Here is a 57,337-nt window from a genome sequence, read left to right on the forward strand (position 1 = left end):
CGCCTTCCAGCGGACCCTCCGGGCTTCGTTCTTTCGTGTTTCCAGCTTATCAGATGTTTTCCGCTCCGTTTCCGGGGCTTCGTTCATCCAACTCGCCGTTGTCTTCCGGGGCTTGACGCCCTGTCCGACGTTTCAAACTCTAGCCGATCCGTACTCCGAAAAGCGAATCGGCCGCAATCCAATAAAACGAGCACGCCGAATAAGGACCAAGCCGCGGCGCAGAAATGCGAACGCAACCCAGCCCGAACCTGGGAAGTGGTGTTTCAGAGGATTGGCCGCCCCGGGACCGTCCGCGCAGACGCGTGTCCGGTGCTCCCTGTCGAGCAGCTCGAAGAACTCTACGCGCTTCGGGGCCTGGATGCAAACGGCAGGCAAACGCGCGCCGGCCGGGCCCCGGGGAGAGGGGTCCGGCCGGCGCGCCCGCGCGGCGCGGGCTCAGCTGTTGGTGGGGAAGCCGAGGTTGATGCCGCCGTGCGACGGGTCCAGCCAGCGCTGGGTCACGGCCTTGCCGCGGGTGAAGAACTGCACGCCGTCCGGGCCGTACGCGTGGGCGTCGCCGAACAGGGAGGCCTTCCAGCCGCCGAAGGAGTAGTAGGCGACGGGCACCGGGATCGGCACGTTGATGCCGACCATGCCGACCTCCACCTCGAACTGGAAGCGCCGGGCCGCGCCGCCGTCGTTGGTGAAGAGGGCGGTGCCGTTGCCGTACGGGTTGGCGTTGATCAGCGCCAGGCCCTCCTCGTAGGAGGAGACGCGCACGACCGAGAGGACCGGGCCGAAGATCTCGTCGTTGTAGACGGACATGCCGGGCTTCACGTGGTCGAACAGCGTCGGGCCGAGCCAGAAGCCGTCGGCGGTCGGGGTGCCGTCCTTGTCCTCGGCGGTGACCGGGTGCTTTCGGCCGTCCACGGCGAGCTCGGCGCCGTCGGCGACACCGGACTCCACGTAGGAGGTGACCTTGTCGCGGTGCTGGCCGGTGACCAGCGGGCCCATCTCGGAGTCGCCGTTGCAGCCCGGGCCGACCTTGAGGGTGGCCACCCGCTGCTTGATCTTCTCGACCAGCTCGTCGCCGATCGGGTCGACCGCGACGAGCACGGACACCGCCATGCAGCGCTCGCCGGCCGAGCCGAAGCCGGCGTTGACGGCGGCGTCGGCGGCGAGGTCCAGGTCGGCGTCGGGCAGGACCAGCATGTGGTTCTTGGCGCCGCCCAGGGCCTGCACACGCTTGCCGTAGCGGGTGCCGGTCTCGTAGACGTAGCGGGCGATCGGGGTGGAGCCGACGAAGCTGACGGACTTGATGTCCGGGTGCTCCAGCAGGCGGTCGACGGCCACCTTGTCGCCGTGCACGACGTTGAAGACGCCGTCCGGCAGGCCGGCTTCCTTCCACAGCCCGGCGAGGAAGTTGGCGGCGGACGGGTCCTTCTCCGACGGCTTCACCACGACGGTGTTGCCGGCCGCGATGGCGATCGGGAAGAACCACATCGGCACCATCGCCGGGAAGTTGAACGGCGAGATGACGGCGACCGGGCCGAGCGGCTGGCGGATCGAGTACACGTCGATGCCGGTGGAGGCCTGCTCGGTGAAGCCGCCCTTGATGAGCTGCGGGATGCCGCAGGCGTACTCCACGACCTCCAGGCCGCGGGCGATCTCGCCCAGGGCGTCGGAGTGCACCTTGCCGTGCTCCGACACGATGATCGAGGCCAGCTCGTCGCGGCGGGCGTTCAGCAGCTCGCGGAAGGCGAAGAGCACCGTCGACCGCTTGGCGACCGAGGCGGTGCGCCACTCGGTGAAGGCCGAGGCGGCGGCGGCCACGGCCTGGTCGACCTCGGCGATCCCGGCGAAGTCGACGTGGCCGGCGACCTGGCCGGTGGCCGGGTCGAAGATGTCGCCGCGGCGGGGCGCCGCACCGGCGGTGGCGACCGGCTTGCCGCCGATCCAGTGAATGATGTGCTTGCTCAAGGTCCGTCTGCCTCCGAAGTCCGGGCGGCATGCTGCCGCCGGTCCGTCTGGCGCCGCCCGCGAGTGGGCCGGGCGACGGAAATTCACGGGGCTACCGCGCTCGTCTCCCAGTCTGGTCGCCGTCCCTGCCCAGCTCAACGAACAGGCTGACGGGGATCTCGGATTCAGCCTTACAGGTCGTCCGGTCGCTACTCCGAACGTGTGGCGCCCTCGTCCGGACGGGGCTCAGGCTTCCTCCTTCCCCCTCCCCCACGGCGCATCCTCCGGAGACGGATCCCCCGGGTCCGTGTCCTCCAGGTACGGATCGTGCAGCCCGTCCGCGGCCTCCTGGGTCTCCAGCAGGTCCAGCCGCAGGTCCTGCGCCCACGCCAGTGCCCAGCGCTTCAGTCCGGCCACGTCCCGGCCCGGCACGCCCCGGGCACGGAACCGCCCGTCCGCCGCCTCGGCGAGCGTCTCCAGCCGGTCGGCGAGCGTGGCGGGCTGGAAGTCCGGGTCCAATTCCCCTGCGAGCGCGAGCAGTTCACCCTCCCGGTAGCAGCGGGTCAGCGCGTGGACGTCGACCAGGTCGCGCGGCATGCCGCGGTCCACGAGCAGCGCCGTGGTCAGCGCTGCCGCGTCCTCCAGCGCGACGACCGGCAGCACCGCCGACGGCTCGTCCGGCCCGGGCGCACCGAGGTCGAGCCGGACCGACCGGTGGCCGAGCGGTTCCTTGCGCAGTTCCACGGTGTGCGTCCGGCCGCCCAGCGCCAGCCGGACGGTGAGCTGCTCCAGCCGCGGGGTGCCCGGCCGCTCCGCCACCCCGCCACCTGCCGCGCGGTACGCCTCGGCCAGCGCTTCGGCCACCTCCGGCAGGTCGGCACCGCCGGTCACCAGGGTGAGCCCGTCCTGTGTGCAGGCCGCGACGCCGTGGGCGCGCAGCGCGTGCCCACCCGCCAGGGCGAGGCCGTGACGCTCGCAGACCGGCGCGGCCAGAGCGGCCAGGCGCAGCTGGGCCGGGCCCGGTCGGAGGGACGCGTCGACGGCGTGCGGTGCGGTGGTCACGCCTCCAGTCTGACGCGACCGCCCGCCCCGTGCGCCACCGTCCACCGGTGTGCCACCGTTGCCCCGTGCGCCACCGTCGCCCGTGTGCCCCGGTCGTCCCGCGCGCCGCCACCGTCCCGCTCACCACCCGCCGAGACCCGCCGCGGCCTCGTGCAGGCCGAGCTCCAGCAGCACGGGGTCGGTGAGCCGCCCGGAGCCGTCCGGCGGGACGAGCCAGCGCAGGCCCCGGCTGCTGCGCTCGGGGTGCGGGACGGCGATCCAGGTGCCCTCCCCCGCGCTGCGCACGCCCGTGCCGACCCAGCGGGCGGCGGTGCCGACCGGCACCAGGAAACCGAGGTGCTCCTCGCCGAAGTCGGTGAGGACGGGGCCGCAGAGGCCGGTGTCCAGGATCTCCAGTGCCCGGCGCCCGAGCTGTCCGGGGACGGAGAGGACGTCCCAGCGGCGGCCGGCCGGCAGCAGCATCAGGCCCAGTCCGATGCGCTCCCACTGCTCCCGGAAGGACTCCGGGTCCGGTGCCGCCTGCGCGAGCCAGTGCAGTCCTGTGCTCTCCATGTCTGTCCCCGCTTCTCGCCGTTCGTACTGTTCGGGCGGCGGGAGATGACCGGGACCCGCCGTCACCAGGGAGAGGCGTACGGCGGGTCCCTCTTACACGGGTCCTGGGCACTCGGGCGGGCACTCACCCGGCCGGGTGCACTCGCTCAGCTGTCGAAGCCCAGCCCCAGGCGGTCGAGCGTGCGCAGCCAGAGGTTGCGGTGGCCGCCGTTGCGGTCGGCGCGCTCCAGCGACCGGGTGGTGATCTCGATCCCGGCCCAGCGCACCGGCTCGGGCGGGAACGGCAGCGGCTTGCTGCGGACCATCTCCAGCGAGGTGCGCTCGGTGCGCTCGCCCGCGAGCAGGTCGAGCATCACCTCGGCGCCGAAGCGGGTCGCGCCGACGCCGAGCCCGGTGTAGCCGACCGCGTACGCGACCTTGCCCCGGTACGCGGTGTCGAAGAACGCCGAGAACCGGCTGCAGGTGTCGATCGCGCCGCCCCAGGCGTTGGTGAAGCGCAGCCCCTCCAGCTGCGGGAAGCAGCGGAAGAAGTGGCCGGCCAGGGTGCGGAAGGTCTCCGGCCGCTGGTCGTACTCGTGCCGGACGTGCCCGCCGTAGTGGTAGACCGCGTCGTAGCCGCCCCAGAGGATGCGGTTGTCGGCGGAGAGCCGGAAGTAGTGGAACTTGTTGGCGCTGTCGCCGAGTCCCTGCCGCCCGCGCCAGCCGATCGAGGCGAGTTGCTCGTCGTTGAGCGGCTCGGTCATCAGCGCGTAGTCGTACACCGGCACGATGTACGGGCGGACCCGCTTGACCAGGGACGGGAACACGTTGGTGCCGAGGGCGACCCGGCGGGCGAAGACCCGGCCGTACGGGGTGCGGGCGGCCATGCCGCTGCCGTACTCCCGCAGGTCGGTGGCCCGGGTGTGCTCGAAGATCCGCACGCCCTGGCTCAGGCAGGCGTCCTTGAGGCCCCAGGCGAGCTTGGCGGGGTGGACCATGGCCACGCCCTCCTTGTCCCAGAGGCCACCGAGGAAGGTCGGCGAGTTCACCTCGGCGCGCAGCTGGTCGGCGTCCAGGACGGTGATGTCGAGGCCGTAGCGGGCGACCGCCTCGGCGACCTCGTGGAGTTCCTCGACCTGGTGCGGCTGGGTGGCGACGTCGATCTCGCCGGTGCGCTCCCACTCGGCGTCGATGCCGTAGCGCTTGAGGGTGGCCTCGATGCCGTCGAGGTTGGCGGCACCGAGGCGTTCCAGCTGGGCGAGTTCGGACGGCCAGCGGTCCAGGCCGTTGCCGAAGCCGTGGGTGAGGCTGGCCGCGCAGAATCCGCCGTTGCGCCCGGACGCGGCCCACCCGACCTCGCTGCCCTCGACCAGGACGACGTCCAGCGAGGGGTCGCGTTCCTTGGCGATCAGGGCGGTCCACAGGCCGGAGTAGCCGCCGCCGACGACCAGCAGGTCGCAGGTGGTGTCGCCGACCAGGGCGGGCAGCGCCGCCGGCCGGCCCGGGTCCTCCAGCCAGAAGGGGGTGGGCCTTGCGTCACTGAGTGCGCGGGCGGAGTCCATGCATTATCAGCCACTTTCTACGGATAGATGACGGTACGAGCCACCGCTGACCGACCGGACGTCAGGCGGTGGCCTTCCTCCGGTTGCCGAGCCACTGGCCGACGACGGTCAGGACGACGGCGGCGAGGAACATCGCGGTGCCGATGACGTTCACCTGCACCGGGATGCCGCGCTGCGAGGCGCCCCAGACGAACATCGGGAAGGTGACCGTGGTCGGGCCCGAGTTGAACTGGGTGATGATGAAGTCGTCGAAGGAGAGCGCGAAGCTGAGCAGCGCGCCCGCCGCGATGCCGGGCGCCGCCAGCGGCAGGGTGACCCTCAGGAAGGTCTGGACGGGGGTGGCGTAGAGGTCCTGCGCGGCCTGTTCGAGCCTCGGGTCCATGCTCATCACGCGTGCCTTGACCGCCGTCACCACGAAGCTGAGGCAGAACATGATGTGCGCGATGAGGATGGTGGTGAAGCCGAACGGGATGCGCATGTTGAGGAAGAGCGTCCCGAGCGAGGCGGCCATGACCACCTCGGGCATGGCCATCGGCAGGAAGATCATCGCGGTGGTGGCCGAGCGGCCGCGGAAGCGGTAGCGGGCCAGCGCGAAGGCGACCATGGTGCCGAGCACGGTGGCGCCGATGGTGGCGAGCACCGCGATCTGCAGGCTGAGCGAGAGCGACTGGCACATGTCGGCCACGCCGCAGGGGTTGGTCCAGGCGTCGGTGGAGAACTCGTTCCACTCGTAGTTGAACTTGCCCACCGGCTTGTTGAACGAGAAGGCGAGCACGACCAGGTTGGGCAGCACCAGGTAGGCGAGGGCCAGCAGGCCGGCCAGCACCACCAGGTGGGCGCGGACCCACTTCAGAATCCGGGACATCAGACCAGTTCCTCCGTCCCGGCCTTGCGCATGTAGACCGTCACCATGCCCAGGATCAGGGCCATCAGGATGAAGCTCAGCGCGGCCGCCGTGGGGTAGTCGAGCACGTTCAGGAACTGCTTCTGGATGCCGTTGCCGACCATCTGCTCGCTCGGCGAGCCCAGCAGCTGGGCGTTGATGTAGTCGCCGGACGCCGGGATGAAGGTCAGCAGGGTGCCCGCGACCACGCCCGGCAGCGAGATCGGGAAGGTGACCTTGCGGAAGGTGGTGAACGGCCGGGCGTAGAGGTCGCCCGCCGCCTCGTGCAGGCGCGGGTCGATCCGCTCCAGCGAGGTGTACAGCGGCAGGATCATGAACGGCAGGAAGTTGTAGGTCAGACCGCAGACCACCGCGAGCGGCGTGGCCAGCACCCGGTCCCCGGAGGTGAGGCCGACCAGGTTGGTGAGGTCCAGGACGTGCAGCGCGTTCAGCGCGCCGACCACCGGGCCGCCGTCGGACAGGATGGTCTTCCAGGCCAGCGTGCGGATCAGGAAGCTGGTGAAGAACGGCGCGATGACCAGGATGAGGATGACGTTGCGCCAGCGCTTGCTCGCCTTGAAGGCGATCGTGTACGCGAGCGGGTAGCCGACGGCCAGGCAGAGCACGGTGGCGACGCCCGCGTACGAGAACGAGCGGACGAAGTGCCACTTGTACTCGACCAGGGCGTCCCAGTAGGTCGAGAAGTGCCAGGTGACCTTGAAGCCCTCTTCGAGCGAGCCGGTCTGCAGGGAGGTCGATCCCTGGTAGAGCATCGGGACGGCGAAGAAGACGACCAGCCAGGCGATGCCGGGCAGCAGCAGCCAGTACGGGGTGAGCTTGCGCTTGGGCTTGCGCTCCGCCACCAACGGGATGACTTGGGGCGGCGCGGCCGGGGTGGTGGCGGTCATGCGGCCTCCTCCGCGGTGCCGGCGTCGATCGCCTGCGAGGCGTCCAGGGCGAAGGAGTGCGCCGGGTTCCAGTGCAGCCGGACGGCGGCGCCGGGGACGATCCGGGCGTCGCGCTCCATGTTCTGCTCGAAGACGGTGACTTCCTGGCCGCCGTCGGTGCGCACCACGTACTGGGTGGAGACGCCGATGAAGCTGGAGTCGAGCACCGTGCCGGCCAGCTTGTTGCGGCCGTCGGCGACCTCCTCGGAGGCGTGCGTGATGGTGATCTTCTCCGGGCGCACGCCGAGGTGGACGCGCTTGGCGTCGGTGGCGCAACGCGCCCTGGGCACGGTGAGGCGGGCGCCGGCCGCGCTCAGCAGCAGGTCGCCGCCCTCGCTGCCGGTGACCTCGGCGGGCAGCAGGTTGGACTGGCCGAGGAAGTTGGCCACGAAGGTGGTGGCGGGGTTCTCGTACAGCTCGGCGGGCGCGCCCAGCTGCTCGACCCGGCCGCCGTTCATCACCGCGATGGTGTCGGCCATGGTCATGGCCTCCTCCTGGTCGTGGGTGACGTGCACGAAGGTGATGCCTACCTCGGTCTGGATCCGCTTGAGCTCCAGCTGCATCTGCCGGCGGAGCTTGAGGTCGAGCGCGCCGAGCGGCTCGTCGAGGAGCAGCACCTGCGGGTGGTTGATCAGCGCGCGGGCGACGGCGACGCGCTGCTGCTGGCCGCCGGAGAGCTGGTGCGGCTTGCGCCGGGCGTACTGGCCGAGCTCGACCAGCTCCAGCATGTCGTCGACCTGCTTCTTGACGTCCTTCTTGCCGCGCCGGCGCAGGCCGAAGGCGACGTTCTCGAAGATGTCCAGGTGCGGGAAGAGCGCGTAGCTCTGGAAGACGGTGTTCACCGGCCGCTTGTACGGGGGCAGGGCGGTGACGTCCTGGCCGCCGATCAGCACGGTGCCGCTGGTGGGCTCCTCCAGGCCGGCGATCATGCGCAGGGTGGTGGTCTTGCCGCAGCCGGAGGCGCCAAGCAGGGCGAAGAAGGAGCCCTGGGGGACGGTCAGGTCGAGCGGGTGGACGGCGGTGAAGGCGCCGTAGGTCTTGCCGATGCCGGTGAGCCGGACGTCGCCGCCGGCGGCCGAGTCTCGCTGCTGGTCTGTCATGGGTGGTGTCTTCCTGGGTTTCTCTGCCGGGACGGGGGTCAGGCGCCGATGAGCTTGGAGAACTTCTGCTCGAAGTCGCTCTCCTCGCTCTCGGTGAGCGTGCGGAACACGTGCGCCTTGGCCGCCATCTCGGGGGTGGGTACGACCAGCGGGTTGGCCGCGGTGTCCGGGGCGAGGGTGGCGAGCTCGTCCTGCATCCCGGTGACGGCGGAGACGAAGCCGATGCCCGCGACCAGCTGCGCCGCGATCTTCGGCTGATAGTAGAAGTCGATCAGCTTTTCCGCGTTCGCCTTGTGCTGCGCCTTGGCCGGAACCAGCATGTTGTCGGTCGAGGAGAGGAAGCCCTTCTCCGGGATGACGAACTCGATGTCCGGGTTGTCGGCGCGCAGTTGGATCAGGTCGCCGCCCCAGGCGATGCAGGCCGCGATGTCGCCGGAGGAGAGTTCCTGGCCGTAGTCGTTGCCGGTGAAGCGGCGGATCTGCTTGCTGTCGACGGCCTTCTGCAGCCGGGCGACGGCGGCGTCGAAGTCGTCGGCGGTGAACTTCGCGGAGTCCTTGCCCTGGTCCAGCAGCACCATCCCGATGCTGTCGCGCATCTCGGAGAGGAAGGTGACCCGGCCCTTGAGGTCGGGGTCGTCCAGCAGCTGGGAGACGCTGGTGACCTCCTTCCCCTTGGTCGCCTTCTTGTTGTACGCGACGACGGTCTGGATGCCGGCCCACGGGTAGGAGTAGAGCCGGCCCGGGTCCCAGTCGGGGGCGCGGAAGCGCGACTCGACGGTGGTGATCGCGGTGGTCACGTTCGCCGGGTTGAGCTTCTGCACCCAGCCGAGCCGGATCAGCCGGGCGGCCATCCAGTCGGTGAGCACCATCAGGTCGCGGCCGGTGTCCTGCCCGGAGGCGAGCTGCGGCTTGATCTTGCCGAAGAACTCGACGTTGTCGTTGACGTCCTCGTTGTACTTGACCTTGATCCCGGTGGCCTGGGTGAAGGCCTCCAGGGTGCCGTGCTTCTCCTTGTCGTTCTCGTCGGTGTCGACGTAGAGCGGCCAGTTGGAGAAGGCGACCTCCTTCTCCGCGTCCGAGAGGTCCTTGGCGGCGTTCGCGGTGGAGTCACCGGTCGCCCGGGGGGCCGCCGGGATGCCGCAGGCGGCCAGGGTGCCCGCTCCGGCGGTGAGGGCGGCGGCGCGCAGCAGGGTACGGCGGCCGAGTGCGGCCCGGCCGCTGGTCAGGCTGCGTTCCCAGGCCTTGCGGACCGGTTCGGGCAGACCGTCGGTGAGCTCGTTGAACGCCATGGAACGGGCCTCCTGGGGGAGAGAGGGGCGTGGGGGGAAGCGCCCTTGTCCGGGGGTTATCTGTCTCCGAAGACGGTGCGGTGCCAGTCCTTGCGGGCCACCGCGGTGGTGTCGAACATGACGTGCTTGACCTGCGTGTACTCGTCCAGCGAGTACTGGGACATGTCCTTGCCGTAGCCGGACGCCTTGTAGCCGCCGTGCGGCATCTCGCTGATGATCGGGATGTGGTCGTTGACCCAGACGCACCCGGCCGCGATCTCCCGGGTGGCGCGCAGGGAGCGGTGCACGTTGCTCGTCCAGGCGGAGGCGGCCAGGCCGTAGGGGGTGTCGTTGGCCAGCCGCAGGCCCTCGTCGTCGCCGTCGAAGGGCAGCACGACCAGCACCGGGCCGAAGATCTCGCCCTGGACGACCTCGCTGTCCTGGGCCGCGCCGGTGATCAGGGTGGGCGGGTAGTAGGCGCCCCGAGTGAGGTCGTGGCCGTCGTGGCCCTTCTCGGGCACCCGGCCGCCGGTGACCACGGTGGCGTACCCGCGGGCCCGCTCCACGAAGCCGGCCACCCGGTCCCGGTGGGCGTACGAGACCAGCGGGCCGAGGTCGGTGTGCGGGTTCAGCGGGTCGCCGATCCGGATCGCCGCGAACAGCTCGGCCACCCCGGCCACGAAGGCGTCGTACAGCGGGCGCTGGACGTACGCGCGGGTGGCGGCGGTGCAGTCCTGGCCGCCGTTGATCAGCGAGGCGGCGACCGCGCCGTGCACGGCGGCGTCCAGGTCGGCGTCGTCGAAGACCACGAACGGGGCCTTGCCGCCGAGCTCCAGGTGGGTGCGCTTGACGCTCGCGGTGGCGAGTTCGGCGACCCGCTTGCCGACCGCGGTGGAGCCGGTGAAGGAGACCATCGCGACGTCCGGGTGCCCGACCAGGTGCTCGCCGGCGGTGCGCCCGGCGCCGGTGACCACGTTGACCACGCCGTCCGGGATGCCCGCCGCCGTGCAGGCCCTGGCGAACATCAGCGAGGTCAGCGGGGTCAGCTCGGCCGGCTTGAGCACGATGGTGTTGCCCGCCGCGATCGCCGGGAGGATCTTCCAGGCGGCCATCTGCAGCGGGTAGTTCCACGGCGAGATCGAGCCGACCACGCCGATCGCCTCGCGCCGCACGTACGAGGTGTGGTCGCCGGAGTACTCGCCGGCGGCCTTGCCCTCCAGGTTGCGGGCGGCACCGGCGAAGAACGCGGCGTTGTCGATGGTGCCGGGCACGTCGAACTCGGTGGCCAGCTTGACCGGCTTGCCGGTCTGCGCGGTCTCCACCCGGGCGAGGTCGCCGCAGGCGTCGGTCAGCACGGCGGCCAGCCGGGTGAGCGCCTCGGAGCGCGCGCCGGGGGTGGCGGAGGACCAGCCGGGCAGCGCGGCCCTCGCGGCGGCGACGGCCGCGTCGACGTCCCCGGTGCCGGCCAGGGCGACCTGCTCGACCACGCTGCCGTCGGCGGGGTTGACGACCTGGAAGGGCTCGCCGCTCCCCCGGGTCGGGCGGCCGGCGATGTACTGCGCGCCCGCGCCGAAGTCGGTCAGGTCCATCTGGTTCCTCCAAGTGCCGGTGGTACGACTGAGCGACGGAGCGCCGCCTCCGCGGTGGGGGTCTGCGGGGGGAGTCCGTCCTGTCGATCATCGGGGTTGCGCGATCCTGGCAGTCCGGCCACGTCCGGACAAGGGATTCCACGGTTGCGTTCTGGTCACCGCGACGGATTCCGGTGTGGGGTCGGTTTTCCGCCACAGCCGACCCGCTGACCATGCCCGGTGCCGCCGGGGCGTGACAAGGGTCACTGCGACAATCTCGACACGAAGGGCCTTACAGGGTGCAAGGGTCCCGGCAGGGCGACAGGTCGTCGTGGGGATGGATGATTCACCTGACACTCTGACCGCCCCGCCGACCCCCGGCCCACTCCAGCCCCCCGGCCATGCATGGAGGCCCGCGATGCTCCCCACCGTCGCCCGAGTACTCGACCTGGAGGTGATGCGGCGCGGCCTGCCCCAGGTCGTGGCCGGCGCCGACCACCTGGAGCGGCCGGTCCGCTGGGTCCACGTGAGCGAACTGCCCGACGTCGCCGGGATGCTCCGGGGCGGCGAGCTGGTGCTGACCACCGGCATCGCGCTGCCCGAGGACCGCGAGGGCCTGGCCCGCTACGTCCGCGAGCTGGACGAGGTCGGGGTGGCCGGCCTGGTCGTCGAGTACGGGCGGCGCTACTTCGACGCGCTCCCCCGCGCCCTGGTGAACGCCGCCGAGCAGCGCGGCCTGCCGCTGATCACGCTCCGCCGCGAGCTGCGCTTCGTCGCCGTCACCGAGGCCGTGCACGCCCTGGTGGTCAACGCCCAGCTGGAGCAGCTGCGCATCTCCGAGTCCGTCCACCAGGTGTTCAACGAGCTGGTGGTGGAGGGCGCCGAGCCGGCCGAGGTGATCCGGCAGGTCTCCCGGATGGCGGGCGGGCCGGTCGTCCTGGAGAACCTCGCCCACCAAGTGCTCGCCCACGACACCGCCGGGCGCCCGGAGGCCGAGGTGCTGGAGGACTGGGAGCGCCGCTCGCGCGGGGTCCGTCCGGCCGGCCGCACCGGCCACGACCCGCGCAGCGGCTGGCTGGTCACCACCGTCGGCGCCCGCGGCCAGGACTGGGGCCGGCTGGTGCTGGTGCAGGAGCCCGGCCCGCTGCCCGAGGGCGAGGCCCACCCGCACACCATGCTGCTGGAGCGCGGCGCCTCCGCGCTGGCCCTCAACCGGCTGGTGGTCCGCGACCGGGAGAGCCTGGAGCGGCAGACCCACCGCACCCTGCTCTCCGGCATCCTCACCCACGCGCTGACCGTCTCCGAGGCGGCGCTGCGCGCCCAGGCGCTCGGCGTCCCGCTGGAGGGCCGGCGGCTGGTCGGCGTGGTGCTGCGGCAGCGCCGCGGGCCGATCCCGGCCGCGCTGGAGGCGCAGGCCCGGCTGCGCGACTTCACCGAGCTGGCCGCGAGCGCCGTCCGGTCCTGCCGGCTCTCCGCGCTGGTCGGCGCGCTGGACGACGAGGCCGTCGGCCTGCTGATCTCGCTCGGTGCCCAGCAGGACGAGCACGCCGCGCTGGACTCCTTCTCGGCCGCGCTGCGCCGGATGTCGGCCGAGTCCGGCCGCGAGGGCACCGACCCGGCAGGCCCGGTGGTCGCGGTCGGCTCCTCGGTCGGCTCGGTCCGCGACGCCCGGCGCACCCTGCTGGAAGCCACCCAGGTCGCCGACGCCGCCCTGCACGACGTCCCCGGCGGCGGCCGCACCTCCTCCTACTACCGGCTCCCGGACGTCCGGCTGCGCGGCCTGCTCCACCTGCTGCGCGACGACGCCCGGCTGCAGACCTACGTGGAGCGGGAGTTGGGCCCGCTGCTGGCCCACGACGCCGAGCACAACGGTCAGTTGGTGCAGATGCTGCGGATCTACCTGGAGCAGGGCCGGAACAAGTCGGCCGCGGCGGACGCCGCGCACCTGTCCCGACCCTCCTTCTACGACCGGCTGCACAAGGTCGAGCGGATCCTCGGCGTCGACCTCGACCAGGTCGAGTCCTGCCTCTCCCTGCACGTCGCGCTGCTCGCCCTGGACGCCGTACGGCGCTAGCGCCCCGCCCCTCGCACCCGGTGGTGCAGCCTCACACCCCGGTGATGCGTCCCCAGACCTTGTGCAGCGCGGGCCGCTCGGCCGAGGTGACGTCGCGCATGGTGCGCAGCCGGGCGCGCATCTCCTCGGTCGGGAAGACCAGCGGGTTCTCGGCGAGTTCGGCCTTCTCCTTGTCGCCGCTGGCCGCCAGCACCTCGCGGGCGGCCGGCACCGGGCAGATGTACTGGACGAACGCGGCCAGCTCGGCGGCCACCTCGGGCTGGTAGTAGTAGTCGATCAGCGCCTCGGCGTTGCGCTTGTGGGTGGCCCGGTTGGGGATCATCAGGCTCTCCGCCCACAGCTCGCCGCCCTCCTCCGGCACCACGAACTCGATGTCCGGGTTCTCCGCGGTGAGTTGGACCGCGTCGCCGGAGTAGGCCTGGCAGGCGAGCGCCGCGCCGGAGGCGAGGTCGCTGGTGTAGTCGTTGCCGGTGAAGCGGCGGATGTGGCTGCCGTCGACCATCTTCTGCACCAGGTCCATCGCCTTGTTCGCGTCGTCGTCGTCGAACGTCGCGACGTCCGCGCCCTGGGAGAGCATCAGTAGCCCGAGCGCCTCGTCCAGCCCGGCGAACAGCGTGACCCGGCCCTTGAGGTCGGGCGCCCACAGGTCCGCGGTGGACTTGATCTCCCGGCCGAGCGCCTTGCGGTTGTACGCGATGCCGGTGATCCCGGACTGCCACGGCACACTGCGCCTGCGCCCGGGGTCGAAGGCCGGGTTCGCGAGCTGCGGGTCCAGGTTGGCGGTGACGCTGGGCAGGTTGGCCCGGTCCATGGCCTGCACCCAGCCCAGCGAGACGTACCGCCCGGCCATCCAGTCGCTGATCACCATCAGGTCCCGGCCGGGGTCGGCGCCCTGGGTGAGCACCGGGCTGATCTTGCCGAAGAACTCGTCGTTGTCGTTGATGTCCTCGGTGTAGGTGACCTCGATCCCGGTCTTCTCGGTGAAGCCGTCCAGGGTCGGTCGCCCGCCCTGGTCGTCGGTGTCGATGTACTGCGTCCAGTTGGAGAAGGCCAGCCGCTTGTCGCCCTCCGAGCGGTCCGGCACGGAGCGGCGGTCCTCGGCGACGTACGCGGACGGGATCCCGCAGCCGGTCAGCGTGCCGGCACCGAGCAGCGCGACCCCACCGAGCACGGAACGTCGGCGCACTGAACGGGAGTTGGACGAACGGCGGGTCAGGATGGTGCTGGGCATGAGCGGCCTTCCGGAGCGTGGGACGGCCCCGGCACGCACACGGGTGCCGGGGCCGTCCTGGTAGGTACGTCAGACAGTGTGCGCGTCGGTGAGCGACAGCACCTCGTCCAGCACCGCGAGGCCGGTCTTGGCCTCCTCCTCGGTGACGGTGCACGGCGGGACGACGTGGAAGCGGTTCATGTTGACGAACGGCCAGAGCCCGCGCTGCTTGCAGGCGGCGGCCAGCTCGGCCATCGGCGCGTTGGCGGCGCCTGCGGCGTTGTAGGGCACCAGCGGCTCGCGGGTCTCCCGGTCCTTCACCAGGTCGAGCGCCCAGAACACGCCCAGGCCGCGGACCTCGCCGATCGACGGGTGCCGCTCGGCCAGCTCGCGCAGGCCGGGGCCGAGCACGTTCTCGCCGATGTGCCTGGCGTTCTCGACGATGCCCTCCTCCGCCATCGTGTTGATGGTCGCCACCGCGGAGGCGCAGGCCAGCGGGTGGCCGGAGTAGGTGAGCCCGCCGGGGAACGGCCGCTCGGCGAAGGTGGCGGCGATCTCGGCGCTGATCGCCACGCCGCCGAGCGGCACGTAGCCGGAGTTCACGCCCTTGGCGAAGGTGAGCAGGTCCGGGGTGACGCCCCAGTGGTCGGCGGCGAACCACTCACCGGTGCGGCCGAAGCCCGCCATCACCTCGTCGAGGATGAACACGATGCCGTGGCGGTCGCAGATCTCCCGCACCCCGGCCAGGTACCCCGGCGGCGGGACGAGGATGCCCGCGGTGCCGACCACGGTCTCCAGGATGACCGCCGCGACCGTGCCCGGTCCCTCGAACGCGATCACCTCCTCCAGGTGCCGCAGCGCGCGCTCGCACTCCTGCGCCTCGTTCTCGGCGTGGAAGTTGGAGCGGTAGGCGTACGGGCCCCAGAAGTGCACCACGCCGGAGACGCCGGTCTCGTTGGCCCAGCGCCGCGGGTCGCCGGTGAGGGCGATCGCGTTGGCGGTGGCGCCGTGGTACGAGCGGTAGGTGGACAGCACCTTCTGCCGGCCGGTGTGCAGCCGGGCCAGCCGGATGGCGTTCTCGTTGGCCTCGGCGCCGCCGTTGGTGAAGAAGATCTTGTCCAGGTCGCCCGGGGTGCGCTCGGCGATCAGCCGGGCGGCCTCGCTGCGCGACTCGACCGCGAAGCCGGGCGCGATGGTGCAGAGCTTCGCCGCCTGCTCCTGGATCGCGGCGACCACCTTCGGGTGCTGGTGACCGATGTTGGTGTTGACCAGCTGGGAGGAGAAGTCGAGGTAGCGGTTGCCGTCGTAGTCCCAGAAGTACGAGCCCTCGGCGCCGGCCACCGCGAGGGGGTCGATCAGCGCCTGGGCGGACCACGAGTGGAAGACGTGCGCGCGGTCGGCGGCCTTGACGGCCTGGCCGGCGGCTGAGTCAGCGGTGGGGATGCTCATGCCGGTAAGGCTAGGGCCGACTACCGGCGAAGTGCAGTTTCATCTTGTCAGCCGGTCGCGCGATCGGTCGACAGGGTGCAAAGACACAAGGGCCCGGGGCGAAAAGCCCCGGGCCCATTGTCACTTCAACCGATGAGCACTACATCAGATCGCAGTCATGACGTGCTTCACGCGGGTGTAGTCCTCGAAGCCGTACGACGACAGGTCCTTGCCGTAGCCGGACTTCTTGAAGCCGCCGTGCGGCATCTCGGCGACCAGCGGGATGTGGGTGTTGATCCAGACGCAGCCGAAGTCCAGGCGGCGCGACATCCGCATGGCGCGGGCGTGGTCCTTGGTCCACACCGAGGAGGCCAGCGCGTACTCGACGCCGTTGGCGTACTCGACGGCCTGGTCCTCGTCGGTGAACTTCTGCACGGTGATGACCGGGCCGAAGACCTCGTTCTGGACGATCTCGTCGTCCTGGTTCAGGCCGGAGACGACGGTCGGGGCGTAGAAGTAGCCCTTGTCGCCGACCCGGTGGCCACCGGCCTCGACCTTGGCGTGGGCGGGCAGCCGGTCGATGAAGCCGGTGACCTGCTGCAGCTGGTTGGCGTTGTTCAGCGGGCCGTACAGCACGTCCTCGTCGTCCACGCCGCCGGTCTTGGTCTCGGCCGCGGCCTTGGCCAGCGCCTCGACGAAGGCGTCGTGGATCGACTCGTGCACCAGCACGCGGGTGGCGGCGGTGCAGTCCTGGCCGGCGTTGAAGTAGCCCGCCACGGAGATGCCCTCGACGGCCTCGGCGATGTCGGCGTCCTCGAAGACCACGACCGGGGCCTTGCCGCCCAGCTCCAGGTGGACGCGCTTGACGTCCTTGGAGGCCGACTCGGCGACCTGGATGCCGGCCCGGACGGAGCCGGTGATGGAGGCCATCGCCGGGGTCTTGTGCTCGACCATCAGCTTGCCGGTCTCGCGGTCGCCGCAGATGACGTTGAAGACGCCGGCCGGCAGGTCCAGCTCCTTGAGGATGCCGCCGATGATCTCGGCCAGCAGCACGGTGGAGGCCGGGGTGGTGTCCGAGGGCTTCAGGACGACGGCGTTGCCCGCGGCGAGGGCCGGGGCGAACTTCCAGACGGCCATCATCATCGGGTAGTTCCACGGCGCGACCTGGGCGCAGACGCCGACCGGCTCGCGGCGGACGATCGAGGTCATCCCGTCCATGTACTCACCGGCGGCCTTGCCCTCCAGCAGGCGGGCGGCACCGGCGAAGAAGCGGATCTGGTCCACCATCGGGCCGATCTCCTCGGAGAGGGTCAGCGCGCGGGGCTTGCCGGTGTTGCGCACCTCGGCGTCGACGATCTCGTCGGCCCGGGCCTCGACCGCGTCGGCGATCTTGAGCAGCAGCTTCTGCCGGGTGCTCGGGGTGGCGTCCCGCCAGATCGGGAACGCGGCGGCGGCGGAGGCCATGGCGGCGTCCACGTCCGCGGCGCCGGACAGCGGCGACGTCGCGTACACCTCGCCGGTGGTCGGGTCGACGATGTCGAGCGTGCGGCCGTCAGCCGCGTCGACGAACTCACCGTTGATGTAGTTGCGCAGCGTGCGAAGGTCGCTCACGGATCTCTCCTCGGTCTGGGTCCTGCGGCGTTGCAGATTCCGGCGCCATGGTACGTCGGCGGGTCCGACGCACGAAGGGTGCCGAGTGGCCGGGCCCGGAACGGCGCGGTCCACTGGTGGCGGTACGCGCGGCACCTCGCAGGGCCGCGCGCGTACCGTGCCAGGGTAGCCGTACGACTGCCGTTATCGACAGGGCGAGCGTGCGCACGCGATGAAATCCGTACGCGTTTTCCAAGATCACGACGAAATCAGCAGTTTCCACGCTTGCGAACGCGGGCCCGATCGGGCACAGTTGCCGCGTGGCCAACCGCGACCGGAACGCCAGCGTTCCCCTCGACGCCGCCTCCAAGGCGATCATCGAGCAGCTCCAGGAGGACGGGCGCCGCCCGTACGCCGCCATCGGCAAGGCCGTCGGCCTGTCCGAGGCAGCCGTACGGCAGCGCGTCCAGAAGCTGCTCGACCAGGGCGTGATGCAGATCGTCGCCGTCACGGACCCGCTCACCGTCGGCTTCACCCGCCAGGCGATGGTCGGGATCCGGGTCGAGGGTGACATCGAGCCCGTCGCCGACGCGCTGGCCGCCCTCGACGAGGTCGACTACGTCGTCTGCACCGCAGGCTCGTTCGACCTCCTGGCCGAACTGGTCTGCGAGGACGACGAGCACCTGCTCGAACTGATCAACAAGCGCATCCGCGCGCTTCCCGGCGTGCGGAGCACCGAGAGCTTCGTTTACCTGAAGCTCCGGAAACAGACCTACACCTGGGGCACCCGATGACAGCCGACCCGGCGCAGAAGGACCTTTCCAAGACCGCCTACGACCACCTGTGGATGCACTTCACCCGCATGTCGTCGTACGAGAACTCCCCCGTGCCGACGATCGTCAAGGGCGAGGGCACCTACATCTGGGACGACAAGGGCCGGAAGTACATCGACGGCCTGGCCGGCCTGTTCGTCGTGCAGGCCGGTCACGGCCGCACCGAGCTCGCCGAGGTCGCCGCCAAGCAGGCCAAGGAACTCGCGTTCTTCCCGATCTGGAGCTACGCGCACCCCAAGGCCGTCGAGCTGGCCGAGCGCCTGGCCAACTACGCCCCGGGCGACCTGAACAAGGTCTTCTTCTCCACCGGCGGCGGCGAGGCCGTCGAGACCGCCTGGAAGCTCGCCAAGCAGTACTTCAAGCTGATCGGCAAGCCGACCAAGTACAAGGTCATCTCCCGCGCGATCGCCTACCACGGCACCCCGCAGGGCGCGCTGTCGATCACCGGCCTGCCGGGCCTGAAGGCCCCGTTCGAGCCGCTGGTGCCGGGCACCCACAAGGCCCCGAACACCAACATCTACCGCGCCCCGCAGTACCTTGAGGGCCCCGACGGCACCGTCGACCCCGAGGCCTACGGCCGCTGGTGCGCCGACCAGGTCGAGGAGGCCATCCTCTTCGAGGGCCCCGAGACCGTCGCCGCCGTCTTCGTCGAGCCGGTGCAGAACGCCGGTGGCTGCTTCCCGCCGCCGCCCGGCTACTTCCAGCGCCTGCGCGAGATCTGCGACCGCCACGACGTGCTGCTGGTCTCGGACGAGGTCATCTGCGCCTTCGGCCGCCTCGGCACCATGTTCGGCGCCGACAAGTTCGGCTACGTGCCGGACATGATCACCTGCGCCAAGGGCATGACCTCGGGCTACTCCCCGATCGGCGCCACGATCATCTCGGACCGCATCGCCGAGCCGTTCTACAAGGGTGACAACACCTTCCTGCACGGCTACACCTTCGCCGGCCACCCGGTCTCCTCGGCCGTGGCGCTCGCCAACCTCGACATCTTCGAGCGCGAGGGCCTCAACCAGCACGTGCTCGACAACGAGTCGCGCTTCCTGGGCACCCTGAGCAAGCTGCGCGACCTGCCGATCGTCGGCGACGTCCGCGGCAACGGCTACTTCTACGGCATCGAGCTCGTGAAGGACAAGGTCACCAAGGAGAGCTTCAACGAGGAGGAGACCGAGCGCGTGCTCTACGGCTTCCTCTCGAAGGCCCTCTTCGACAACGGCCTGTACTGCCGCGCCGACGACCGTGGCGACCCGGTCGTCCAGCTGGCCCCGCCGCTGATCTCCGACCAGTCGACCTTCGACGAGATCGAGCAGATCCTGCGGACCAGCCTCACCGACGCGTGGGCGAAGCTCTGATCCCCTGAGCCCTCTGCCCCACCCTCCGCCGAAGGGCGGCCCCGCTCCCCGCGGGGCCGCCCTTCGGCGTTCCGCGGCCCCCGCCGGCCCGCAACCCCGCGGCGCTCCGTGCCCCTCCGCGTTCCGCAATCTTCGGCGCTCCGCAACCGGAACATCACAGTCGTACGACCAAACATGCCTGAATGCGGGTGATTTGCCCGTGATGGACCAGTGCGCCGCAACCGCGGCCCGCCCCTGTCGTTCTAATCTGACGACTGTCATATCCCTGCGGCCACCCAGGATGGAACCTGATGTCAGCGGCACCGCCTGACAACGACGTGCTGTGGGCCCGAGGGATCGTCAAGTCCCATCACGGCACCCCCGCCCTGCGCGGTATCTCGATCGGCGTCCGCGACGGCGAGGTCCTCGCCGTCACCGGCCCGCGCGGCTCCGGGAAGAGCACCCTGCTGGGCTGCCTCTCCGCCCAACTCCCGGTCGACGAGGGCGAGGTCTGGTTCAACAGCGCCCCCGTCCACACCCTCACCCGGTCCGGCCGCGAACGGCTGCGCCGCGACCGCTTCGGCTTCGTCGGCTCCGAGCCGCACCTGGTCCCCGAGCTGACCGCCCGGGAGAACGTCGCCCTGCCGCTGCTGCTCGCCGGGGCCGGCAACAAGGCCGCCTACACCGCCGCCGACGAGTGGCTGGAGCGCCTCGACGTCGGCGACTTCGCCAGGCACCGACCCGAACGACTGGTCCAGAGCCAGCGCCAGCGGGTCGCCGTCGCCCGCGCCCTGGCCCCGCTGCCACCCGTCGTCTTCGCCGACGACCCCACCGCCCCGCTGCACCGCGAGGCCGCCGACCAGGTCATGCGGATACTGACCAGCGCGGCCCGCTCCCACCAGCTCACCCTCGTCCTCGCCACCCACGACCCCGAGCTCGTCCGGTTCGCGGACCGCTCCGTCGCCCTCGTCGACGGACGGCTCACCGCCCCCGCCGCCGCCGTCCCGCGCGGCACCGCCGCGTCCGGGGCCTCCGGAGCGACCGCCGTCACGGCCACCCGCCACTGACGACGCCGAGCCGCTGACGACGCCGAGCCGCTGAAAGAGTCGACGTGTTCTATCTCCGTCTGGCCCGGGGCTACCGGGTGCCCGACCTGGGCCGCTGGCTGCTCACCGCGCTGGCCGCCGCCGTGGTCGCCGCCTTCCTGCTGCGCTCCCTCGGCCGGGCGATGAGCGCCCCGCTCGGCGGCGCCGACCCACTGGTCCGGCTGCTCTGGTGCCTGCCCCCGCTGGCCGCCGTCGCCTGGTTCGCGGCGGTCGCCGCCCGCGCGGTGCCCGCCCGGCGCCCCGAGCGGATCGCCGGCCTCACCGCCGCCGGGGCCGGCTCCCGCCGGATCCGGACCCTGATCGCCGGCGAGGTCGCCCTCGCCTGCACCCTCGGCAGCGTGCTCACCCTGCTGGTCTTCCTGGTCCTGCGCAACGACATCGCCGGGCCCTCGCTCGCCCCCGACCTCGGCATGGGCGTGCCGCTGCCGCCCGCCGCACCGGTCACCCTGCTCGCCCTGGTCCCGCTCACCGCCGGCATCGCCGCCGCCTGCGCGGTTCCCGTCACCGAGAACCTGCCCGGCGGCCGCACCCGCCGCCGCACCGGCTTCGGCGCCTGGCGGATCGCCCTGCCGATCGGACTGGTCGTGATCGGCGCCGCGCTCGAACTCATCGCCCTGCGCCCCGGCGCCGCGGCCGACGGCCGCCCGATCCACCTGCCCGCCGGGCTCGGCAGCACCAGCACCGCCGCCCTCGGCGGCTGGGCGGCGAGCGCGCTCGGCCTCGCCCTGCTCACCGGACCGCTGCTGGCCTGGGCCGGACGCCTGCTCGCCCTCGGCCGGCCCACCCCGCTGCGACTGCTCGCCGGACGCGGGCTCACCGCCCAGGCCCCGCGCCTCGGCGCGCCGCTTGCCGTCCTCGCCCTCGCCGTCGCGCTGGTGCTCACCACCATCCGCTACTGGATCGGCACCCCCGACAGCGCCGACGCGCTGCCCGCCGTCGAGGCCTGCCTGGTGCTCGGCTGCGCGGCCGCCGCGGTGGTCGCCCGGCTGGCCGAGGTCCGCACCGACCGCCGCAACATCACCGAAGCGCTGCTGCGCCTCGGCGCCTCGCCGCGGCTGCTGTTCGGCGCGGTCGCGCTGCGCACCCTGGCTGCCGGCACCACGCTGCTGCTGACCGGCGGGGCGACCGCCGCGCTGGCGGCCGCCGGACTGCGATAGGGCCCGTCCTCGAACCCCGCTGTCCGCCCGGAGGCGGGGGGTGAGGACGGGCCCTCAAGCGGCCTGTCCCGCCGGATTAGCCCGCCGCGGCGAGCTGGCCGCAGGCGCCGTCGATCTCCTGGCCACGGGTGTCGCGAACGGTCGTCGGCACGCCGTGCGACTGCAGCCGCCGGACGAACTCGCGCTCGTCCTCGGGCCGGGAGGCGGTCCACTTGGAACCCGGGGTCGGGTTCAGCGGGATCAGGTTGACGTGCACCCGGTGGTTCTTGATCAGCCGACCGAGCAGGTCGGCCCGCCAGGCCTGGTCGTTGATGTCCTTGATCAGCGCGTACTCGATGGAGATCCGGCGGCCGGACTTCTCCGCGTAGTTCCAGGCCGCGTCCAGCACCTCGGCGACCTTCCACCGGGTGTTCACCGGCACCAGCTCGTCGCGCAGCTCGTCGTCCGGGGCGTGCAGCGACAGCGCCAGGCGGCAGCTGAGGCCCTCGTCGGCGAAGCGGTGCATCGCCGGGACGAGCCCGACGGTGGAGACCGTGATGCCGCGCTGGGACAGGCCGAAGCCGTCCGGCGCCGGGTCGGTCAGCCGGCGGATCGAGGCCAGCACCCGGTTGTAGTTGGCCAGCGGCTCGCCCATGCCCATGAAGACCACGTTGGACAGCCGCGCCTCGCCGCCCGGGATCTCGCCGGACTTGAGCGAGCGCATCCCGGCGGCGATCTGCTCGACGATCTCGGCGGTGGAGAGGTTGCGGGTCAGCCCGGCCTGGCCGGTGGCGCAGAACGGGCAGTTCATGCCGCAGCCGGCCTGCGAGCTGATGCACATGGTGACCCGGTCCGGGTAGCGCATCAGCACGGACTCCACCAGCGTGCCGTCGAACAGCTTCCACAGCGTCTTGCGGGTCGCGTCGTCGTCGCAGGAGACGTGCCGCACCACCGACATCAGCTCGGGCAGCAGGCTCCCGGTGAGCTTCTCCCGGCTGGCGGCGGGGATGTCCGTCCAGCTCGCCGGGTCGTTCGACATCCGGCCGAAGTAGTGGTTGGAGAGCTGCTTGGCGCGGAACGGCTGCTCGCCCAGCTCGGCGACGGCCTCCTTGCGCTCGGCGGGGCTCAGGTCGGCGAGGTGTCGCGGGGGCTTGGCGCCGCGCGGCGCGACAAAGGTGAGTTCTCCGGGCTTAGGCATGGTTGTTCCAGTGTCGCAGACGCGAGGAGGGCCCCGAACACGTGGCGTTCGGGGCCCTCTCGGGTGCGCGCGGATCAGCTGCCGACGAAGGCCGCCAGGAGCAGCCACACCACCGGCGCGGTCGGCAGGAGCGAGTCCAGCCGGTCCATGATGCCGCCGTGGCCGGGCAGCAGCGTGCCCATGTCCTTGATCCCGAGGTCGCGCTTGATCATCGACTCGCCCAGGTCTCCCAGGGTCGCGGTGACCGCCGCGCAGCCGCCCAGGATCAGGCCCTGCCACCAGCTGCCGTCGTCGATGATCAGCTGCATCAGCAGCGCGCCCGCCAGCATCGACAGGCCGATGCCGCCGGCCAGGCCCTCGCGGGTCTTGCCGGGGCTGATCGTCGGGGCCAGCTTGGTCCGGCCGAACTTGTAGCCCACGGCGTAGGCGCCGGTGTCGCTGCAGATCGTGACGATCAGGAAGAGCACGATCCGCTGTGGACCGTCGTCGGCCGCCAGCATCAACGCCACGAAGGTGGCCAGGAACGGCACGTAGAAGGCGGTGAACACGCCTGCCGTTATGTCCCGCAGGTAGTTCTCGGGCGGCTCGGCCATCCGCCAGACCATCACCGCCAGCCCGGTCAGCGCGAGCGAGGCCGCGGCCCACTGGATCCCGGACCAGTAGCCGGTGGCGACCATGGCGATGCCGCCCGCGACCAGCGGGACCAGCGGCGCCTTGATCTCCTTGCGCTCGGCGAGCCGACTGGTCAGCTCCCACACACCGACCGCGACCGCGGCCATCACGACGACCAGGAACAGCGCCTTCACCACGAACAGCGAGGCGACGATCACCGCGCCGAGGCCGACCCCCACGCCTATGGCGGCCTGGAGATTACGGCCTCCGCGCTGCTTGCGCGGCTGCGGCTGCGGGTCGGGCTGGGCGGCCACGGGTGTCTCCTGCCCTGGATGGGACGACGGCACGAAGTGGGGCTGCCCGGCCGCCGGGTGGCTGGGCGGCGGCGCGGGATGCACCGGAGCCCCCGGGTACGGCGGGATGCCGTGGCCGGGGGCGGGGGCGGAGTCGTCGGATATCGCGCGCAGCACGACCGTCTCCGTCACGCCGGGCGGCGGGGTCTCGGGCTGCTCGTCCCGGAAGAGCGGGCCGCTCAGCCGGCCGGCCTCCCGGGCCGGGCCCTCGGCGAGGTCGGCCGGACCGCCGGCCGCGGGCCTCCCGGGCCGACCCGCGGTCGGCCCGTGGCCGGTCGGGCCGTGACCGGTCGGGCCGCCGAGGCCGGGCACGCCCGGGGGCGGGCCGGGGTCGGCCGGTACGGGAGGCATGACCTGAGTCTCCTCCGCGTCACCGCCCCAGTACACCGGAGGCTGCTGCGAGTGATCCGAACGGAGGCCCTGCTCCGCCGGGACGCCACCCGGCCCGACCGGGGGCACGGCGCGACCGCCCGGGTGGTCGGGGTGGTGTCCCCGGACCGGCGCCGACGGCTGCTCGCCGTACCCCGGCGCCGGGTGGGCCGGGGTACGGGGTGCCTGCGGCTGCGGCGCCGGACGGTAGGGCTGGAACTGCTGGTCGGACGGGCCCCAGTAGCCAGGGGCGTCAGGGGCGTCGTTCATCAGACCTCGAGCAGCTCGGATTCCTTGTGCTTCAGCAGCTCGTCGACCTGGGCCACGTACTTGGCCGTGGTGTCGTCGAGCTCCTTCTCGCCGCGGCGGCCGTCGTCCTCGCCGACCTCGCCGTCCTTGACCAGCTTGTCGATGGCGTCCTTGGCCTTGCGGCGCACCGAACGGATCGAGACCTTGGCGTCCTCGCCCTTGGTGCGGGCGATCTTGATGAACTCCCGACGGCGCTCCTCGGTGAGCTCGGGCAGCACCACGCGGATGATCGAACCGTCGTTCGACGGGTTGACGCCCAGGTCGGAGTCGCGGATCGCCTGCTCGATGGCCTTCAGCGCGGTCTTGTCGAACGGCGAGACGACCGCCATCCGCGGCTCCGGCACCGAGAACGAGGCCAGCTGGTTGATCGGCGTCACGGCGCCGTAGTACTCCGCGACGATCTTGGCGAACATCGCCGGGTGCGCGCGGCCGGTGCGGATCGCCGCGAGGTCGTCCTTGGCGACGCCGACGGCCTTCTCCATCTTCTCCTCGGCTTCGAGGAGGGTCTCTTCGATCACTGTGGTCTCCCTGTCCGGTTCATCTGCGGTTGTTCCGACCGGTGTCGGAGCGGCGGCCGGTCGCGGCTCCCGCACCGTCCCGTACGGCTGGTTGCTGCTCAGGCCCGGACGGAATCCTGGCTGATGAGTGTGCCGATCTTCTCACTCTTCACCGCACGCGCGATATTGCCCTCCGCCAGCAGTTCGAAGACCAGCATCGGGAGGTTGTTGTCCTTGCACAGCGTGATCGCGGTGAGGTCGGCGACCTTGAGGTCGCGCGCGATGACCTCGGAGTACTCCAGCGCGTCGAACTTGACCGCGTCCGGGTTGGTCCGCGGGTCCGAGTCGTAGACGCCGTCCACACCGTTCTTGCCCATCAGCAGGACGTCGGCGTGGATCTCCAGCGCGCGCTGGACGGCCGTGGTGTCGGTGGAGAAGTAGGGCATGCCCATACCGGCACCGAAGATCACCACACGGCCCTTCTCCAGGTGCCGGACGGCCCGCAGCGGCAGGTACGGCTCGGCGACCTGACCCATGGTGATGGCGGTCTGGACCCGGGTCTCGATGCCCTCCTTGACCAGGAAGTCCTGCAGCGCCAGGCAGTTCATGACGGTGCCGAGCATGCCCATGTAGTCGGACCGGGCCCGGTCCATGCCGCGGACCTGCAGCTCGGCGCCGCGGAAGAAGTTGCCGCCGCCGATGACCACCGCGACCTCGGTACCGGCGCGGACGACCGTGGCGATCTCCCGGGCGATCGCGTGCACGACGTCCGGGTCGACGCCGAGCCCGCCGCCACCGGCGAAGGCTTCACCGGACAGCTTGAGCAGCACCCGGCGGCTCGTGCCGACCTCGGGGTCCTGCGCGGTCTCCTGCGTCTCCTGCATGGACTTCTCCTTTTTGCACCTACTGGTCACAGGCGCGGGTGTGCGGATGCCCCGCCTGCGCGTACACGCGAGGAGGCCACTGCCGCGGGAACCGGTTCGGTGTCCTGCACGGCAATGGCCTCCTCGTCGTTCATGGTGCCGACGCGAGCCCGCCCGGGGGCGGATGGCGCTGGGTGAGCCCGTTCGGCGTCCCGCCCTGGTCAGCGGGCGGGGGCGGTTACCAGCCTAAGGGGGCCGGGAACCCGGTGGAACGTGGCTCAGGCGCCGACGCGGAAGCGGGCGAAGCGCTTGAGGGCGACGCCGTTCTCCTCGAGGACCTTGGCGACGGTCTTCTTGCTGTCCTTCGCGAAGGCCTGCTCCAGGACGGAGTTCTCCTTCACGAAGCCGGTGACGCGACCCTCGACGATCTTCGGCAGGGCGGCCTCCGGCTTGCCCTCCTCGCGAGCGGTGGCCTCGGCGACGCGGCGCTCGTTCTCCAGCTCCTCGGCCGGGATCTCCTCGCGGGACAGGTACTTCGGCGCGAAGGCGGCGATGTGCTGCGCGACGTCCTTGGCGACCTCGGCGTTCTCCTTGTCCAGCTCGACCAGGACGCCGACGGCCGGCGGCAGGTCGGGGCTGGTCTTGTGCAGGTAGACCGCGACGAAGCCGTCACCGTCGAACTGGGCGAAGCGACGGAAGACGATCTTCTCGCCCAGGGTCGCGTTGGCCTCGTCCACGAACTGCTGGACGGTCTTGCCGGCCTCGATCTCGGAAGCCAGGGCGGCGTCCAGGTCGGCCGGAGCGGTCGCGGCGACGTGGGCGGCGATCGCGTCGGCGACCTTGACGAAGTTGTCACCCTTGGCGACGAAGTCGGTCTCGCAGTTCAGCTCGACCAGGACGCCGGACTTCTTGTCCTCGGCGATCAGCGCGGCGACGGCGCCGTTGGAGGCGTCACGGCCCTCGCGCTTGGCGACGCCCTTCTGGCCCTTGATGCGCAGGAGCTCGACGGCCTTCTCGACGTTGCCCTCGGCCTCGTCCAGGGCCTTCTTGCAGTCCATCATGCCGGCGCCGGTGAGCTCACGGAGCTTCTTGACGTCCGCGGCGGTGAAGTTCGCCATGGTGTGAATCTCTTCTCGCGTCTCGCGTGTCTGCGTGGAGTGGCGCCGGGACCGTTGGTTCGGCCCCGGCGCGGGAGAGAGGGGCACCTGCCGGCTTCGTACCGGCGAGTGCCCCTCACCCTTGGTACGTCAGGCCTGCTCGGCCGGAGCGTCGGCGGCGGGGGCCTCGGCGGCGGCCGGAGCGTCGGCGGCGGGGGCCTCGGCGGCGGCCGGAGCCTCGGCGGCGGGGGCCTCGGCGGCGGCGGGGGCCTCCTCAGCCTTCTTCTCGCCCTCGATGAGGTCCTTCTCCCAGTCGGCCAGCGGCTGGTCGGCGCCCGGCTCGGCCTTGGCGTCGCCCTTGGCGACACCGGCGCGGGACTTCAGGCCCTCGGCCACGGCGTCGGCGATCACGCGGGTCAGCAGGGTGACGGAGCGGATCGCGTCGTCGTTGCCCGGGATCTTGTAGTCGACCTCGTCCGGGTCACAGTTGGTGTCGAGGATGGCGACGACCGGGATGTTGAGCTTCCGGGCCTCGCCGACCGCGATGTGCTCCTTCTTGGTGTCCACGATCCAGACGGCGCTGGGAACGCGCTGCATGTCGCGGATACCGCCGAGGGTCTTCTCCAGCTTGTCGTGCTCGCGCTGGAGGACCAGGAGCTCCTTCTTGGTGAGGCCGGAACCGGCCACGTCCGAGAAGTCCAGCTCGCCGAGCTCCTTCAGGCGCTGCAGGCGCTTGTAGACGGTCGAGAAGTTGGTCAGCATGCCGCCGAGCCAGCGCTGGTTCACGTAGGGCATGCCCACGCGGGTGGCCTGCTCGGCGATGGCCTCCTGGGCCTGCTTCTTCGTGCCGACGAAGAGGACGCTGCCGCCGTGGGCAACGGTCTCCTTGATGAACTCGAAGGCGCGGTCGATGTAGTTCAGCGACTGCAGGAGGTCGATGATGTAGATGCCGTTGCGCTCGGTGATGATGAAGCGCTTCATCTTCGGGTTCCAGCGGCGGGTCTGGTGACCGAAGTGGACGCCGCTCTCCAGCAGCTCCCGCATCGTGACGACGGCCATTGCCGTGCTCCTCAGGTGTTACGGCCCGGCGGCGGCAGCTGGTCTCAGCGATCGCCCGCAGCCGGGTCAGGCTCGGTTTGTCCGTGGCGGCCAGGTGACAGCCACGCCTGACGCCCCGAACGTGCCGAGCCGCTCCGACCCGCTCGGCCGAAGGCCGGTCGGGCTCGGCGGACCGAGCGGCACTCGCACCTGGCGGGGCTGCGGACGAACCGCGTCCGACCGCCGGTGGCGGGGCGTGCGAAGTCGACCCGGTGGACCGGGTCGCGTGTGAAGTGTACGGGAAGCGCCGAGCGGCGGGCGACTTCACGAGCGGCCGGGAGCCTGCCGAGCACCTGGGAAGAGCCTGGGAGCGGCTCGCCCGGGCGGTACCGGCAGGGGGGCGGCGTCGGCGTCGGCGGCAGTTTCGGTGGCGCAGGGACGCGTGCGTGCGCCGGTCGACTGCCTGCCCGCGGTCCGTCGCGGATATGCCGCTTGTACACCGGATGGCGGCGTTCGTACACCCGTTTGGGGGATGCCGATCGGTCGTGGGAGCGGTTTGTCCACAGGAATCCGGATTCGGGTGGTGCGGGGGCGGCGGGGCAGCGAGCCTTCGCGCATGACTGCTCGTACGTGGTGCGTCGGGGTTCGGCGGCTGGTCGCCGTGGGGGTGGCGCTGGGGTTGGTGGGGCTGATGGGGGTGCTCGGGCCGCCGAAGGCGGGGGCGGTGGGCGGCTCCGGCGGTGGGCCTGCGGGTGGGCCCGTAGGTGGCTCGGCCGGCAGTTCCGGCGCCGGCTCCGGTAGTGGCTCCGGTCCGCGCGGTGCGCGGGCCTGGCCGGTGGGCGGGCCCGGGGCGCTCCTGGGGCGGTTCGATCCGCCGGCGAAGCCCTGGGCCACCGGACACCGAGGGGTGGACCTCTCCGCCGAGAGCGGGGCGGAGGTACGGGCGGCGGCCGCCGGGGTGGTCGCGTTCTCCGGACTGGTGGCGGGCCGTCCCGTGGTGACGGTCGTCCACCCGGGCTCGGGCACTCCCCCGCTCCGGACCACCTACCTGCCGGTCACCGGCGCCCTCCCGGTCGGCACCGCGGTGGCCGCCGGAGAGGTGATCGGTCGGCTCGCCCCGGACGGGCGGCATTGTGCCGCGCGCGACTGCCTGCACTGGGGACTACTGCGCGGGAGCCGCTACCTGGACCCGTTGGCCCTGTTCGGCGCGGGCGCTGCACGGCTGCTGCCGCTGGGCTCGGGGCCGCAGCAGGACGAGCAGCCGGTCACGCCCGGCTGAGGCCGTGCAGCGCGAGGGCGACGGCGGCGTCCGCGATCTCCTCGGGGTTCTCGGTCAGGCAACCGGTGCACGCGGTGGTGGCCTGCTCGGCTCGGCGGACGGCCGACTCCACGACCCCCTGCAGCAGCGCCGCGGCGAGCCGGGGCCGCTCGTGGCCCAGGTCCTCCAGCGCCCGGACGACCAGGCCGGCCAGCCGGCCGTGGGCCGCCCGGATCCGCTCGCGCGCCGCCTCGTCGAGCTCCAGCGCCGAGATCGCCACGACCGCGCGGTGGCGCGGGTCGGCGGCGAGCGCCAGCTGGCCCCGGACGTACGCCTCGATCCGCTCGGCGGCGGTGTCGCAGCTCTCCATCCCGGCCTCGATCTCGGCCGCCCAGAGCGGGAAGTCCACCTCGCAGAGCGCCTCGACCACGGCGGCGCGGGAGCGGAAGTACTCGTAGACCGAGGAACGCGCCAGCCCGGTGCGCGCCGCGAGCGCGGGGAAGGTCAGGGCCTCCTTGCCGCCCTCGGTGAGCAGGGTGCGGGCAGCGTCGAGGAGGGCTGCCCGCTGCAGCTGGCGATGCTCGGCCACCGTGGCCGCTCGGATCTTCGGCACGCTCCCACTGTACGGAGCCCTACCGGCGGCCGATAAGGCGCCGCGCATGAGGAGCCGGCGTGGGCGCCGCTCCCAGGCCCGACCCGGGCACCCGGGCAGTCCCGGCGGCCCCGGCAACCGCGCCACCGGGTCGGCACGCGACCGGGTCCGCGCGCTAGCGGATGTCCGAGAGCTTGGCGCGCAGCTGGAGGACGGACTTGGTGTGGATCTGGCTCACCCGACTCTCCGTCACCCCCAGCACCTGCCCGATCTCGGCGAGGGTGAGGCCTTCGTAGTAGTAGAGCGTCACCACGGTCTTCTCCCGCTCGGGCAGGGTGTTGACCGCCTGGGCCAGCAGCCTGCGCAGCTCGCGGTCCTCGGCCACCTCGACCGGGTTGTCCGCGCCGTGGTCCTCCAGGGTGTCCACCAGGCTGAGCCGGTCACCGCCCTCCCCCACCGGGTGGAGCAGTTCGTCCAGGGCCACCACGTTGGCGAGCGACAGCTGGCTGAAGATGGCGTGCAGGTCCTCGATCGCGATGCCCATCTCCGCCGCGACCTCGGGGTCGTGCGGCGTCCGGCGCAGCCGGGCCTCCAGCGTCGCGTACGTCCGCTCGACCGCCTTCGCCTTCTGCCGCACCGAGCGCGGGATCCAGTCCAGGGCACGCAGCTCGTCGATAATCGCACCGCGGATGCGGCTGATCGCGTAGGTCTCGAACTTGATGGCGCGGTCGATGTCGAACTTCTCGATCGCGTCGATCAGCCCGAAGACCCCGGAGGAGACGAAGTCCGCCTGCTCGACGTTGGAGGGCAGGCCGACCCCGACCCGCCCCGCCACGTACTTGACGAGCGGTGAGTAGTGCAGGATCAGCTGCTCGCGCAGCCGCTGGTCGCCGGTCTCCTTGTAGGAGCGCCAGAGCTCTTCGAGCGCGCTGCGGCCCTGGGCGGCGGCGTCCCGACCGGCCTGTCCGGTGCCCCCGGACGGGTCGGCGGGAGCGCCCACCGGCACGTCGGCGGCACGGACCGCCTCGGCGCCCCTGGTCGCGTCCGCGGGCTGGCCTGGTACCACCGTCGGCCGGCCGCCCTGCCTCGACAGGCCTCCCATCGTCCCCGCCGACTTGGACGGGAACTCGGTGGAGGGGCGCCGCTCGGTCCGCGGCCCTCCCGAGGACCGAGCGCCACCGGTCACTCTGTGTCCGGGAATGTGTGTGGGCATGCGTTGGTCTGCGCCGTTCTGCCGAGTCATGTGCTGATAGGGAAGGCATGTGGAGCGTAGCGTGACCGACTCACTGCAAAGCGCTACCGCCACTCGGTCGTCCCCCGATCCGGTGGCGTTCACTCACCGGATCCGGGCACACGAGCGGAAGAACCGGATCAGCAGGTCAGCCGGGCGGTTCGGACGCGCCCTCCCTCGGCGCACGGGTGTTCTCCGCCCCGGCGCTCACCTCCTCCGCACCATGCGCCAGTGCGCGCCGTGTCGCTCGACGTAGCCGAGCGAGCCCAACTCGTAGAGCCGCTGGAGCACTTCGTCCGGCGGGAGCCCGGACTGACGGGCCAGTCGCTCCACCGGTGCGCCCTCCGCCGTCGCCGGCACGGCCTCCAGGACCCGGGCCACCGGGGGCTCCAGCAGGTCGCGCGGCAGCACCGGTCCGCTGCGCTGAGGGGCCAGGTCGTCCCCGATCGCCCCGATCAGCTCGGTGATCTCGGCCGCGTCGGTGACCAGGGTGGCGGCGCCGCTGCGGATCAGGGCGTGCACACCGGCCGAGAGCTCCGAGGTCACCGGGCCGGCGACCCCCATGGTGTGGCGGTTGAGGTCCCGCGCGCGTCTCGCCGTGCTCAGGGCTCCGCTGCGGACCGCCGCCTCCACCACCACGGTGCCCCGGGTGAGTGCCGCGATGACCCGGTTGCGGAGGACGAAGCGGAAGCGGTTCGGGTGTTCCCCGGGCGGGAGTTCACTGACCAGCAGGCCCTGGACACCGATCCGTCGGATCAGTTCGGCGTTCCCCTTCGGGTAGGCCACGTCGACTCCGCAGGCGAGCACCGCGACGGTCATCCCGCCGACGGCGAGCGCGCCGCGGTGCGCGGCCGCGTCGATCCCGTAGGCGGCGCCGGACACCACCACCCAACCGCGCTCGGCGAGTTGGGCCGACAGCTCCCCGGCGACATGGGCGCCGTAGGCCGTGCAGGCGCGGGAGCCCACCATCGCGACCGAGCGGAGCGCGAGCAGCCGCAGCGAGCCGGTGCCGGTCGTCCAGAGGCCGATGGGGCGCCCGTCCCCCAGGTCGTCGAGTTGGCTGGGCCATTCCGTGTCCCCCGGAATGATGAACCGTCCACCGACGCGCCGTACCCGTTTCAGGTCCATCTCCGGATCCAGCCCGGGGAGCCTTGCCTGGTACCCGGCCAGCCGGGTGGAATCGAGCCCGGGGTGGTCGGGCACCGTCCCGTCCCGGATCGCCCGGACCACCTCGACGGCGGGGAGTTGACCGAGCCAGCGGCCGATCACCGCGTCGCCCGGTTCGCTGAGCCGACTGAGCAGGACACGGGCGAGGCGCTCGGGTTCGCGCGCCGCCGTGGCGCCGATCGGATCGGCTTCGGCCCCGGTCGTGCCGTGGGGGTAACGCACCTGCTGGTTCATGCCTCGCCCTCCGCGTTCCCGGTCCGTCCGCTGCCCGTCCCCGGCGGGCCGTCCTCTGGCGGACCGCCGCGCTGGGCCGGGATGCCCCCGAGGCGGCCGAAGATCCGCTCGGTCTGTGGCAGCCCGTGTTCCACCCCGGTGCGCAGAACCAGGGCGGTGCGCAGGTCCCGCTGGTCCGGCCGGTCCCGGCCCGCGAGGTCGGCGACCGTCCAGGCGACCCGGAGCACCCGGTCCAGGCCCCGGGCGGTCAGCAGGCCCCGCTCCAGCTGGCGCGCGACGTCGTTGAGCGCGCCGGGCGCGAGCTGCCAGCGCGTGCGCAGCTCATGGCCCGGGACCTCCGCGTTCGTCCGCCACGGGGTGTCCGCCAGCCGGGCCGCCGCACGCTCCCGGGCGGCCAGCACCCGGGCGGCGACGGTCTCGGTGTTCTCCGCCGAGGCGTCCCGCTCCATGAGTTCGGCCCTCGTCACCGGAGCGACCTGGACCTGGAGGTCCACCCGGTCCAGCAACGGCCCGGAGAGCCGCCCCTGGTAGCGGCTGACCATCGTCGGGGTGCACTCGCAGCCCTCGCCCCGCCGTGAGTGCCGGCCGCACGGGCAGGGGTTGGCGGCCAGGCAGAGGAGGAATCGGGCCGGGAGCCGGAGCGACCCGGCCGATCGGGCGATCACCACCTCCCCCGACTCCAGCGGCTGCCGCAGCGCGTCGAGCACCCGGACGGGGAACTCCGGCGCCTCGTCCAGGAACAGCACGCCCCGGTGGGCCAGTGAGACGGCTCCCGGTCTCGGCAGTCCGCTGCCGCCGCCGACGATCGCGGGCATCGTGGTGGAGTGGTGCGGGGCGCAGTAGGGCGCGGTGTCGATCAGCGGGCGCCCGACCGGGAGCAGGCCCGCCACCGAGTGCACGGCGGTGACCTCCAAGGCCTCCTTCTGGGTCAGCGGCGGGAGCAGCGCGGGCAGCCGCTCCGCCAGCATGGTCTTGCCCGCGCCCGGCGGACCTTTCAGGTAGAGGTGGTGACCCCCGGCGGCGGCGATCTCCAGAGCTCGCCGCGCCTCGTACTGGCCGGCCACGTCGGCCATGTCGAGGCGGGCCGCCTTGTCGTCGGGCAGGGCCCGCACCCCGGCGCTGGGCAGCATCAACCCGGCCATCAACGGATCCGGCCGGCCGCCGATCGGATCGGGCGGCTCCTCCGGTGCCGTCGCCCCGGTGAGGATCGCGACCAGCTGGCGCAGGCTGCGGACGCCGATCACCGTCACGCCGGGGACGAGCGAGGCCTCTGCCGCGGTCTGCTCGGCGACCACGACCCGGTCGTATCCGGCGTCGGCCGCGGCCAGCACCGAGGGCAGCACCCCGCGGACCGGCCGCACCCGGCCGTCCAGCCCCAGCTCGCCGATGACCAGCAGCTCGGCGATGGACGACGGGTCGAGCCGCTCGGCGGCGGCCAGCACTGCGCAGGCCACCGCGAGGTCGAAGCCGCTGCCGCTCTTGGGCACCGAGGCGGGGCTGAGGCCGACCGTCAGCTTGCGCTGCGGCCAGGCCTCGCCGCTGTTCACCACCGCGGCACGGACCCGGTCACGGGCCTCGGTGAGCGCCTTGTCGGGCAGACCGACCAGGGTGAACGCGGCCACCCCGGGCTCCAGATCGGCCTGGACCTCGACGATCACCCCGTCGACGCCGACCAGCGCGACGGAGCAGGTACGGGCGAAGGCCATCTCAGACCACCCCCCGCAGGTGGTCGACCAGGGCTGCACCCCGCGCCCGGTTGACCACGGCGACCAGGTCGATCCGCACCCCGCCCGGCGGGGCGGGCGGCCAGTGCGGATCCGTCGGCGCCACGTCGTCGTCGGCCCCGGCCAGTCGGGCGAAGTGGCCGGGCCAGCGCTCGGCCATCCAGCGCTCGGCCAGGCGTTGCAGCCGGGCGGCCTTGGCCTGGTCGATGGCCTCGGTGGGCTGCTGGAAGCCCCGCTCGGAACGGGTCTTCACCTCGCAGACCGCCACGGTGTCGCCGTCGAGGGCGACGATGTCCAGCTCGCCCTCGACGCAGCGCCAGTTGCGGTCCAGGATGCGGAGCCCGGCCTCCGTCAGACGGCGGGCGGCGACCCGCTCCCCGTAGCGGCCGAGCCCGGTCCGGGTGCTGCGGCCGGACGCCGCGCGCGGCTGTTTCCCGGCTGCGGCCGCGTCCGGCGCGACCGACCCCGGTGCGGCCGTGTCCAGTGCGGCCGTGTCCGGTACGGCCTGGTCCTGCGTGACGGTGTGCTGCATGGTGACCACCTCCGCCGAGGAGGCTTCACCATCGCGCACCGCGAGGCCCGGAGTTGGCGTTTCCCTGTGGATAACTCGGGCCTGTGGACAACTTCTGTCACCCGCAGGGGTGAGAAGCCCCGTCCCCGCGAAATTCGGCTGGACAACGCGGGACGGAGTCGTTCAACGTCAGTTCCCGAAGCCGGACTCGTCGGAGGGCAGCTCCAGGTCGCTCTTCGCGAGTTCCTCGATGTTCACGTCCTTGAAGGTCAGCACCCGGACCTTGCGGACGAACCGGGCCGGCCGGTACATGTCCCAGACCCACGCATCCGCCATCGACACCTCGAAGAACACCTCGCCCTGGACCGAGTGCACCTGCAACTCGTAGTCGTTGGTGAGGTAGAACCGTCGCTCGGTCTCGATCACGTACTTGAACAGGCCGACGACGTCCCGGTACTCCCGGTAGAGCTTGAGCTCCATCTCGGTCTCGTACTTCTCGAGATCTTCGGCACTCATCCAGGCGTCCCCTCAATTGTCACGTCCACCCATTGTGGACCACCGCACCCACGGTCAGAGCCGTACCGGGTCCACCGGCGGGCCCTCGACCAGCAGCCGTTCCAGGAAGTCCGCCAGGCCGGCCGGATAGACCGTCTCGCCGGTCCCCCTCAGTTCCTCGACCGTCCACCAGCGCGCCGTGAGCAACTGGGCGTGCTCGTCGGCGCCCATGCCGGAGTGGTCCAGGCCCGTCTCCGTGGTCCGGGCCAGGTGAAACCACTGCTCCTGTTCGTAGCGCTGTCCCCGAAAGGAGAACGACACCGTGCCGTACGCCACCAAGGGCCCGAGGTCCACACCCCGCAGGCCGGTCTCCTCCGCGAGCTCCCGCTCGGCGGCCTCGCGCACGTCCTCCCCCGCTTCCAAACCGCCCCCGGGCGTGAACCACCACGTCTCCCCGGGGACAGCCGGATCGGCGCCCAGGAAGAGGAGGATGCGGTCCAGCCCGTCCAGCAGCAGGATCCGCGCCGCCTTGCGACGCTGTGCCGTCATGGCAGCCCTTCACGCTCCTTCCGTTCGCATCGGTGGCGCTACCGATCCTGCCACCCGGCGCGGCCGTCCGGGGCGATGTTCGGCAGAGCGGCCCTCGCCGCGACGGCCCCGCTCAGGAGCTGCGCCCCCGGCGGAGCCGACGGGCCAGGCCTGCCACGCCACCGACCGCCGAAGTCACCAAGATCAGCGTCGCGCCGCCGACGGTGGCGTAGGCGGCGGGCTCCAGCGGGCCGGGCTGCGACGCCTTCGGCCCCGCGAAGCCGTCGAAGGCCGGGGTGCGGTCGAGCAGGCCGGCCCGCCCGAAGGGCTTGAGGGTGGCCTCGACCCTGGCTTCGACGGCGGTGGACGGGACGGTGCCGCCGTCGACCTCCAGGTGGGTACGGGAGTCGAGCGAGCCGACCCGGTTGTCGCCGAGCAGGAACAGCCGGCCCTGCGGCACCGTCACGCTGAACGACTCGCCCTGCCGGCCCTGCGTCGCGAGGTAGGGCTCGTCCACGGGCTGTCCGTTGACCGTCAGCCTTCGGTTGTCCCCGCTGGTGGCGACGGTGTCCCCGCCGACCGCGACCACGCGCTTGACCATGAGCTCACCGCCCCATGCCTCGTCCCGGAAGACCACCACGTCGCCCCGCCCGACGGCCCCGCCGTCGACCTTGCGGGCGAGCACGGTGTCCCCGGTCTGCAGCGTTGGGTGCATCGAGGCGGTGGGGATGTTGTACGGCCGGTAGTCGACCGCGATGAGGGCGAAGCCGCCGATCATCAGCACCAGCCCGAGCGCCAGGGCGACACCCTGCAGCACCGCGGCGGGCCGCAGGCGCTCACGGACGGGCGCGGCCGAGTGGTCGGCCGTCTGCTCCGCGACATTGCTCATCGACACCGTCCACCTCTGGCCGACCGGAAAACGCTGGCACGCCGGAGGCACCGGCGGGAACGCCGACGGGCCGTGGCACGTCCGAGCAGATTACTCGTCGGTACCACGGCCCGCGCAAGAGTCGGGGACAACCCGGTGGAGCTCAGGACTCCTTCCGGTGCTCCGCCCGGCCCCGCACCCGACGCACCAGCGGAAGCAGGGCGACGGCCCCCACCGCACCGGCCACGGGGGGCGCCATCGGCGCGGCCGCCGCCAGGCCCTTCTGGTCGAAGGTGGCCGGCACCGGCAGCGTCGACCAGTGGGAGATCGGCCAGGCCACCACGAAGGCACGCCCGATCACGTTGTCCACCGGAACGGTGCCGCCGCCGGGCTGGTCCATGTGGAAGCGGGAGTCCAGCGAGTCGGCGCGGTGGTCGCCCATCACCCAGATCCGGCCCTTCGGCACCTTGACCGGCCCGAAGGGGTGGTCACCGCAGGGGGTGTTGCCCGGGTAGACGTACGGCTCGTTGAGCGCGACACCGTTGACCTTGACCGGCCCGTCGCCCTCGCACTCGACGGTGTCCCCGCCGACCCCGATGACCCGCTTGATCAGGTCCTTCTCGTTCGCGGAGGGCATCAGGCCGACGAAGCTGAGCACGTCCTGCACACCGCGGACGAAGGAGTTGTTGCTCTGCTGGGACGGCTCGTCGTTCAGCCAGCCGCCCGGGTCGTGGAACACCACGACCTCGCCGCGCTCGGGCTCGGCCCCGAACCAGGGGGTCAGCTTGTCCACCAGGACGCGGTCGCCGACCTGAAGCGTGTTCTGCATCGACTCCGACGGAATGGAGAACGCCTGGACGAAGAAGGTCTTGATCACGAGCGCGAGGATCAGCGCGATGCCGATCAGGATCGGCAGTTCCTTCCAGAAGGAACGCGGCTTGCGCGGCGTGGCCGGAGACTCCGACTCCGACCCGTCCGCCGACCCGGTCTCCGGGCGTGAGGGTTCCGACGAGTCCTCGGCTCCCGCGCCCTGCTCGTCGGCGGTCTGGGCCGCCGCGTCGTCGACCGCGGCCGAGGGTGCCGAGGACTCGGCGGACCGGGCCGCCCGACGGCCTGGGCCCTCGGGCTCTCCGGCGCCCGAACGGGCACCGATCACCAAATCCCCCACAACGTCTCCTCCCTGCTGTGCGGACGCCCGCGCGCCCGCGCTCAGAGTGCCGCACAGCGGGCACCACGCTCGCCACGACCATGACCGCCCCAGGACTGCCCACCTCGGGCTCCCCTGACACCGGCTCAGCCTCGGCGCACGACCGGGACCGCTCCCGGCCGCACCTGCACTTCTCTATCACTCCCAGGCATCCGGCTCGCGGTCCCACACGCGAGGCCCGGCCGGTCAGCGGCCGGCGCGACTCACTCCGGAGGCCGCCCCGGCCGACGAGCGACGAACGGAAGGATGCCCAACACACCCATAACGAGCGGGGGTTCCACAGGAACCGGCCCAACGCCCACGGATTCCGAGGCAGTTCCACCGGCCTGCGGAGCCCGATCGAGAGAGGAGAGTGAACTCGGCACATCGAGTTGATGGAAGCGGTCCAGCGGCCAGGCGATCACGAACGCCCGACCGACCACGCCGCTCAGCGGAATCGTGCCCTGGCCCGGATTGCCCATGTGGAACCGGGAGTCCGCGGAGACGTCCCGGTGGTCGCCCATGACCCACAGTCGGCCCTGCGGCACCTTCACCTTGAAGGGCTGCCGGGACGGCGGGTTGCCGGGCGCGAGGTACGTCTCGTCCACCGGGTGCCCGTTGACGCTGAGCCGCCCCTGCGCGTCGCAGCACTCGACGGTGTCCCCTCCGACGCCGATCACCCGCTTGATCAGGTCCTGCTCGTTGTCGGACGGCAGCAGCCCGACGAAGGTCAGCACCTGCTTGGCCGCACCCAGCACCGGGCCGTCGTCGGAGGGCTTGCGGTCGCTCTCCAGCCAGCCGCCCGGGTCCTTGAACACCACCACGTCGCCGCGCTGCGGCTCACTGCCGAACCAGGGGGTCAGCTTGTCCACCAGCACCCGGTCGCCGACCCGGATGGTCTGCTCCATCGAACCCGACGGGATCACGAACACCTGGATCATGAAGGTCTTCATCACCAGCGCCACCAGCAGGGCCACCAGGATGATCAGCGGGACCTCGCGTACCAGCGACCGCTTGCGTCGGCTCGCCGCCCGACGGGCACTGCGGCGGCGTTCGGCCCGGCCACGCACCGTCGGGGCCCCGCCTGACCGGGCGCCCTCCGGGCTGCCGCCGTCCGGCTCGCGGGCCGGACGGTCGGCGAGCCGCCCCCTACCTCTGGTCCCCATGACCACCCGTCCCCGCAGTCGCGGCGAAGGCCGCGGGCCGGTCCAGACCGGCCCAGCGCGAGAACGGGTAGACCACCCAGTCCGCCCGGCCGATCACCTTCTCCTCGGGCACGAAACCGCCGCCGGGCTCGCCCAGGTGGTCTCGGGAGTCACGGGAGGCGCCGCGGTGGTCGCCCATCACCCACAGCTTGCCGGTCGGCACCACCACGTCGAAGGCCACGCTCGACGGGTCGTCCCCCTGGGAGAGGTAGGAGGTCTCGTCCACCGGCACTCCGTTGACGGTGATCGGCGCGCCCGGTCCGGTGCTGGTCACCCGGTCACCGCCGACGCCGATCACGCGCTTGACGTAGACGGTGTCCCCCGCCGGGGCAAGCCCGAGGTCCCCGGCGAGCGACCGTGCGTCGGCCCAGAAGCCCTGCGGCTTCGCGGACTCCGGCCGGAAGGAGCCCGTCCCGTCGAAGACCACGACGTCGCCCCGCCGGGGGTGCCCTCCGAAGGCGTACGCGAGCTGGTTGGCGATCAGCCGGTCGCCGGGGCGCAGGGTGTCCTCCATCGACCCGGAGGGCACCGCGAACGGGCGCGCGACGAAGGCGTTCACCAGGAGCAGGAACGCCAGGCAGATCCCCACCAACAACAGCAGGTCGCGCGAACGCGAGTGGCCCGGTTCGTCCTCCTGCTCCGCGTCGTCCTCTCGCTCCACGCCCTCCGGCCCGGCGCCGTCCTCCGGCTCAGCGCCCTTCTCCGACTCCTTGCCGGCCCCCGGCTCCGTCCCCTCCCGGGCGGTGTCCGCGGAGGCAGCGGCAGTCGTACCGGCCGCCGTGTCCTCGCTGACGACGCCCGGACCTCCTCCGGGAACTCCCACCGGAACTCTCCCGGGAACGACCGCGGACCGCGACAGCGAGTCCGCACCGGTGGGTGCGGGACTGCTGTCGCGGTCCGCGGGTGGTTCGTGCGTGCTCATCGGGGGGTGAGCTTACCTTGCGGCCGTTCGGCCCCCGAGAGCGCTCCGATCCCCCGGCGAGGCCGGGGGCCGGTGGATCAGCGGTCGCGCTTCTCCTTGATCTTCGCGGCCTTGCCGCGGAGGTCACGCAGGTAGTACAGCTTGGCGCGGCGAACCGCACCGCGGGTCACGACCTCGATCTTCTCGACGACCGGGGTGTGCACCGGGAAGGTGCGCTCCACGCCGACGTTGAAGCTGACCTTGCGAACGGTGAAGGTCTCACCGATGCCGGCGCCGTGGCGGCGGATGACGACGCCCTGGAAGACCTGGACACGGGAGCGGTTGCCCTCGATGACCCGGACGTGAACCTTCAGGGTGTCACCGGCGCGGAAGGCCGGAATGTCGCTACGCAGCGAAGCCGCGTCGACAGCAGCGAGCTTGTTGCTCATGTTGCTCTCCATCGCAGGCGCCACGGGCCGCCCACGGAAAATCGTCACAATGGGGTTTGCTGCGGGCCGCATCGGCTGACGACGATCCCCCCGTGGCGAGGGCGCCGGTCCACGTGCCCCCTACGGGAGGGGGCCAGCGACAGACAGCAGCGGCCTATTCTTCCACACCACCGGCCACGGACCGAAATCGGCCGAGCTGCTCGTCCCAGGCCAGGCCGAGGATGCTGAGCGCCTCCCGCTCCTTCTTGTCGAAGGCGCCGTACTGCCAGCGCTCGACCAGGTCGGGACGGTTCGCCAGGGTGCGGGCGAAGGCCTGCTCGCGCCGCCAGCGGGCGATCCGGCCGTGGTTGCCACTGAGCAGCACGTCCGGCACGGTCCGGCCGCGCCACTCGGCGGGCTTGGTGTAGACCGGGCCCTCCAGGAGATCGGCCATCGCGCCCGGCGCGAAGGAGTCGTCGCGGTGGGACTCGGCGTTGCCGAGCACCCCGGGCAGCAGCCGGGCGATCGCCTCGACCATCACCAGGACCGCGACCTCGCCGCCGGCCAGCACGTAGTCGCCGATCGAGGCCTCGACCACCGGCATACGGGTGGCCGCCTCCTCGATCACCCGGCGGTCGATGCCCTCGTAGCGCGCGGGGGTGAAGGCCAGCCAGGGGCGGCCGGCCAGCTCCTGGGCGAGCTCCTGGGTGAACGGCCGCCCGCTCGGGGTCGGGACGACCAGGGTGGGCAGTTCGCCCTCGGGCCCGCCGGCGACCACCGCGTCCAGCGCCTCGCCCCACGGCTCGGGCTTCATCACCATGCCGGGGCCGCCGCCGTACGGGCTGTCGTCCACCGTGCGGTGCACGTCGTGGGTCCACTCGCGCAGGTCGTGGACGTGCACGTCCAGCTGGCCGCGCGCGCGGGCCTTGCCGACCAACGAGATGTTCAGCGGTTCCAGGTACTCGGGGAAGATCGTGACGACGTCGATCCGCATGCCGCTCTGCACGACACCGCCCTGCGCGGCGGCGTTCTGCAACGCGGTGCCCTGCAACGCGGCGCCCGCCGACGCCTCGCCCTGCGCGGCAGCGTGCTGCACGGCCCCGCCCGGCCCGGCGGCGTTCCCCTCGACGGTCACTGCGACTCCTCCGAGCCCTCGGCAGAACCGTCGGCCGGAGCCTCGGCAGAGCCCTCGGCCGAACCGTCGGCGCGCTCGACCGAGGACGTACCGGCGACCTCGGCCTGCTCCAGGTCGATCAGCCCGGGCGGCGGGGTGATCACCGCACGCTGGTTCTCCAGATCGATGGTCGGCACGATCTGGGTGACGAAGGGCACCAGCACCTCCGTGCCGTCGGCCTTCTCCACCGTGAGCAGGTCCTGGTACGGGAGGTGGACGACCTCGGTCAGCTCGCCGACCAGGGTGCCGTCGAGCAGCACCACGTCCAGGCCGATCAGCTGGTGGTCGTAGTACTCCTCCGGGTCGTCGGGACGCTCCTCCGGGTCGACCTCGGAGATGAGCAGGGTGCCGCGGAGCGCCTCGGCCGCGTTGCGGTCCTTGACGCCGGCGAAGCGCAGCAGCAGCCGGCCGCTGTGCACCCGGCCCGACTCGACGGTCAGCGGCCCGGCCGACGCGGGGTCGGTCAGCACGACCGCACCCGGGCCGAGCCGGAGCTCCGGCTCGTCGGTGCGGACCTCGACGCTGACGTCCCCCCTGATGCCGTGGGCACGGCCGATCTTGCCGACGACGAGCTGCACGGTGATCGTTCTCCTGGAGTTCCTGAGCCGAGACGAACGCCCGACGGGATCCGAAGGGCCGGTGCGCAGGGCTGGTGCGATGGGCTGGCGCGGTGGTGCGGTGATGCGGTGGCGCGGTGGTGCGAAGAGCGGCGCCACGGGGCGCTGCGAGGAAACGAGAAAAGGCCGACCGGGACGACATGCGTCCCGGTCGGCCCCAAGCCCTGACGGCTGAACGAGCAGCTGCGTCAGCGGATGTTGTCCACGTCGACCAGGTCGACCCGGACGTTGCGACCGCCGAGGGCGCCGACCACGGTGCGCAGAGCGCGCGCCGTGCGGCCGCCCCGGCCGATCACCTTGCCGAGGTCATCGGGGTGCACTCGCACCTCGATGGTGTTGCCCCGACGCAGGTTGCGCGAACGCACCTGCACCTCGTCGGGGTGCTCGACGATGCCCTTCACCAAGTGGTCGAGGGCGTCCTCGATCACGATCAGGCCTCGGCGGCGGCGTCGGCCTCAGCCTCGACCTTGTCCGACTTCTTGGCCTTCGGGGTGATGGCGACACCGGTGGTGGCGTCCTCGAAGCCGGCGACGGCCTTGGCGAACAGGTGCGAGAAGTCCTCGACCTTCGGCTCCGCGACCTTCAGCGGGGCCGGAGCCGGCAGGCCCTTGAACTTCTGCCAGTCGCCGGTCAGCTTCAGGATGGCGAGCACGGGCTCGGTCGGCTGGGCGCCGACGGACAGCCAGTACTGGGCGCGGTCGCTGTCGACCTCGATCTTCGAGGGGTTGTAGGTCGGCTGGTAGATGCCGATCTCCTCGATCGCGCGACCGTCACGCTTGGTGCGGGCGTCGGCGACGACGATGCGGTAGTGCGGGGAGCGAATCTTGCCGAGACGCTTGAGCTTGATCTTGACTGCCACGGGAGTGGATTCTCCTGGTGTTGACGTGGGTGAGCGGGCTCGCCGTCGCGTGGGGTTGCGGGGCGGACCGTTCAAGGGACACGCCAGCCGTAGGAGAGAGGGGTCCTGCTCGGCTGCCGAGTACTCAGCTGTCCATTCTGCCATACCGGCGCGAACCGCCTGCACACGGGCCCGGAGGCGGATCAGGGCTCGACCGGGAGCCCCCGCTCCCGGTCCAGCCCACGAAGTCACCGCCGTACTGCTATGCCGTTGTCCCGCCCGTGGCCGTCGATCCGCCCGTGGGCCTTGTCCCGCCCGTGGCCGTCGATCCGCTCGTGGCGCTGGTCACTGTCCTGCCGTCGTACCGCTCCGCCGTGCGACCGTCCCGCCGCACGGCGCGTACGCGCTCACGCGCCTGCCGTACCGCCCGCTCCGGCCGGACCGCTGCCCGCACAGCAGCCCCGCCGGGCCGTCGACCACTTACGCGATCTTGAACGGCTGCTGGCACGCGCCGCAGACGATGGACGCCTGCGCGAGCACCGACGGCACGACCCGGACATTGCGTCCGCAGCCGCAGACCGCCTTGACCCGGACGCCGCCCCCGGAGGAGCCGTGTCGGGCGGCCGGGCCGCGGAAGGCACGCGTCGCGCCGTCGCCGGCCACCGCTTCCTGGTGCGCGCCGAGGGCGCGGTCCAGGCGCTCGATGGTCCCGGCGTAACGCTCCTGGGTCTCCTTGAGCATGGTCACCTGGGAGAAGCCGCTGCTCGCGTGCGGCTCGACCGGGTGCGCCAGGCCCAGCTCGGAAGCGAGCATCAGGAAGCGCCGGTTGTGGTAGCGGCCGGCCCGCGAGGTGTCCCGGATGTCCCGGGCCGCGGCCAGACCGTGGGCAGCCTCGTGGAGGAGCCGCTCGAAACCGAGCCGCGTGCCACAGGCCGAGGAGGATTCGCCGATCAGGGCCTCGGGCGAGGCCAGGTCGGGGAGGTCCTGGTGGTAGGCCTGGATGTCGCTCCAGGCGGCGGCCAGTTCGGCCGCGAGAACGAGGGGCTGTGTCGTGCTCACGCTAGACCAACGATGGAGTGCGAGCCGATGTTCCGCATGTTCCCGTTCTCCGGGAATTCACAGGGAACTCCCAGGAATGCCAGGTCGCGCGCGAATTGCACGCTCCGGATCTGACGCAAGACCAACCCCCTGCCTGTTTCGGCCCGGCGCAGAGTCGTCGGGCCTGGTGAATTCCGCCCTGGGGGGCGGGCTGTCGCCCCCAGGACGTACGGCCCGTGGTCCCGCCTGATTGACAGGGCCACGGGCCGTACACCGTACCGCTATTCCGTTAATACCGGGAGTTGACCGGCCAGTAGGGATGTCCGCTGTCAGGAGTCCCCCGGAAGAGTTACCGGTTTCTTACCCATCCGCATTCCGGGCAAATGTCGCCGCCGACGGTCATTACCTGCAGGTAACACACAACCGGCGGACATCCCCGGATCGCGGAGGAGCCGTGAAACCGCCCGGAACGGAGGCGGAACCGATCTCAGTACGCGCGGGCGACGATCGCGATATTGCCGTCCTGGTCGTCCGCCTGCGGCACCGAGCCGTCGGCCGCGACGATGCAGCGCACCGTGACGCCCTGCTCGGCCAGCTTGGCCTCGCCCTCCACGCCGAGCTCGGCCCAGGAGATGCGGCCCCAGCCGGTCGCGGCGGCCTCGACGACCTCGTCGAGGGTCTTGACGTCGACCGTGCGGGACTCGCGACGCTCGCGGGACTGGCGCAGCAGCAGCGCCTGGTCCTCCTCCAGCACGCCGGGGACCAGCGCGGCCAGGGCGTCGATGGAGACCGGCTTCTTGCCGCCCGGGATGCGGCGGGCCAGCATCGCGGTGCCGTTCTCCAGGTCGCGCGGGCCCACCTCGATGCGCAGCGGAACGCCCTTGAGCTCCCAGTCGACGGCGCGGCGGCCGAACGGGGTGTCGGTGCGGTCGTCGACCACGACCCGGACGCCGGCGGCCTCCAGCCGGGCGCCGATCTCGCGGACCTTGGCGATGACCGCGTCGTCGCCCTTGATCGCGAGCACGACGGCCTGGACGGCGGCCAGGCGCGGGGGCACCCGCAGGCCGTTGTCGTCGCCGTGGGACATGATCAGGCCGCCGACCATGCGGGTCGAGACGCCCCAGGAGGTCTGCCAGACGTGCTCGCGCTCGGCACCCTGGAGCTGGTAGGTGGTGTTGAACGCCTTGGCGAAGTTCTGGCCCAGCTCGTGGCTGGTGCCCATCTGCAGCGCCTTGCCGTCGCCCATCATGCCTTCGAGGGTGAGGGTGTTGATGGCGCCGGCGAAGCGCTCCTTGGCGGTCTTGCGGCCGAGCACGACGTCGATGCCGAGCACGTTGGTCATGAAGTCGCCGTAGACCTGGGTGTGGATCATCGAGGCGTAGTCACGGGCGTCCTCGTACGTGGCGTGGGCGGTGTGGCCCTCCTGCCAGAGGAACTCGGTGGTGCGCAGGAAGACGCGCGGGCGCAGCTCCCAACGGACCACGTTGGCCCACTGGTTGATCAGCAGGGGCAGGTCGCGGTGGCTCTGCACCCACTTCGAGAAGTACTCGTTGATGATCGTCTCGGAGGTGGGCCGGACGACGACCGGCTCCTCCAGCTGCTTGCCGCCGCCGTGGGTGACCACCGCGAGTTCGGGCGCGAAGCCCTCGACGTGCTCCGCTTCCTTGGTCAGGTAGGACTGCGGGATGAACATCGGGAAGTAGGCGTTCTGTGCGCCGGCCTTCTTGATCCGGGCGTCCATCTCCTGCTGCATCCGCTCCCACAGGCCGTAGCCGTACGGTCGGATGACCATGGTGCCGCGCACCGGACCGTTGTCGGCCAGCTCGGCCTTGTTGATGAGGTCCTGGTACCAGCGCGGGAAGTCTTCCGCCTGAGGGGTGAGAACGGGTGCCTTAGCCATGGGGCGAATGGTACGGGGAGCGACCCCCTGACTTCGAATCGGTATCACACCCGCGTCGGTGTCACTCCCGAGCCGGTGTCACCGAGCCGGTGTCACACCCGCGACCGGTGCCGGACCGGCCCGCGGGACGGGGGGCGCACCACCGCGACACGCGCGCACCACCCTGCACCCCTCTGGACGCCGGGCCCGACCCGCTGTTCGCTGGAGTGGGGCGGGACTTTGGGGGAGCCGTAGCAGCACACCGAAGGACCGGATGGGAGGCCGCGATGGCTTCAGCTCGGACGACCGGCACGAAGGTACGACCAACGGGCGCACGCGCGCACCACCCGCAGCCCGGGGCAGCCGGGCCCGCGCGGGCGCGCGACTGGGCGGAGATCCAGGAACGCATGCTGGTGCCGCTCTACGAGGCGGTCTACGACCGGTTGGAGGTCGGACCGGCGAGCAGTGTGCTGGGCCTGGGCTGCCGGTCCGGACTGGCCCTGCTGCTGGCCGCCGGACGGGGCGCCCAGGTCGCCGGGCAGGAGCCGCGGGACGAGCTGCGCGAGCTGGCCCGGGACCGTCGGCTGCGGGTGTGCGCCGGGCCCCGGCCGACCGCCGACGTCGCCCGCTCGGCCCATTCGCTGGTGACGGTTTTCGAGCAGCTGCCCGGCGCCGCCGATCCCCTCCCGGTGGTGGCCGAGGCCGCCCGGCTCACCCTTCCGGGCGGCCACGTGGTGCTCGCCGCCTGGGGCCCGCCGGAGCGCTGCGAGAGCGCCCCGGTGCTGGACGTGGCCCGGCGGATGGCGGGCCGCACCACCTCGCGCGACCCGTTCCAGCTCAGCGCGCCCGGCGCGCTGGAGGACCTGCTCGCCCCGGCCGGCCTTCGCCCGGCCGGCAGCGGCCGGGTGAGCTGCCCGTTCGCCTACGCGGACCTCGACAGCGCGGTGCGCGGCCTGCTCTCCACCGGCCTGTTCGAGGCGGCCGAGGAGTTCTCCGGCGCCTCACTGGTGGCCAAGGAGCTGGAGGAGGCGCTGCAGCCGTACCTGCGCGCGGACGGCTCGGTCCGGATGGAGAACGTGTTCCGCTACCTGGTCGCCGAGCGGCCGCGCTAGGAAACGTGAACCGGGGGCGCCCGCCGCCATGGCGAGCGCCCCCGGCAGCCGGCTTCACGCCCGGCCGGGCGACTTCCCGTCGGGCCCTGTAGGCCCCTCGGACCCTGCAGAGGACCCTGCGGAGGGCCCGGCAGAGGACCCAGCGGAGGACCCGGCAGAGGACCCTGCGGAGGACCCCCCAGAGCCCCCAGAGCCCCCAGGGCCCCCAGGGCCCTCGGACGACCCAGAACCCTCGGAGGACCCCTCGGCGGACTCCCCGGAGGCCACCCCCGAGGACTCGTCCCGCGACACCCCCGCCGCCCGGTACGCCGCCTCCTCGTCCAGCGTCTCCGCCTCCAGCAGCGCCGCCGCCAGCGCGTCCAGCCGGTGCCGCTGCTCGGTCAGCAACCGGATCGCGTCGTCGTAGCACTCGGAGACGATCCGCCGGGCCTCCTCGTCCACCGCGTCCAGGGTGGTCGGCGCGGCGGACAGTCCGTACGCGCCCTGCGGGTCGGAGGGCACCGCGGTGAGCCGGCCGACCCGTTCGCTCATCCCCCAGCGCCCGGCCATCCCGCGGGCGATGTTGGTGACCTGTTCCAGGTCGCTCTCGGCGCCCGTGGTGATCACCCCGTAGACCACCTGCTCGGCCGCCATGCCGCCGAGCGCGCCGATGATCCGGCCGCGCAGGTAGGGCTCGGTGTACGAGTAGCGGTCGTTCTCCGGGGTGGACAGGGTGACGCCGAGCGCCCGGCCGCGCGGCACGATGGTGATCTTGCGGACCGGGTCCGCGCCGGGCTGGAGCATGCCCAGCAGCGCGTGCCCGCTCTCGTGGTACGCCGTCCGCTCGCGCTCCTCCTGCGGCATCACCAGTGGCCGCACCGCGCCCAGTTGGACCTTCTCCAGGGCGTCCGAGAGGTCCCGCTCGTTGACCGCGTCCTGCTGGCGCTTGACGGCCAGCAGGGCGGCCTCGTTGACCAGGTTGGCGAGCTCCGCGCCGGTCATCCCCGGGGTGACCTTCGCCAGCTGCCGGAGGTCGGTGCCGCCGGCCAGCGGGACGGTGCGGGTGTGGATGCGCAGGATGGCTGCGCGGCCGTCCCGGTCGGGCGGACTGACGGTGATCCGCCGGTCGAAGCGGCCGGGGCGCAGCAGCGCCGGGTCGAGCACGTCGGACCGGTTGGTCGCGGCGATCACGATGACGCCTTCGGAGCCGCTGAAGCCGTCCATCTCGGTGAGGATCTGATTGAGCGTCTGCTCGCGCTCGTCGTGTCCGCCCATGCCGCCGCCCGCGCCGCGCTGGCGTCCGATGGTGTCGATCTCGTCGATGAAGATGATCGCGGGGGCGACCTTGCGGGCCTCGGCGAACAGCTCGCGGACCCGGCTGGCGCCGACGCCGACGATCATCTCGATGAACTCGGAGGCGGAGGCGGAGAAGAACGGCACGTCCGCCTCGCCGGCCACGGCCCGGGCCAGCAGCGTCTTGCCCGTCCCGGGCGGGCCGCTCAGCAGCACGCCGCGCGGCATCTTCGCGCCGAGCTTGCGGTACCGGTCGGGGTTCTTCAAGTAGTCGACGACCTCGGTGAGTTCGGCCTCGACCTCGTCGATGCCGGCCACGTCGGCGAAGGTGGTGCGCTTGCCCTGCTCGGCGGTGACGGGCTTGGGCGGCGTCTTGCGCCCGAGCGGTCCGGCGCCGAGGCCGCCGGCCATCCGGCGGGCGAGCAGCACCCAGATGAAGATCAGCAGCAGCATCGGGGCGAGCGAGAGCAGCAGGTTGGTGAGGAAGCTGCGCTGCTGGACCGGCGAGGTGGCGGTGACCTCGACGCCCTGCTGCTGCAGCGTGGCCCACAGGTTGTCGTTCGCGAAGGAGGGCCGCTGGGTGTCGAACTCGGTGTAGTCGCCCTTGCCCCCGTCCGGCTTGGGCTGGGCGGTCTTGAGGGTGCCCTCGATCGCGTCGCCCTTGGCGTAGATCTTGGTGATGTTGCCCTTGTTCAGCTGGTTGTTGAACTCGGTGTACGAGATCGTGGTGGCGCCCTCGTTGCCGAAGAAGGACAGCAGCACGTCGGAGATCAGGAACACCACGAGGGCGGTGAGGACGAGACCGGTCCAGCCGCCGGGCATCCGCCGTCGGGGCGGTGGCGGGGGCGGGGCGCCCTCGGAGCGCCAGGGCTGATCGGGTGTCTGACGCGGCGGCACGGGTTCGGTCACCCATCGGACGATACGGACAGGTGCTCGGGCGGGCCAACCGCAACGCCGCGCCCGGGCGCCCGGCCGGGGGCGTCCGGAGCCTGCCGCACGGCCGCCCCGAACGCCTCCCACCAGCGACTATGCCGAGGCGCCGGGCCACTCCTCGGCGGTCAGCGCGAACCGCTCGTGGTCGCGCCAGTCGCCCTGCAGGAACAGCATCCGCGGCGAGAAGCCCTCGTGCCGGAAGCCCAGCCGCTTGGCCATCGCGACCGAGCGCTCGTTGTCGGGCTGCACGTTGATCTCCAGCCGGTGCAGGCCCAGCCCGCCGGCCGACTGCGGGGCGAAGCAGCGGTCCAGGACCAGCCGCATGCCCTCGGTCATCCGCCCGGTGCCGGCGAACGGCAGGTAGGCGTCGTAGCCCAGCGCGGCGCTGCAGAACCGGCTCATCACGATGTTGGCGACGTTCACCTTGCCGACCAGCCCGCCGGTCTCCCCGTCGAGGATCAGGAAGGTGCGCAGTCCCGCCCCCTGGCGCTCCAGCAGTTCGGGCAGCCCGTCCGGCTCGACCGGGTTCCACCGTCCGATGTGGTCGGCGGACCGCCGGACCGCATCGGCGTACGCAGCCGCGTCTTGTGCCCTCGGGGCCCTGATCGTCACTCGCATGCCCCCATCATCGGACAAACGATCGGCCCGCCGACCGGAAACACCGGACGACGGGCCGACCAGGACCGCTCGGGGACTACAGGATGTCCTTGAACTCCTTGGGCAGCTCGAAGTCGGCCGGACCCTTGCCCGCGCCGAGGCCGAACGCGCCGCCGTCCGCCGGCTGGCCGGCGCCCGGGCCGAGCGCGCGGCGCTCGGCGGCCGCGGCCTCCTCCTGCGCCCGCTTCAGCGGGTTGCCGCTCTTGCGCTTGCCCTTGGCCTGCGGGGCCTTCTTGCCGGACTTCTTCGAGCCGCCGCCCATGCCCGGGATCCCCGGCATGCCGGGCATGCCCTTGCCGGAGGCCATCGCGGACATCATCTTGCGGGCCTCGAAGAACCGCTCGACCAGGTTCTTCACCTCGCCGACCTGGACGCCCGAACCCTTGGCGATGCGGGCCCGGCGGGAGCCGTTGATCAGCTCCGGCTCGGCGCGCTCGACCGGGGTCATCGACTTGATGATGGCGCCGACCCGGTTGACGTCCTTGTCGTCGATGTTGTTGATCTGGTCCCGGATCTGGCCCATGCCGGGCAGCATGCCGAGCAGCTTGGAGATCGAGCCCATCTTCTGGACCTGCTCCAGCTGCGACAGGAAGTCGTCCAGGGTGAACTGCTTCGGGCCGCCGCGCAGCTTGGCGGCGATCTTCTCCGCCTCGGCCTGCGAGAAGGTCTGCTCGGCCTTCTCGATCAGGGAGAGGACGTCACCCATGCCGAGGATGCGCGAGGCCATCCGGTCCGGGTGGAAGGCGTCGAAGTCGTCGACCTTCTCGCCGTTGGAGGCGAACATGATCTGGCGGCCGGTGACGTGCGCGACCGACAGCGCGGCACCGCCGCGGGCGTCGCCGTCGAGCTTGGAGAGCACGACACCGGTGAAGTCCACGCCGTCGAGGAAGGCCTGCGCGGTGGTGACCGCGTCCTGGCCGATCATCGCGTCGACGACGAACAGGACCTCGTCCGGGTTCACCGCGGCGCGGATGTCGGCGGCCTGCTGCATCAGCTCGGCGTCGATGCCCAGGCGGCCGGCGGTGTCGACGACGACGACGTCGTACTGCTTCTGCTTGGCGTACTCGATCGAGTCCCTGGCCACCTGCACCGGGTCGCCGACGCCGTTGCCCGGCTGCGGGCCGTAGAAGGCCACGCCGGCGCGCTCGGCGACGACCTGGAGCTGGTTGACGGCGTTGGGGCGCTGGAGGTCGCAGGCGACCAGCAGCGGGGTGTGCTTCTGCTTCTTCAGCCAGTGGCCGAGCTTGCCCGCGAGGGTGGTCTTACCGGCGCCCTGCAGACCGGCGAGCATGATGACCGTCGGGCCGCTCTTGGCGAACCGCACCCGGCGGGTCTCGCCGCCGAGGATCGCGATGAGCTCCTCGTTGACGATCTTGATGATCTGCTGTGCCGGGTTCAGCGCGCCGGAGACCTCGGCACCGAGTGCCCGCTCCTTGACCTGCTTGATGAAGGCCCGGACGACCGGCAGCGCGACATCCGCCTCCAGCAGCGCGATGCGGATCTCGCGGGCGGTGGCGTCGATGTCCGCCTCGCTCAGGCGGCCCTTGCCCCGGAGGTTCTTGAACGTCGCTGCGAGGCGATCGGAAAGGGTGTCGAACACGTCGTCGCGGGTCCTCTGCGGCATCGGAATCGGTACGGTCGTCGTCCCCCAGGGTATCCGGCCGCCCCGGGTAAGGTCTCCACCCCCGTTCCCGGTACTCCTCGACCCCGGCTCCCGGCGTCCGTCAGCCCAGCGCCGCGCGGACCGCCGCGGCCACCTCCCCGGCCCGCTGGGCGGCCAGCGGACGGCCCTGCGCGTCGGTCAGGTAGAAGGAGTCGACGGCCTCCGCGCCCAGCGTGGAGACGTGCGCGGTGCGCACCCGCACGCCCGCCCCGTCCAGCGCCCGGCCGATCCGGTGCAGCAGCCCGGGGGCGTCGTGCGCGCGGACCTCCAGCACGGTCGCGGTCGCCGAGGCCACCGCGGGCGCCACCGCGACCAGCGGCGGCGGGGTCGGGATGCCCCGACGGCGTGGGGCGGCGGCGTCCCGCTCGGCGAGGCGCCGCGCGACGTCCAGCGAGCCGTCCAGCGCCCGGCGCAGGTCGGCCCGCAGCCGGGCCGCCTCCGGCAGCTCGCCGAACTCGGCGGCCACCCGCCAGGACAGCAGCAGCACCGGCCCGGCGCCGATCGGGTCGAGCTCGCGCAGTCCGGCCGAGCGGACGGTCAGCCGGTGCAGCGCGAGCACCCCGGCGGCGGTGCCGAGCAGCCCGGGGCGGTCGGGGACGGCCAGGGTCAGCTCCACGCCCATCGGCTCGGTGCCCGGGTCCGCCCCCTCGACCTGGGCGTGCAGCGACAGCGCCGGCTCGCCGGTGCGGGCCGCCTCGACGGCGAGCCGCTCCTGCTCGGCGGTCGGCGCCATCTCCACCGGTGCGGTGCCCGCCCCGGCCAGCCGGTCGGCCGCCCGCGCCACCAGTCCGCCGACCAGCGAGGCCCGCCAGCTGCTCCACGCGGCCGGGCCGGTGGCCAGCGCGTCCGCCTCGGTGAGCGCGTGCAGCAGCTCCAGCTCCGGCAGGGTGGTGACCGCCTTGGTGACCGCCTCGACGGTGGCCGGGTCGTCCGGGTCGCGCCGGGTCGCGGTGTCCACCAGGGTCAGGTGGTGGCGGACCAGCACCGCCAGGGTCTCGGTGTCCTCGGGGCCGAAGCCCATCCGGGGGGCGAGGTCGCGGACGATCACCTCGCCGGCCTCGCTGTGGTCCCCGGGCCAGCCCTTGCCGATGTCGTGCAGCAGCGCGGCGACCAGCAGCAGGTCCGGCCGGGCCACCCGGCGGGTCATCGCGGCGGCCCGCACCGCCGTCTCCACCAGGTGCCGGTCCACCGTCCAGCGGTGCACGGCGTTGCGCTGCGGACGGCAGCGCACCCGCTCCCAGTCCGGCAGCAGCCGGGTGACCAGCCCCTCCGCCTCCAGCGCCTCCCACACCGGGACGGCCGCCTCCCCCGCGCCCAGCAGGGTGACCAGCTGCTCGCGCGCCTCGTCCGGCCAGGGCACCGGCAGCGGTCGGCACTCGGCGGCCAGCCGGCGCACCGTCGCGTACGAGACGGTCAGCCCGTTCTGCGCGGCGGCGGCAGCGGCACGCAGCGGCAGCACCGGGTCGGCGGCCGGGCGGGCGCCCTGGGCCAGCACCGCCTCGCCGTCCTGCTCGACCACGCCCTCGGCGAGCGGGCGGCGCTCGACCGCGCCCCGGGCCACCGCGCCCGCGCCGCGGCCGACCCCGGTGAACGGCGCGGTGAACGGGAACGCGCGCCGCACCGCCCGACGGCCCCGGCCGCTGCGGGCGGCGAGCACCCGCTCCACGGCCCGCCAGGTGACGTCGCTCGCGTAGGCGATGGTCCGGGCGGCCTCGTAGACCTGGCGCAGCAGGGTGTCGGCGTCCAGCACGCCGAGCCGTTCGGCGACCTGGTCCTGGTCTTGCAGGCTCAGCCGCTCGGTGGCCCGGCCGGTGACCAGGTGCAGCGCGTCGCGGACGTCGGCGAGCCGCAGCGCGGCGGCGTCCAGGCCGTCCCGGGGCGCGTCGGCGAGCCAGGTGGCGGCGACGGCGTCGAGCGCGACCACGTCGCGCAGGCCGCCGCGGGCCTCCTTGAGGTCGGGCTCCAGCAGGAAGGACAGCTCGCCGTGCCGTTCGGCCCGCTCGCGGCCCAGCTCGCGCAGCTCGGGCAGGCGTGCGGGGGCGCTCGCGCGCCAGTCGGTGAACACCGCGGCGCGCAGCTCTGCGGTGAGCGCCGGGTCCCCGGCGATGTGGCGGGCGTCCAGCAGGCCGAGCTGGGCCTTGAGGTCGGCGGCGGCGACCGCCCGGGCCTCGGCGACGGTGCGCACCGAGTGGTCGAGCTTGGCGCCCGCGTCCCAGACCGGGTACCAGATCCGCTCGGGCAGCTCGCGGAGGACGGGGCCGTCGTGCAGCAGCAGGACGTCCAGGTCGCTGCGCGGGGACAGCTCGCCGCGCCCGTACCCGCCGACGGCGACCAGGGCGACGCCGGGCGGGGCGCCGGCGGCGGCGAGCAGTCCGGCCAGCCAGTCGTCGGTGAGCCGGGCGAGCGCCTCGCGGCGGGGGCGGCCGACCGGGCCGGGGTCGGCGAGCAGCGCGGCCCGGGCGGCGGCGTGGCCGATGGGCTCGGAGGGCTCGGAGGGCTCGGAGGGCCTGGTCTCGGTGGTCATGCGCTGGGTCCCGTCCGTCGTGCGGGTTGGCCGTCCCGCGGTGCGCCGGACATCCGGTGCGGCGCGGTTCGGCCGAGCGGGGTACGCCGCCGGCGGGCCCGCGGCCCCGGAGGGTTCACGGGCCCGCCGACGGGCGGGGGCTACAGGGCGTCCGGGCCGCGCTCGCCGGTGCGGACCCGTACGGCGGTGTCGACCGGGATGCTCCAGACCTTGCCGTCGCCGATCTTCCCGGTCCGGGCGGCCTTCACCAGGACGTCGATCAGGTCGTCGGCGTCCTCGTCCTCGACCAGGACCTCGATCCTGACCTTCGGGACCAGGTCCACCGTGTACTCGGCTCCCCGGTACACCTCGGTGTGGCCGCGCTGGCGGCCGTAGCCGCTGGCCTCGGTGACGGTCAGGCCGTGGACCCCGAAGGCCTGCAGGGCGGCCTTCACCTCGTCCAGGCGGTACGGCTTGATCACGGCGGTGATGAGCTTCATCAGGCGTCGACCTCGGTCTTCTCGGCAGCCTTTCCGGCGGCCTTCTCGGTGGGGTTCTCGGCGGACTTCGGTGCTGCCGTCGGCGCGGGCTTCGCGGCGGACGAACCGGAAGTCGAACCGGCAGTCGAACCGAGGGACGAGCCGCCGGTCGGACCGGCCGGCGCGGCGGCCGCGGCCAGACCCGGCAGGGCCCGGGCCAGGCCCGCCCCGACAGCGCTGAAATCGTAGGCGGACTCGGCGTGTTCGGCCTGGTCGATGCCGGCCACCTCGACCTCCTCGGCGACCCGGAAGCCGACCAGCCTGTCGACCGCCTTGGCCAGCAGCCAGGAGAGGACGAAGGAGTACGCCGCGACCACGGCCACGCCCATCGCCTGCTTGCCGAGCTGCCCCAGCCCGCCGCCGTAGAACAGGCCCTTGGCGGTCTGGCCGACCCCGCCGGTGGCGAACAGGCCGACCAGCAGCGAGCCGATCGCCCCGCCCACCGCGTGCACGCCCACCACGTCGAGCGAGTCGTCGAAGCCCCAGCGGTACTTCAGCGAGACGGCGGCGGCGCAGACCGCGCCCGCGACCAGGCCGATCGCCACCGCGCCGAGCGGGCTGACCGAGCCGCAGGCCGGGGTGATCGCGACCAGTCCGGCCACCGCGCCGGAGGCGGCGCCCAGCGTGGTGAAGGCGCCGTGCTTGAACTTCTCGAAGACCAGCCAGCCGACCAGGGCCGCGCCGGTGGCGACCTGGGTGTTGACCATCGCCATCGCGGCGACCCCGTTGGCGGCCAGCGCCGAACCCGCGTTGAAGCCGAACCAGCCGAACCACAGCAGGCCGGAGCCGAGCATCACCAGCGGCAGGCTGTGCGGGCGCATCGGGTCCTTCTTGAAGCCGACCCGCTTGCCCAGCACCAGGCAGAGCGCCAGACCCGCCACGCCGGCGTTGATGTGCACGGCCGTGCCGCCGGCGAAGTCGATCACGCCGTTCCGGTCGCCCAGCCAGCCGCCGTGGCCGCCGTCGAAGAAGAACACCCAGTGCGCGACCGGGAAGTAGACGACGGTCACCCAGAGCGCGATGAACAGGCCCCAGGCGGCGAACTTGGCGCGGTCCGCGATGGCGCCGCTGATCAGCGCCGGGGTGATGATCGCGAACATCAGCTGGAAGATCGCGAAGGCGGTGACCGGGATGGTCCCGGCCAGCTCGTTCAGGCCGATGCCGCGCATCCCCAGGAAGTCCAGGTTTCCGATCAGCCCGCCGAAGGAGTCCGGCCCGAAGCTGAGCGAGTACCCGTAGAGGACCCAGAGCACGGTGACGATGCCGAGCGAGAGGAAACTCATCGCCAGCATGTTCAGGGTGCTCTTGGCCCTGACCATGCCCCCGTAGAAGAAGGCCAGGCCCGGGGTCATGAGCATGACCAGGGCTGCACTGATGAGCACGAAGGCGGTGTCGCCCGCGCTGAAGCCGTCCGGCATCGGCGTCTCCTCTGCGTCCAAGCCGATCCGCACCCGGGTCCTGTCCCGTGCCACCCGGGGTGTCGGCGTTGAAGAGGAGCGTGCCGAAGGCTGGTTTCGGCCAGTGCGGCCGGTTGTTTCGCGACCGTGACGCGTGCGACGCGCGGGTTACGGCTGCGTGAACCGCAGCCCGGCACTCACCCGGACGGGCTACCGTGCCCGCCACACGGAACGCCCGGGCACGACGAAGCCACCGATCGTGACGGGCAACGACGAAGCAACGAAGCCACCGACCGTGACGGCGGCGGCCGCCACGATCGGTGGAGTCCGGGAGGATCGCCGATCAGACCACCGAGACGTACTCCGGGATGTCCTGGACGACCCGCTCCTTGAGCCGGCTCACCGCGTCCACGCCCTTGAACCGGGCCGCCGCGGCCTCCGTCGTCTTGCGGACCCGGGAGTTCAGCCGCTCCGAGCGCACCTTGGTCGCGATGTCCACCGCCTGCTCGGCCATCACCACCGCCTGCTCGGCCTCCTTCTGCAGCAGGTGCACGCTGGCCATGCCGATCAGGTTGAAGGCGTACGAGCGCACGTGGTCGCCGTCCCGGCGGAACAGGTCGACCGCGCGCTCCATCACCGGCGCCGACAGCGAGGCGTACAGCTCGGCATTGTCGGAGTGGTACGCGAGGTCGCGGAAGGAGTGCGCGTTCTCGGCGTTCAGTTCGGCCGGCGAGAAGAACTTCAGCCAGTCCGGCTCGTCGTCGCCCTCGCGGATGTCGGTGAAGGTGTCCTCGGCCAACCGGACCGCCCGGGCGCAGCGGTTCACCTCGCCGATCGTGGCGTAGGCGCGCGCCTCCATGGCGAACAGCAGCGCCTGCTGGCGCGGGGTGGCGGTGTCGCGGCTGCCGTACTGCGCCAGGTGGATCAGCTCCAGGGCGTCCTCGCCCCGGTTGAGGTGGATCATCTGGCGGCTCATGTCGGTGAGGATCAGCGCGCCGAACGGGCGGTCGCCGGCCTCCTTGGCCGCGTGCAGGGCCAGCACGTAGTACTTCTGCGCGCTCGGGTGCATCCCGACGTCGTACGACATCCACCCGGCCAGGTGGGCGAGCTCGGCGGTGAGCCGGAACAGCCGCTTGGTGGTGTCCTCGCTGTACGTCTCCTGGAGCAGGTCGGTGACCTCGTGCAGCTGGCCGACGACGGCCTTGCGGCGCAGCCCGCCGCCGTTCTGCGCGTCCCACTGACGGAACATGACGGTGGTCTGCTCCAGCAGTTCCAGCTCGGGCTCGGAGAGCCGGCCGGTGAACGCCTCGCCGCCGTTGGCCGCGGTGAGGATCGGGGTGGGGATGCCGGTCGGGCCGGGCGTCAGCCAGCGCTGCATCGGCTCGATCAGCGCGGCGCCGGCGGTCAGCGCCAGCGAGGTGCCGAGGAAGCCCCGGCGGTTGAGCATCAGGTCGCTGCGGGAGTAGTCGCTGATCAGCTGGACG

General features: G+C 72.2%; 50 protein-coding genes (1 of these 50 cut by a window edge). 7 read left to right on the plus strand and 43 right to left on the minus strand.

Features of this window, described 5'->3' with window-relative positions; genetic code table 11:
• Positions 1–435: 435 nt before the first annotated feature.
• From ABTY56_RS24695 to ABTY56_RS24735, 9 genes are all read right to left on the minus strand, one after another.
• Positions 436–1,959, minus strand: a complete 1,524-nt coding sequence (locus ABTY56_RS24695) for a CoA-acylating methylmalonate-semialdehyde dehydrogenase (RefSeq protein WP_350631276.1) — start codon at positions 1,957–1,959, stop codon at positions 436–438.
• Between the two features lie 225 nt (positions 1,960–2,184).
• Complete coding sequence (locus ABTY56_RS24700; protein ID WP_350631277.1) at positions 2,185–3,000, minus strand: nucleotidyl transferase AbiEii/AbiGii toxin family protein; 816 nt, start codon at positions 2,998–3,000, stop codon at positions 2,185–2,187.
• Positions 3,001–3,120: 120 nt separating this feature from the next.
• Positions 3,121–3,552 (minus strand): bifunctional DNA primase/polymerase, encoded by a 432-nt coding sequence (locus ABTY56_RS24705; RefSeq protein ID WP_350631279.1) that lies wholly within the window; start codon positions 3,550–3,552, stop codon positions 3,121–3,123.
• A 146-nt stretch (positions 3,553–3,698) separates the two neighbouring features.
• Positions 3,699–5,093, minus strand: a complete 1,395-nt coding sequence (locus ABTY56_RS24710) for an NAD(P)/FAD-dependent oxidoreductase (protein WP_350631280.1) — start codon at positions 5,091–5,093, stop codon at positions 3,699–3,701.
• 61 nt (positions 5,094–5,154) lie between these two features.
• Positions 5,155–5,958 carry an ABC transporter permease gene (locus ABTY56_RS24715; RefSeq protein WP_350631281.1) on the minus strand — a complete coding sequence of 268 codons (804 nt, stop codon included), beginning with the start codon at positions 5,956–5,958 and terminating at the stop codon, positions 5,155–5,157.
• A complete protein-coding gene (locus tag ABTY56_RS24720; protein ID WP_350631283.1) occupies positions 5,958–6,884 on the minus strand; it encodes an ABC transporter permease in 927 nt (308 codons plus the stop codon). Before ABTY56_RS24720 ends, ABTY56_RS24715 begins: the two co-directional genes overlap by 1 nt.
• A complete protein-coding gene (locus ABTY56_RS24725) occupies positions 6,881–8,023 on the minus strand; it encodes an ABC transporter ATP-binding protein (RefSeq protein ID WP_350631285.1) in 1,143 nt (380 codons plus the stop codon). Before ABTY56_RS24725 ends, ABTY56_RS24720 begins: the two co-directional genes overlap by 4 nt.
• A 38-nt stretch (positions 8,024–8,061) precedes the next feature.
• Positions 8,062–9,312 carry a polyamine ABC transporter substrate-binding protein gene (locus ABTY56_RS24730; RefSeq protein ID WP_350631287.1) on the minus strand — a complete coding sequence of 417 codons (1,251 nt, stop codon included), beginning with the start codon at positions 9,310–9,312 and terminating at the stop codon, positions 8,062–8,064.
• A gap of 56 nt (positions 9,313–9,368) precedes the next feature.
• Positions 9,369–10,880 carry a gamma-aminobutyraldehyde dehydrogenase gene (locus ABTY56_RS24735; RefSeq protein WP_350631289.1) on the minus strand — a complete coding sequence of 504 codons (1,512 nt, stop codon included), beginning with the start codon at positions 10,878–10,880 and terminating at the stop codon, positions 9,369–9,371.
• Positions 10,881–11,277: 397 nt separating this feature from the next.
• Here ABTY56_RS24735 and ABTY56_RS24740 point away from each other — a divergent pair, with 397 nt between their 5' ends.
• On the plus strand, positions 11,278–12,933 hold the full coding sequence (locus ABTY56_RS24740; RefSeq protein ID WP_350631291.1) for a PucR family transcriptional regulator: 1,656 nt from the start codon (positions 11,278–11,280) through the stop codon (positions 12,931–12,933).
• Positions 12,934–12,964: 31 nt separating this feature from the next.
• On the opposite strand, the gene ABTY56_RS24745 is transcribed toward ABTY56_RS24740, so the two are convergent.
• From ABTY56_RS24745 to ABTY56_RS24755, 3 genes are all read right to left on the minus strand, one after another.
• Positions 12,965–14,164, minus strand: coding sequence for a polyamine ABC transporter substrate-binding protein (locus tag ABTY56_RS24745; protein ID WP_350631292.1), 1,200 nt, complete (start codon positions 14,162–14,164; stop codon positions 12,965–12,967).
• 69 nt (positions 14,165–14,233) lie between these two features.
• A complete protein-coding gene (locus tag ABTY56_RS24750; RefSeq protein WP_350631293.1) occupies positions 14,234–15,592 on the minus strand; it encodes an aspartate aminotransferase family protein in 1,359 nt (452 codons plus the stop codon).
• A 144-nt stretch (positions 15,593–15,736) separates the two neighbouring features.
• A complete protein-coding gene (locus tag ABTY56_RS24755; protein WP_350631295.1) occupies positions 15,737–17,182 on the minus strand; it encodes a gamma-aminobutyraldehyde dehydrogenase in 1,446 nt (481 codons plus the stop codon).
• Positions 17,183–17,481: 299 nt separating this feature from the next.
• Between ABTY56_RS24755 and ABTY56_RS24760 the strand changes: the two genes are divergently transcribed.
• The 4 genes from ABTY56_RS24760 (at position 17,482) to ABTY56_RS24775 (ending at position 21,588) form a co-directional block, all read left to right on the plus strand.
• Positions 17,482–17,955: an Lrp/AsnC family transcriptional regulator gene (locus ABTY56_RS24760; protein ID WP_030243538.1), complete on the plus strand. Its 474-nt coding sequence runs from the start codon at positions 17,482–17,484 to the stop codon at positions 17,953–17,955.
• Positions 17,952–19,346, plus strand: coding sequence for an aspartate aminotransferase family protein (locus ABTY56_RS24765; protein ID WP_350631297.1), 1,395 nt, complete (start codon positions 17,952–17,954; stop codon positions 19,344–19,346). Before ABTY56_RS24760 ends, ABTY56_RS24765 begins: the two co-directional genes overlap by 4 nt.
• Positions 19,347–19,636: 290 nt before the next feature.
• A complete protein-coding gene (locus ABTY56_RS24770; RefSeq protein WP_350631298.1) occupies positions 19,637–20,392 on the plus strand; it encodes an ABC transporter ATP-binding protein in 756 nt (251 codons plus the stop codon).
• Between the two features lie 44 nt (positions 20,393–20,436).
• Positions 20,437–21,588, plus strand: coding sequence for a hypothetical protein (locus ABTY56_RS24775; protein WP_350631300.1), 1,152 nt, complete (start codon positions 20,437–20,439; stop codon positions 21,586–21,588).
• A 76-nt stretch (positions 21,589–21,664) separates the two neighbouring features.
• Here ABTY56_RS24775 and rlmN read toward each other — a convergent pair whose 3' ends face one another.
• From rlmN to rpsB, 6 genes are all read right to left on the minus strand, one after another.
• A complete protein-coding gene (rlmN, locus tag ABTY56_RS24780) occupies positions 21,665–22,765 on the minus strand; it encodes a dual-specificity RNA methyltransferase RlmN (protein WP_350631302.1) in 1,101 nt (366 codons plus the stop codon).
• A 74-nt stretch (positions 22,766–22,839) separates the two neighbouring features.
• On the minus strand, positions 22,840–24,081 hold the full coding sequence (locus ABTY56_RS24785; protein ID WP_350631304.1) for a phosphatidate cytidylyltransferase: 1,242 nt from the start codon (positions 24,079–24,081) through the stop codon (positions 22,840–22,842).
• A gap of 287 nt (positions 24,082–24,368) precedes the next feature.
• Positions 24,369–24,926 carry a ribosome recycling factor gene (frr, locus tag ABTY56_RS24790; RefSeq protein ID WP_350631306.1) on the minus strand — a complete coding sequence of 186 codons (558 nt, stop codon included), beginning with the start codon at positions 24,924–24,926 and terminating at the stop codon, positions 24,369–24,371.
• A gap of 98 nt (positions 24,927–25,024) precedes the next feature.
• Positions 25,025–25,789: a UMP kinase gene (gene pyrH / locus ABTY56_RS24795; RefSeq protein WP_350631308.1), complete on the minus strand. Its 765-nt coding sequence runs from the start codon at positions 25,787–25,789 to the stop codon at positions 25,025–25,027.
• Between the two features lie 257 nt (positions 25,790–26,046).
• Positions 26,047–26,886, minus strand: coding sequence for a translation elongation factor Ts (tsf, locus tag ABTY56_RS24800; RefSeq protein WP_350631310.1), 840 nt, complete (start codon positions 26,884–26,886; stop codon positions 26,047–26,049).
• A 129-nt stretch (positions 26,887–27,015) separates the two neighbouring features.
• A complete protein-coding gene (gene rpsB / locus ABTY56_RS24805; RefSeq protein WP_350631312.1) occupies positions 27,016–27,924 on the minus strand; it encodes a 30S ribosomal protein S2 in 909 nt (302 codons plus the stop codon).
• 595 nt (positions 27,925–28,519) lie between these two features.
• Here rpsB and ABTY56_RS24810 point away from each other — a divergent pair.
• Positions 28,520–29,182, plus strand: a complete 663-nt coding sequence (locus tag ABTY56_RS24810) for a peptidoglycan DD-metalloendopeptidase family protein (protein WP_350631313.1) — start codon at positions 28,520–28,522, stop codon at positions 29,180–29,182.
• On the opposite strand, the gene ABTY56_RS24815 is transcribed toward ABTY56_RS24810, so the two are convergent.
• The 18 genes from ABTY56_RS24815 to proS form a co-directional block, all read right to left on the minus strand.
• A complete protein-coding gene (locus tag ABTY56_RS24815) occupies positions 29,169–29,750 on the minus strand; it encodes a TetR/AcrR family transcriptional regulator (protein WP_350631360.1) in 582 nt (193 codons plus the stop codon). The genes ABTY56_RS24810 and ABTY56_RS24815 overlap by 14 nt on opposite strands.
• Before the next feature lie 178 nt (positions 29,751–29,928).
• Positions 29,929–30,753 (minus strand): RNA polymerase sigma factor WhiG, encoded by an 825-nt coding sequence (whiG, locus tag ABTY56_RS24820; RefSeq protein WP_350631362.1) that lies wholly within the window; start codon positions 30,751–30,753, stop codon positions 29,929–29,931.
• Between the two features lie 438 nt (positions 30,754–31,191).
• Complete coding sequence (gene dprA, locus ABTY56_RS24825) at positions 31,192–32,385, minus strand: DNA-processing protein DprA (protein ID WP_350631315.1); 1,194 nt, start codon at positions 32,383–32,385, stop codon at positions 31,192–31,194.
• Complete coding sequence (locus ABTY56_RS24830; protein ID WP_350631317.1) at positions 32,382–34,091, minus strand: YifB family Mg chelatase-like AAA ATPase; 1,710 nt, start codon at positions 34,089–34,091, stop codon at positions 32,382–32,384. Before ABTY56_RS24830 ends, dprA begins: the two co-directional genes overlap by 4 nt.
• 1 nt (position 34,092) lies before the next feature.
• The gene (locus ABTY56_RS24835; protein WP_350631318.1) at positions 34,093–34,641 is read right to left on the minus strand and encodes a YraN family protein; all 549 of its coding nucleotides are present in this window, start codon (positions 34,639–34,641) and stop codon (positions 34,093–34,095) included.
• Positions 34,642–34,809: 168 nt separating this feature from the next.
• Complete coding sequence (locus ABTY56_RS24840; RefSeq protein WP_030056781.1) at positions 34,810–35,136, minus strand: DUF2469 domain-containing protein; 327 nt, start codon at positions 35,134–35,136, stop codon at positions 34,810–34,812.
• A gap of 54 nt (positions 35,137–35,190) precedes the next feature.
• Positions 35,191–35,664, minus strand: a complete 474-nt coding sequence (locus ABTY56_RS24845) for an NUDIX hydrolase (RefSeq protein WP_350631320.1) — start codon at positions 35,662–35,664, stop codon at positions 35,191–35,193.
• Positions 35,665–35,776: 112 nt separating this feature from the next.
• On the minus strand, positions 35,777–36,532 hold the full coding sequence (gene lepB / locus ABTY56_RS24850) for a signal peptidase I (RefSeq protein WP_350631321.1): 756 nt from the start codon (positions 36,530–36,532) through the stop codon (positions 35,777–35,779).
• A 142-nt stretch (positions 36,533–36,674) separates the two neighbouring features.
• Complete coding sequence (gene lepB / locus ABTY56_RS24855) at positions 36,675–37,679, minus strand: signal peptidase I (RefSeq protein ID WP_350631323.1); 1,005 nt, start codon at positions 37,677–37,679, stop codon at positions 36,675–36,677.
• 242 nt (positions 37,680–37,921) lie between these two features.
• Complete coding sequence (lepB, locus tag ABTY56_RS24860; RefSeq protein ID WP_350631324.1) at positions 37,922–38,863, minus strand: signal peptidase I; 942 nt, start codon at positions 38,861–38,863, stop codon at positions 37,922–37,924.
• A complete protein-coding gene (lepB, locus tag ABTY56_RS24865) occupies positions 38,847–39,725 on the minus strand; it encodes a signal peptidase I (RefSeq protein WP_350631326.1) in 879 nt (292 codons plus the stop codon). The genes lepB (ABTY56_RS24860) and lepB (ABTY56_RS24865) overlap by 17 nt, the downstream gene beginning before the upstream one ends.
• Positions 39,726–39,901: 176 nt before the next feature.
• On the minus strand, positions 39,902–40,252 hold the full coding sequence (rplS, locus tag ABTY56_RS24870; protein WP_030306736.1) for a 50S ribosomal protein L19: 351 nt from the start codon (positions 40,250–40,252) through the stop codon (positions 39,902–39,904).
• A 154-nt stretch (positions 40,253–40,406) separates the two neighbouring features.
• The gene (trmD, locus tag ABTY56_RS24875) at positions 40,407–41,225 is read right to left on the minus strand and encodes a tRNA (guanosine(37)-N1)-methyltransferase TrmD (protein ID WP_350524630.1); all 819 of its coding nucleotides are present in this window, start codon (positions 41,223–41,225) and stop codon (positions 40,407–40,409) included.
• A 137-nt stretch (positions 41,226–41,362) separates the two neighbouring features.
• Entirely contained in the window at positions 41,363–41,983 is a 621-nt protein-coding gene (gene rimM, locus ABTY56_RS24880) for a ribosome maturation factor RimM (RefSeq protein ID WP_350631328.1), read from the minus strand.
• 227 nt (positions 41,984–42,210) lie between these two features.
• The gene (locus ABTY56_RS24885) at positions 42,211–42,450 is read right to left on the minus strand and encodes an RNA-binding protein (protein ID WP_030056773.1); all 240 of its coding nucleotides are present in this window, start codon (positions 42,448–42,450) and stop codon (positions 42,211–42,213) included.
• 2 nt (positions 42,451–42,452) lie between these two features.
• Positions 42,453–42,881, minus strand: a complete 429-nt coding sequence (rpsP, locus tag ABTY56_RS24890) for a 30S ribosomal protein S16 (RefSeq protein WP_350631329.1) — start codon at positions 42,879–42,881, stop codon at positions 42,453–42,455.
• 459 nt (positions 42,882–43,340) lie between these two features.
• A complete protein-coding gene (locus ABTY56_RS24895; protein WP_189923538.1) occupies positions 43,341–43,919 on the minus strand; it encodes a hypothetical protein in 579 nt (192 codons plus the stop codon).
• A 466-nt stretch (positions 43,920–44,385) separates the two neighbouring features.
• The gene (gene proS, locus ABTY56_RS24900; protein ID WP_350631331.1) at positions 44,386–45,798 is read right to left on the minus strand and encodes a proline--tRNA ligase; all 1,413 of its coding nucleotides are present in this window, start codon (positions 45,796–45,798) and stop codon (positions 44,386–44,388) included.
• Between the two features lie 266 nt (positions 45,799–46,064).
• Between proS and ABTY56_RS24905 the strand changes: the two genes are divergently transcribed.
• Positions 46,065–46,889 (plus strand): class I SAM-dependent methyltransferase, encoded by an 825-nt coding sequence (locus tag ABTY56_RS24905; RefSeq protein ID WP_350631333.1) that lies wholly within the window; start codon positions 46,065–46,067, stop codon positions 46,887–46,889.
• 54 nt (positions 46,890–46,943) lie between these two features.
• On the opposite strand, the gene ftsH is transcribed toward ABTY56_RS24905, so the two are convergent.
• The 7 genes from ftsH to nsdA form a co-directional block, all read right to left on the minus strand.
• Entirely contained in the window at positions 46,944–49,070 is a 2,127-nt protein-coding gene (gene ftsH, locus ABTY56_RS24910) for an ATP-dependent zinc metalloprotease FtsH (RefSeq protein ID WP_350631334.1), read from the minus strand.
• Positions 49,071–49,187: 117 nt separating this feature from the next.
• The gene (locus tag ABTY56_RS24915; protein ID WP_350631336.1) at positions 49,188–49,712 is read right to left on the minus strand and encodes a GNAT family N-acetyltransferase; all 525 of its coding nucleotides are present in this window, start codon (positions 49,710–49,712) and stop codon (positions 49,188–49,190) included.
• Between the two features lie 76 nt (positions 49,713–49,788).
• Complete coding sequence (gene ffh / locus ABTY56_RS24920) at positions 49,789–51,351, minus strand: signal recognition particle protein (RefSeq protein WP_350631364.1); 1,563 nt, start codon at positions 51,349–51,351, stop codon at positions 49,789–49,791.
• Positions 51,352–51,475: 124 nt separating this feature from the next.
• Positions 51,476–53,938 carry a [protein-PII] uridylyltransferase gene (locus ABTY56_RS24925; protein ID WP_350631338.1) on the minus strand — a complete coding sequence of 821 codons (2,463 nt, stop codon included), beginning with the start codon at positions 53,936–53,938 and terminating at the stop codon, positions 51,476–51,478.
• A 140-nt stretch (positions 53,939–54,078) separates the two neighbouring features.
• Positions 54,079–54,417, minus strand: a complete 339-nt coding sequence (locus ABTY56_RS24930; RefSeq protein WP_350524594.1) for a P-II family nitrogen regulator — start codon at positions 54,415–54,417, stop codon at positions 54,079–54,081.
• Positions 54,417–55,874, minus strand: a complete 1,458-nt coding sequence (locus ABTY56_RS24935) for an ammonium transporter (protein ID WP_350631340.1) — start codon at positions 55,872–55,874, stop codon at positions 54,417–54,419. The genes ABTY56_RS24930 and ABTY56_RS24935 overlap by 1 nt, the downstream gene beginning before the upstream one ends.
• 322 nt (positions 55,875–56,196) lie before the next feature.
• Positions 56,197–57,337: the 3' portion of a transcriptional repressor NsdA gene (nsdA, locus tag ABTY56_RS24940; protein ID WP_350631341.1), read on the minus strand. Its footprint extends 314 nt past the window's final position; the window shows 1,141 of its 1,455 coding nt (coding positions 315–1,455); its start codon lies beyond the right edge, outside the window; it ends in the stop codon at positions 56,197–56,199.

The sequence above is a fragment of the Kitasatospora sp. NPDC097691 genome, assembly GCF_040302665.1.
In the GTDB taxonomy this organism is placed as follows: domain Bacteria; phylum Actinomycetota; class Actinomycetes; order Streptomycetales; family Streptomycetaceae; genus Kitasatospora.

Bases quoted from the DNA above. Each gene is read 5' to 3' on its own strand.
- ABTY56_RS24705 (WP_350631279.1), bottom strand. From the start codon at position 3,552: ATGGAGAGCACAGGACTGCACTGGCTCGCGCAGGCGGCACCGGACCCG.
- ABTY56_RS24710 (WP_350631280.1), bottom strand. From the start codon at position 5,093: ATGGACTCCGCCCGCGCACTCAGTGACGCAAGGCCCACCCCCTTCTGG.
- ABTY56_RS24715 (WP_350631281.1), bottom strand. From the start codon at position 5,958: ATGTCCCGGATTCTGAAGTGGGTCCGCGCCCACCTGGTGGTGCTGGCC.
- ABTY56_RS24720 (WP_350631283.1), bottom strand. From the start codon at position 6,884: ATGACCGCCACCACCCCGGCCGCGCCGCCCCAAGTCATCCCGTTGGTG.
- ABTY56_RS24725 (WP_350631285.1), bottom strand. From the start codon at position 8,023: ATGACAGACCAGCAGCGAGACTCGGCCGCCGGCGGCGACGTCCGGCTC.
- ABTY56_RS24730 (WP_350631287.1), bottom strand. From the start codon at position 9,312: ATGGCGTTCAACGAGCTCACCGACGGTCTGCCCGAACCGGTCCGCAAG.
- ABTY56_RS24735 (WP_350631289.1), bottom strand. From the start codon at position 10,880: ATGGACCTGACCGACTTCGGCGCGGGCGCGCAGTACATCGCCGGCCGC.
- ABTY56_RS24740 (WP_350631291.1), top strand. From the start codon at position 11,278: ATGCTCCCCACCGTCGCCCGAGTACTCGACCTGGAGGTGATGCGGCGC.
- ABTY56_RS24745 (WP_350631292.1), bottom strand. From the start codon at position 14,164: ATGCCCAGCACCATCCTGACCCGCCGTTCGTCCAACTCCCGTTCAGTG.
- ABTY56_RS24750 (WP_350631293.1), bottom strand. From the start codon at position 15,592: ATGAGCATCCCCACCGCTGACTCAGCCGCCGGCCAGGCCGTCAAGGCC.
- ABTY56_RS24765 (WP_350631297.1), top strand. From the start codon at position 17,952: ATGACAGCCGACCCGGCGCAGAAGGACCTTTCCAAGACCGCCTACGAC.
- ABTY56_RS24770 (WP_350631298.1), top strand. From the start codon at position 19,637: ATGTCAGCGGCACCGCCTGACAACGACGTGCTGTGGGCCCGAGGGATC.
- rlmN (WP_350631302.1), bottom strand. From the start codon at position 22,765: ATGCCTAAGCCCGGAGAACTCACCTTTGTCGCGCCGCGCGGCGCCAAG.
- ABTY56_RS24785 (WP_350631304.1), bottom strand. From the start codon at position 24,081: ATGCCTCCCGTACCGGCCGACCCCGGCCCGCCCCCGGGCGTGCCCGGC.
- pyrH (WP_350631308.1), bottom strand. From the start codon at position 25,789: ATGCAGGAGACGCAGGAGACCGCGCAGGACCCCGAGGTCGGCACGAGC.
- tsf (WP_350631310.1), bottom strand. From the start codon at position 26,886: ATGGCGAACTTCACCGCCGCGGACGTCAAGAAGCTCCGTGAGCTCACC.
- rpsB (WP_350631312.1), bottom strand. From the start codon at position 27,924: ATGGCCGTCGTCACGATGCGGGAGCTGCTGGAGAGCGGCGTCCACTTC.
- ABTY56_RS24810 (WP_350631313.1), top strand. From the start codon at position 28,520: ATGACTGCTCGTACGTGGTGCGTCGGGGTTCGGCGGCTGGTCGCCGTG.
- dprA (WP_350631315.1), bottom strand. From the start codon at position 32,385: ATGAACCAGCAGGTGCGTTACCCCCACGGCACGACCGGGGCCGAAGCC.
- ABTY56_RS24830 (WP_350631317.1), bottom strand. From the start codon at position 34,091: ATGGCCTTCGCCCGTACCTGCTCCGTCGCGCTGGTCGGCGTCGACGGG.
- ABTY56_RS24835 (WP_350631318.1), bottom strand. From the start codon at position 34,641: ATGCAGCACACCGTCACGCAGGACCAGGCCGTACCGGACACGGCCGCA.
- ABTY56_RS24840 (WP_030056781.1), bottom strand. From the start codon at position 35,136: ATGAGTGCCGAAGATCTCGAGAAGTACGAGACCGAGATGGAGCTCAAG.
- ABTY56_RS24845 (WP_350631320.1), bottom strand. From the start codon at position 35,664: ATGACGGCACAGCGTCGCAAGGCGGCGCGGATCCTGCTGCTGGACGGG.
- lepB (WP_350631321.1), bottom strand. From the start codon at position 36,532: ATGAGCAATGTCGCGGAGCAGACGGCCGACCACTCGGCCGCGCCCGTC.
- lepB (WP_350631324.1), bottom strand. From the start codon at position 38,863: ATGGGGACCAGAGGTAGGGGGCGGCTCGCCGACCGTCCGGCCCGCGAG.
- rplS (WP_030306736.1), bottom strand. From the start codon at position 40,252: ATGAGCAACAAGCTCGCTGCTGTCGACGCGGCTTCGCTGCGTAGCGAC.
- trmD (WP_350524630.1), bottom strand. From the start codon at position 41,225: ATGCGGATCGACGTCGTCACGATCTTCCCCGAGTACCTGGAACCGCTG.
- proS (WP_350631331.1), bottom strand. From the start codon at position 45,798: ATGGCTAAGGCACCCGTTCTCACCCCTCAGGCGGAAGACTTCCCGCGC.
- ABTY56_RS24905 (WP_350631333.1), top strand. From the start codon at position 46,065: ATGGCTTCAGCTCGGACGACCGGCACGAAGGTACGACCAACGGGCGCA.
- ABTY56_RS24915 (WP_350631336.1), bottom strand. From the start codon at position 49,712: ATGCGAGTGACGATCAGGGCCCCGAGGGCACAAGACGCGGCTGCGTAC.
- ABTY56_RS24925 (WP_350631338.1), bottom strand. From the start codon at position 53,938: ATGACCACCGAGACCAGGCCCTCCGAGCCCTCCGAGCCCTCCGAGCCC.
- ABTY56_RS24930 (WP_350524594.1), bottom strand. From the start codon at position 54,417: ATGAAGCTCATCACCGCCGTGATCAAGCCGTACCGCCTGGACGAGGTG.
- ABTY56_RS24935 (WP_350631340.1), bottom strand. From the start codon at position 55,874: ATGCCGGACGGCTTCAGCGCGGGCGACACCGCCTTCGTGCTCATCAGT.